This window comes from Thermostichus sp. MS-CIW-36 (assembly GCF_054059035.1).
Window position 1 is genome coordinate 1 of the sequence record NZ_JBSSBR010000021.1, and the last position, 53,461, is coordinate 53,461.

The 53,461-nt window shown below is 59.6% G+C and carries 45 protein-coding genes and 2 tRNA genes; 18 read left to right on the plus strand and 29 right to left on the minus strand.

Translation table 11 applies throughout. From position 1 onward, the window contains the following. Nucleotides 1-124: 124 nt before the first annotated feature. Nucleotides 125-910, minus strand: a complete 786-nt coding sequence (gene panB / locus ACVWVQ_RS09770) for a 3-methyl-2-oxobutanoate hydroxymethyltransferase (protein ID WP_457508210.1) — start codon at nt 908-910, stop codon at nt 125-127. A 151-nt stretch (nt 911-1,061) separates the two neighbouring features. Here panB and ACVWVQ_RS09775 point away from each other — a divergent pair. After that, nucleotides 1,062-1,148 (plus strand) — tRNA-Ser (locus ACVWVQ_RS09775). Between the two features lie 165 nt (nt 1,149-1,313). Then, entirely contained in the window at nt 1,314-2,063 is a 750-nt protein-coding gene (locus ACVWVQ_RS09780; protein WP_457508212.1) for a phycocyanobilin:ferredoxin oxidoreductase, read from the plus strand. On the opposite strand, the gene ACVWVQ_RS09785 is transcribed toward ACVWVQ_RS09780, so the two are convergent. Further along, nucleotides 2,060-2,893, minus strand: a complete 834-nt coding sequence (locus ACVWVQ_RS09785; protein ID WP_457508214.1) for a hypothetical protein — start codon at nt 2,891-2,893, stop codon at nt 2,060-2,062. The two genes, ACVWVQ_RS09780 and ACVWVQ_RS09785, sit on opposite strands and share 4 nt — an antisense overlap. 414 nt (nt 2,894-3,307) lie before the next feature. On the opposite strand from ACVWVQ_RS09785, the gene prmA reads away from it, so the two are divergent. The 4 genes from prmA (at nt 3,308) to ACVWVQ_RS09805 (ending at nt 8,031) form a co-directional block, all read left to right on the plus strand. Beyond that, the gene (gene prmA, locus ACVWVQ_RS09790; protein WP_457508216.1) at nt 3,308-4,246 is read left to right on the plus strand and encodes a 50S ribosomal protein L11 methyltransferase; all 939 of its coding nucleotides are present in this window, start codon (nt 3,308-3,310) and stop codon (nt 4,244-4,246) included. Continuing rightward, nucleotides 4,216-5,052 (plus strand): 16S rRNA (uracil(1498)-N(3))-methyltransferase, encoded by an 837-nt coding sequence (locus ACVWVQ_RS09795; RefSeq protein ID WP_457508218.1) that lies wholly within the window; start codon nt 4,216-4,218, stop codon nt 5,050-5,052. The genes prmA and ACVWVQ_RS09795 overlap by 31 nt, the downstream gene beginning before the upstream one ends. A gap of 94 nt (nt 5,053-5,146) precedes the next feature. After that, on the plus strand, nt 5,147-6,445 hold the full coding sequence (gene hisS, locus ACVWVQ_RS09800; RefSeq protein ID WP_457508220.1) for a histidine--tRNA ligase: 1,299 nt from the start codon (nt 5,147-5,149) through the stop codon (nt 6,443-6,445). Further along, nucleotides 6,439-8,031: a hypothetical protein gene (locus ACVWVQ_RS09805; protein ID WP_457508222.1), complete on the plus strand. Its 1,593-nt coding sequence runs from the start codon at nt 6,439-6,441 to the stop codon at nt 8,029-8,031. The genes hisS and ACVWVQ_RS09805 overlap by 7 nt, the downstream gene beginning before the upstream one ends. A 24-nt stretch (nt 8,032-8,055) precedes the next feature. On the opposite strand, the gene ACVWVQ_RS09810 is transcribed toward ACVWVQ_RS09805, so the two are convergent. From ACVWVQ_RS09810 to ACVWVQ_RS09825, 4 genes are all read right to left on the minus strand, one after another. Beyond that, nucleotides 8,056-8,892 (minus strand): universal stress protein, encoded by an 837-nt coding sequence (locus tag ACVWVQ_RS09810; protein WP_457508224.1) that lies wholly within the window; start codon nt 8,890-8,892, stop codon nt 8,056-8,058. Nucleotides 8,893-8,993: 101 nt separating this feature from the next. Beyond that, on the minus strand, nt 8,994-9,806 hold the full coding sequence (locus tag ACVWVQ_RS09815) for a hypothetical protein (RefSeq protein WP_457508226.1): 813 nt from the start codon (nt 9,804-9,806) through the stop codon (nt 8,994-8,996). Between the two features lie 141 nt (nt 9,807-9,947). Continuing rightward, nucleotides 9,948-11,078 (minus strand): hypothetical protein, encoded by a 1,131-nt coding sequence (locus ACVWVQ_RS09820; RefSeq protein ID WP_457508228.1) that lies wholly within the window; start codon nt 11,076-11,078, stop codon nt 9,948-9,950. Continuing rightward, on the minus strand, nt 11,075-12,715 hold the full coding sequence (locus tag ACVWVQ_RS09825) for a hypothetical protein (RefSeq protein WP_457508230.1): 1,641 nt from the start codon (nt 12,713-12,715) through the stop codon (nt 11,075-11,077). The genes ACVWVQ_RS09820 and ACVWVQ_RS09825 overlap by 4 nt, the downstream gene beginning before the upstream one ends. A 294-nt stretch (nt 12,716-13,009) precedes the next feature. Here ACVWVQ_RS09825 and ACVWVQ_RS09830 point away from each other — a divergent pair, with 294 nt between their 5' ends. The 3 genes from ACVWVQ_RS09830 (at nt 13,010) to ACVWVQ_RS09840 (ending at nt 17,875) form a co-directional block, all read left to right on the plus strand. Continuing rightward, on the plus strand, nt 13,010-13,411 hold the full coding sequence (locus tag ACVWVQ_RS09830; RefSeq protein ID WP_414356659.1) for a cupin domain-containing protein: 402 nt from the start codon (nt 13,010-13,012) through the stop codon (nt 13,409-13,411). Nucleotides 13,412-13,558: 147 nt separating this feature from the next. Further along, complete coding sequence (locus ACVWVQ_RS09835; RefSeq protein WP_457508232.1) at nt 13,559-15,496, plus strand: cellulose biosynthesis cyclic di-GMP-binding regulatory protein BcsB; 1,938 nt, start codon at nt 13,559-13,561, stop codon at nt 15,494-15,496. Between the two features lie 213 nt (nt 15,497-15,709). Beyond that, nucleotides 15,710-17,875, plus strand: coding sequence for a glycosyltransferase family 2 protein (locus ACVWVQ_RS09840; protein ID WP_457508234.1), 2,166 nt, complete (start codon nt 15,710-15,712; stop codon nt 17,873-17,875). Between the two features lie 55 nt (nt 17,876-17,930). Here ACVWVQ_RS09840 and ACVWVQ_RS09845 read toward each other — a convergent pair whose 3' ends face one another. Together ACVWVQ_RS09845 and ACVWVQ_RS09850 are read right to left on the minus strand one after the other, a co-directional pair. Next, entirely contained in the window at nt 17,931-18,290 is a 360-nt protein-coding gene (locus ACVWVQ_RS09845; protein ID WP_414388390.1) for a hypothetical protein, read from the minus strand. 339 nt (nt 18,291-18,629) lie between these two features. Then, nucleotides 18,630-19,250, minus strand: coding sequence for a PhoD-like phosphatase N-terminal domain-containing protein (locus ACVWVQ_RS09850; protein ID WP_457508236.1), 621 nt, complete (start codon nt 19,248-19,250; stop codon nt 18,630-18,632). A gap of 284 nt (nt 19,251-19,534) precedes the next feature. Between ACVWVQ_RS09850 and clpS the strand changes: the two genes are divergently transcribed. Beyond that, nucleotides 19,535-19,816, plus strand: a complete 282-nt coding sequence (gene clpS / locus ACVWVQ_RS09855; RefSeq protein WP_011432326.1) for an ATP-dependent Clp protease adapter ClpS — start codon at nt 19,535-19,537, stop codon at nt 19,814-19,816. 14 nt (nt 19,817-19,830) lie between these two features. Continuing rightward, nucleotides 19,831-20,655, plus strand: coding sequence for a CPBP family intramembrane glutamic endopeptidase (locus ACVWVQ_RS09860; RefSeq protein ID WP_457508238.1), 825 nt, complete (start codon nt 19,831-19,833; stop codon nt 20,653-20,655). 24 nt (nt 20,656-20,679) lie between these two features. On the opposite strand, the gene ACVWVQ_RS09865 is transcribed toward ACVWVQ_RS09860, so the two are convergent. Together ACVWVQ_RS09865 and ACVWVQ_RS09870 are read right to left on the minus strand one after the other, a co-directional pair. Then, nucleotides 20,680-22,134: a sodium:solute symporter family protein gene (locus ACVWVQ_RS09865; RefSeq protein WP_457508240.1), complete on the minus strand. Its 1,455-nt coding sequence runs from the start codon at nt 22,132-22,134 to the stop codon at nt 20,680-20,682. Further along, nucleotides 22,127-22,318: a hypothetical protein gene (locus tag ACVWVQ_RS09870; RefSeq protein ID WP_238376882.1), complete on the minus strand. Its 192-nt coding sequence runs from the start codon at nt 22,316-22,318 to the stop codon at nt 22,127-22,129. The genes ACVWVQ_RS09865 and ACVWVQ_RS09870 overlap by 8 nt, the downstream gene beginning before the upstream one ends. A 138-nt stretch (nt 22,319-22,456) precedes the next feature. On the opposite strand from ACVWVQ_RS09870, the gene dprA reads away from it, so the two are divergent. Beyond that, nucleotides 22,457-23,614, plus strand: coding sequence for a DNA-processing protein DprA (gene dprA / locus ACVWVQ_RS09875; RefSeq protein ID WP_457508242.1), 1,158 nt, complete (start codon nt 22,457-22,459; stop codon nt 23,612-23,614). Here dprA and ACVWVQ_RS09880 read toward each other — a convergent pair. From ACVWVQ_RS09880 to hisB, 10 genes are all read right to left on the minus strand, one after another. Further along, nucleotides 23,553-24,314: an SOS response-associated peptidase gene (locus ACVWVQ_RS09880; protein ID WP_414374190.1), complete on the minus strand. Its 762-nt coding sequence runs from the start codon at nt 24,312-24,314 to the stop codon at nt 23,553-23,555. The two genes, dprA and ACVWVQ_RS09880, sit on opposite strands and share 62 nt — an antisense overlap. Before the next feature lie 47 nt (nt 24,315-24,361). Then, nucleotides 24,362-27,781: a maltose alpha-D-glucosyltransferase gene (treS, locus tag ACVWVQ_RS09885; protein WP_457508260.1), complete on the minus strand. Its 3,420-nt coding sequence runs from the start codon at nt 27,779-27,781 to the stop codon at nt 24,362-24,364. 129 nt (nt 27,782-27,910) lie between these two features. Next, nucleotides 27,911-29,227: a DNA double-strand break repair nuclease NurA gene (locus ACVWVQ_RS09890; RefSeq protein ID WP_457508244.1), complete on the minus strand. Its 1,317-nt coding sequence runs from the start codon at nt 29,225-29,227 to the stop codon at nt 27,911-27,913. A gap of 10 nt (nt 29,228-29,237) precedes the next feature. Further along, nucleotides 29,238-30,143 carry a 6-carboxytetrahydropterin synthase gene (locus ACVWVQ_RS09895; protein ID WP_457467203.1) on the minus strand — a complete coding sequence of 302 codons (906 nt, stop codon included), beginning with the start codon at nt 30,141-30,143 and terminating at the stop codon, nt 29,238-29,240. Nucleotides 30,144-30,320: 177 nt separating this feature from the next. Next, nucleotides 30,321-31,415: an NAD(P)/FAD-dependent oxidoreductase gene (locus ACVWVQ_RS09900; protein ID WP_457467195.1), complete on the minus strand. Its 1,095-nt coding sequence runs from the start codon at nt 31,413-31,415 to the stop codon at nt 30,321-30,323. Nucleotides 31,416-31,449: 34 nt separating this feature from the next. After that, nucleotides 31,450-31,602, minus strand: coding sequence for a photosystem II protein Y (locus tag ACVWVQ_RS09905; protein WP_414330801.1), 153 nt, complete (start codon nt 31,600-31,602; stop codon nt 31,450-31,452). A 615-nt stretch (nt 31,603-32,217) separates the two neighbouring features. Further along, nucleotides 32,218-33,141 (minus strand): ABC transporter permease, encoded by a 924-nt coding sequence (locus ACVWVQ_RS09910; protein ID WP_414357441.1) that lies wholly within the window; start codon nt 33,139-33,141, stop codon nt 32,218-32,220. A 46-nt stretch (nt 33,142-33,187) separates the two neighbouring features. Further along, nucleotides 33,188-35,026 (minus strand): ABC transporter permease, encoded by a 1,839-nt coding sequence (locus ACVWVQ_RS09915; protein WP_457467194.1) that lies wholly within the window; start codon nt 35,024-35,026, stop codon nt 33,188-33,190. Between the two features lie 85 nt (nt 35,027-35,111). Then, nucleotides 35,112-36,812 (minus strand): alpha/beta hydrolase, encoded by a 1,701-nt coding sequence (locus tag ACVWVQ_RS09920; RefSeq protein ID WP_457508246.1) that lies wholly within the window; start codon nt 36,810-36,812, stop codon nt 35,112-35,114. 2 nt (nt 36,813-36,814) lie between these two features. Beyond that, a complete protein-coding gene (gene hisB / locus ACVWVQ_RS09925; protein ID WP_011432314.1) occupies nt 36,815-37,435 on the minus strand; it encodes an imidazoleglycerol-phosphate dehydratase HisB in 621 nt (206 codons plus the stop codon). Nucleotides 37,436-37,746: 311 nt separating this feature from the next. Here hisB and ACVWVQ_RS09930 point away from each other — a divergent pair, with 311 nt between their 5' ends. The 5 genes from ACVWVQ_RS09930 (at nt 37,747) to ACVWVQ_RS09950 (ending at nt 43,757) form a co-directional block, all read left to right on the plus strand. Then, on the plus strand, nt 37,747-39,162 hold the full coding sequence (locus ACVWVQ_RS09930) for a RecQ family ATP-dependent DNA helicase (RefSeq protein ID WP_414357445.1): 1,416 nt from the start codon (nt 37,747-37,749) through the stop codon (nt 39,160-39,162). A gap of 118 nt (nt 39,163-39,280) precedes the next feature. Then, nucleotides 39,281-41,119 carry a glycoside hydrolase family 3 N-terminal domain-containing protein gene (locus tag ACVWVQ_RS09935; RefSeq protein ID WP_457508249.1) on the plus strand — a complete coding sequence of 613 codons (1,839 nt, stop codon included), beginning with the start codon at nt 39,281-39,283 and terminating at the stop codon, nt 41,117-41,119. A gap of 263 nt (nt 41,120-41,382) precedes the next feature. Next, nucleotides 41,383-41,712 carry a c-type cytochrome gene (locus ACVWVQ_RS09940; RefSeq protein ID WP_049749615.1) on the plus strand — a complete coding sequence of 110 codons (330 nt, stop codon included), beginning with the start codon at nt 41,383-41,385 and terminating at the stop codon, nt 41,710-41,712. 9 nt (nt 41,713-41,721) lie between these two features. Next, nucleotides 41,722-42,393 (plus strand): diacylglycerol/polyprenol kinase family protein, encoded by a 672-nt coding sequence (locus ACVWVQ_RS09945; protein ID WP_414382045.1) that lies wholly within the window; start codon nt 41,722-41,724, stop codon nt 42,391-42,393. 71 nt (nt 42,394-42,464) lie between these two features. Continuing rightward, nucleotides 42,465-43,757 (plus strand): Glu/Leu/Phe/Val family dehydrogenase, encoded by a 1,293-nt coding sequence (locus ACVWVQ_RS09950; protein WP_457467190.1) that lies wholly within the window; start codon nt 42,465-42,467, stop codon nt 43,755-43,757. 93 nt (nt 43,758-43,850) lie between these two features. Here ACVWVQ_RS09950 and ACVWVQ_RS09955 read toward each other — a convergent pair whose 3' ends face one another. Both ACVWVQ_RS09955 and ACVWVQ_RS09960 read right to left on the minus strand, forming a co-directional pair. Next, the gene (locus ACVWVQ_RS09955; protein WP_457508251.1) at nt 43,851-44,150 is read right to left on the minus strand and encodes a hypothetical protein; all 300 of its coding nucleotides are present in this window, start codon (nt 44,148-44,150) and stop codon (nt 43,851-43,853) included. 396 nt (nt 44,151-44,546) lie between these two features. Continuing rightward, nucleotides 44,547-44,804: a helix-turn-helix domain-containing protein gene (locus tag ACVWVQ_RS09960; protein ID WP_041436246.1), complete on the minus strand. Its 258-nt coding sequence runs from the start codon at nt 44,802-44,804 to the stop codon at nt 44,547-44,549. A 320-nt stretch (nt 44,805-45,124) separates the two neighbouring features. On the opposite strand from ACVWVQ_RS09960, the gene ACVWVQ_RS09965 reads away from it, so the two are divergent. Then, nucleotides 45,125-46,234 (plus strand): RpoD/SigA family RNA polymerase sigma factor, encoded by a 1,110-nt coding sequence (locus tag ACVWVQ_RS09965; protein WP_414357451.1) that lies wholly within the window; start codon nt 45,125-45,127, stop codon nt 46,232-46,234. A 315-nt stretch (nt 46,235-46,549) separates the two neighbouring features. Here ACVWVQ_RS09965 and ACVWVQ_RS09970 read toward each other — a convergent pair. The 7 genes from ACVWVQ_RS09970 to ACVWVQ_RS10000 all read right to left on the minus strand — a co-directional run bounded on the left by ACVWVQ_RS09970 (nt 46,550) and on the right by ACVWVQ_RS10000 (nt 53,135). After that, nucleotides 46,550-46,622 (minus strand) — tRNA-Phe (locus ACVWVQ_RS09970). A 59-nt stretch (nt 46,623-46,681) separates the two neighbouring features. Then, on the minus strand, nt 46,682-47,335 hold the full coding sequence (locus ACVWVQ_RS09975) for a Crp/Fnr family transcriptional regulator (RefSeq protein WP_414374219.1): 654 nt from the start codon (nt 47,333-47,335) through the stop codon (nt 46,682-46,684). Between the two features lie 317 nt (nt 47,336-47,652). Next, nucleotides 47,653-49,248: a bifunctional aminoglycoside phosphotransferase/ATP-binding protein gene (locus ACVWVQ_RS09980; RefSeq protein ID WP_457508253.1), complete on the minus strand. Its 1,596-nt coding sequence runs from the start codon at nt 49,246-49,248 to the stop codon at nt 47,653-47,655. Between the two features lie 69 nt (nt 49,249-49,317). Beyond that, entirely contained in the window at nt 49,318-49,887 is a 570-nt protein-coding gene (locus ACVWVQ_RS09985; RefSeq protein ID WP_414416116.1) for a hypothetical protein, read from the minus strand. Nucleotides 49,888-49,920: 33 nt separating this feature from the next. Continuing rightward, on the minus strand, nt 49,921-50,922 hold the full coding sequence (locus ACVWVQ_RS09990; protein ID WP_457508255.1) for a zinc-dependent alcohol dehydrogenase family protein: 1,002 nt from the start codon (nt 50,920-50,922) through the stop codon (nt 49,921-49,923). 163 nt (nt 50,923-51,085) lie between these two features. Beyond that, nucleotides 51,086-52,000, minus strand: a complete 915-nt coding sequence (locus tag ACVWVQ_RS09995; protein WP_414374215.1) for an alpha/beta fold hydrolase — start codon at nt 51,998-52,000, stop codon at nt 51,086-51,088. Nucleotides 52,001-52,184: 184 nt separating this feature from the next. Continuing rightward, the gene (locus ACVWVQ_RS10000) at nt 52,185-53,135 is read right to left on the minus strand and encodes a LysR substrate-binding domain-containing protein (protein ID WP_457508258.1); all 951 of its coding nucleotides are present in this window, start codon (nt 53,133-53,135) and stop codon (nt 52,185-52,187) included. Between the last annotated feature and the right edge of the window lie 326 nt (nt 53,136-53,461).

Below are 53,461 nucleotides of genomic sequence, written 5' to 3' on the forward strand. Positions count from 1 at the left end.
TAAACAGAAAGATCAACTGGTAGTAATCCGTACTGAACATATTATACATTATTTTCAGTATAGTTGAGCTTATTATTGACTAGAGTCATGCTCTGCCCAAGCTTTGAATGGGTAAGGGATCCCTTCAGCGCGAGGGAAATACTTTTTGGCGAACATCGTCGGCGAAAGCTTCCACTGCTTCTCGGATCGCCTGTCTCAAATTGGTATAGGCCTTGGCAAAAGGGGGGAGCCGCTCGCTCAGCCCCAGCAGGTCGTGGGTGACCAAAATCTGCCCATCGCAGGCCGGCCCGGCTCCAATGCCCAGGGTTGGGATCCCCACCTGGGCTGAGATTTGGGCAGCCAATTCCGCCGGCATGTGCTCCAGAACCAGGGCAAATGCCCCTGCTTGTTCCAGGCTGAGGGCCTCTTGTCGCAGACGCTCCGCCTCCGGAGTGGTTTTTCCCTGCTGGCGATAGCCTCCCAGTTGATGTTTGGCCTGCGGAGTGAGGCCGATATGACCCAAAACCGGGATCCCCCGCTGCACCAGAAAGGCCACCGTTTCCACCATGTCGGGGTAGCCCCCCTCCAGCTTGACCCCGTTGACTCCTGCCTCCTTCATCAACCGCCCTGCTGAGAGGAGAGCTTGTTCTTTGTGGACTTGATAAGTCAAGAAGGGCAAGTCGGCCACCAAAAAGGCCCGTTCTACCCCGCGGCGCACCGCCTGGGCGTGATGGAGCATCTGTTCCAGCGTCAGGGGCAGGGTGCTGGTATACCCCAAGTGGGTCATGGCCAAGCTGTCGCCCACCAGGATCAAGTCGATCCCAGCCTGATCCAAAATCTGAGCGGTGGCGTAGTCGGCAGCCGTGAGGGCCACCAAAGGTTGACCCGCCTGTTTGGCCTGGCGAAAGTGGTGAATGGATAAAGCAGCCATATCCCTATGATCTCATCTGGGCGTTCCCGCCAGCGGTGCGGAGCACTTTCCCATCAACCGCATCCCGTGGGGGAAGCAAGCTTGGCTTTGAGGCTGGGAAGAAGCAGGAGACTCGGTTTGCCGTTAAGATGGTAAAGCCCCACAGCTGACTGGAAGGGTGACAGAGTGGTTGATTGTGACGCTCTCGAAAAGCGTTGTGACTGCAAGGTCACCGTGGGTTCGAATCCCACCCCTTCCGTCTTCAGGCATACAGTTTTAGAACGCCTTGCCCAGCTAGGGCCTCTGGGATTTTTGGGGATCCCACCCAAGCCCTTCGCATCAGCGGTGCGGTTCCCCCATAACACTTTGGCATGGAGCCAAGGTCAAGGTTGGATGGGGTTCTTGGCCTTTCTTCTAGAGTCTTATGTTCACCGCTCCTGCTCTCTCTGCCCAACTGCATCCGCTCATTCAGGGCTTATCTGAGGCAATCCTGAACGTTTGGGGATCTACCCTCACCCTAGCCCCCTATCCTCTGCCTGAAGATCTGGGCTACGTGGAAGGCCGCCTAGAGGGTGAGAAATTGCAAATTGAAAACCGCTGCTACCAAGGGGATCCCTTTCGCAAACTGCACCTGGAGCTGGCCCAGGCCGGGCAAAGCCTGGACATTCTCCATTGCGTTATGTTTCCGCAGCCGCAGTACCCGCTGCCGCTGTTCGGTTGCGACATTGTGGTCGGTCGCGGACAGGTGAGCGCCGCCATTGTCGATCTCTCGCCGGTGACCCCCAGCTTGCCCGATCTCTATATCCAAGAGCTGGAAGCGTTGGGATCCCATCTCGTCCCTTTCCAACACCGGCGCCGGTTGCCGGAGTGGGGCACGATTTTTTCTCCCTACTGTCTGTTCGTGCGTCCTGCCGACGAAGCAGAGGCCGACCGCTTTTTGCACTTTGCCCGCCGTTACTTGGAAATTCACTGTCGGCTGGCGCAGCAGATCCCCCCACAGACGGATCCCGGCCAGATTTTGGCCCACTACCAGGGGCAGCAGCGCTATTGCAGCCAGCAACAGCAGAACGACCGCACCCGCCGCGTTTTGGAAAAAGCCTTCGGTCCCGCCTGGGCAGAGCGCTACATGAACACCGTCCTTTTCGATTTGCCTCCCAGTCCTATGCAGATCTAGACGGGATCCCCTTGCAGCCGCTGCTGGATGCTCAACGCCAATTTTTGCCCTAAGAACTCCGGCATGGTTGGAGTTGAATCCGGCCCTAGCAAGTAAAAAATGAAGCGCGTTTGCTTGCGGCGGAGCATCAAATTGAGGTTAACAACGGTCAAATCCTCCTGCGCAAGAACCGTCATCACCCGGTAGAACACGCCCGGCTGGTTGTCCACATCCACCAAAAGTGTGGGCAAATGAAACACCGGGTCAAAATAAAAAGAAACCTGCACGTCTTTTAGTCCGGCCTTGAGATCAAACTCCAGCGCCAAGGTTTCATGAACGCGAAACACACCCGCCAGGCATTCGTGAATAGCCCGTTCTAGACTGAGCTTGGTTTGGGAAGATAGGCTGTGGCCATCGCGGGAGACGATGGTGCGGATAAACACCAGGTGAGGTGAGTAGATTTGCCCATAGAGATGGATGCCGTGCACCGAGAGATTAAAAGCGGTGAACACCCCAAACAGATCGCTGAGCAGGGAAGGTCGATTACGGTAGGCCAGACAAACCACCGTCTTGCGACATTCGTCCTGCATCTGTACCACCGCCTTGCGGGTTTGGTAGAGGGCGTAGGCCAAGCGCAGATTTTGGGCCTGCACCTCGCTGCTGACAAACTGGCTGTAAAAAGGCGGAAAGCTCTGGTTAAAACGCCGCATCAGAGCGGATCGCGTCAGCGGGACGGAGTCCTTGCGGGTGCTGACTTTGAGCGGCTGAAGATCTTCATGGGCAGCCCTTTCCCCTCTGGTAATCCCCCAAGGAGCTACCTTCGGCTGCTGCCCTGACTGCTCAATTGACATCGACCTCGCCACCTGCATTGCTCTTTCTTCATCCTTACATCGTTGCTCAGTACGCCCCAGCCAAACCTCATTTATCCGCAAAATCACTGAGGCTCGAAACGAATGTCAACGCTGCATCCAATTCTTGTTCAATGCTTTTGGACTTAATCTATCTCACAGGGCTGAGCTGGTCATCCAAAGAGCCGCTGAGGGTCATCCCCCAATTGGGGGGATCCTTCCCTTCTTCGCTGCTGAACCGACGCTGTGAGCCTTTCAATCCCAGAATAGCCAGAATAAGCCTAAACTATGAATTGAGCAGAGCGCTGCAATTTTTGATATAAAGTGCCGCATTGAGTGCTGGCCGGCTGGGTGACATGAAGCGCTATCTTGTTGGCCATCACTTTGGTTTTCCTTTAGGTTTGTGAAGGGATCCCTGTGAGCAGGACTGTTGCCGATCCCACCCCATTTTCGCCCGCACAAGCGCCGGATCCCGGTGGAGCCTGGTGGGATCTCAGTCTCATCGCCTCCCCTGCCCAAGAAGACCTGATCTTTTGGCGGCTGGAGAATTTTGGCTGTCGGGGCATGACCAGCCAAGCCCACGGCGAAGATCAGATTTGCATTCACGCCTATCTGCCTTGGCCTCACGTCAGCCTCCTGGATTTGGCAGCCCTCTCCCTGCGCCTGCAGCAGGATGCCCTCATTGCCGGTCAGCGGGTTCCGAAGCTGCGCTGGGAACGCATAGAGGCGGAAGATTGGAGCAGCAGTTGGAAGCAGCACTGGCAGCCCCAACCCATCGGGGATAAGTTGCTCATTTGTCCGGCCTGGCTGGATCCGCCCCCTCACCCCGGTCGGCACCTGTTGCAGCTGGATCCCGGTATGGCCTTCGGCACGGGCACTCACCCCACCACTCAGCTCTGTCTGGAGTCGCTGGAGATGCGCCTGGAGGGCGGCGGGGGTGCCGAGGGAGTGACTGTGGCCGATGTGGGCTGTGGATCCGGGATTCTGTCGTTGGCGGCGGCCCTGCTGGGGGTGAAGCGGGTATTTGCGGTGGACATCGACCCCCTGGCGGTGCAAGCCACGATGCACAACCGCGATCTCAACGGCCTGACGGATCGCATTGTGGTCGCTCAGGGCAGCCTGGAGCATATTCCCGAAATGGTGGATGGGCTGGTGTGCAACATCCTGGCAGATGTGATCCTGGATATGATCCCGGAGTTTCGGCTGGTGGTGAAGGAGGGGGGATGGCTGATCCTCAGCGGCATCCTCATCGAGCAGGCCAAGTTGGTGGCGGAGATGCTGGAGGCCAACGAATGGGTGGTGGCAGCCCTCTGGCGACGGGGGGAATGGTGTTGTCTGAACGCACGCATGACCTGAGCGCTTTGCCCCGATTGGCGATTGACCCAGCGCAGCGGGATCCCAGCGGTGTTCTCCATTTAACTGGTCTGCAACAGCACTACTTGCAGCGGGTACGCCGCCTCAGGCCAGGGGATCTCTTTTTGGTTTTGGACGGCTCAGGCAAGCTGTGGGCGGCCCGTTGGCAAGCCCAGGGATCCCGAGTTGTGGGCGAGGTGGAGGTGCTGCCGCGGGAATTGCCTGTTTCTTTGCATCTGGGCTTGGCGGTGGTCAAAGGGCAGGGGTTTGACGAGGTGCTCCGCCAGGTTACCGAGCTGGGGGCGGCGCGCATTACTCCCCTGCTGACAGAGCGCACCGTGTTGGAACCGGGATCTGGGCGGCAGGAACGCTGGCAAAAAATTGTGCGGGAGGCCGCAGAACAATGTGAGCGGTTGCGCTGGCCTCAGGTTGATCCCCCTACCCCTTGGACAAGTTGGCTGGCGGAGCTACAAGCCGTTCGCGCTACTCGGACGGAGTCCTTTTGGTGGGGTATAGCCGTGGCTCGGCACAAAGCGCCCCCGCTGGTGCAAGCCCTGCCAAAGCTCAGGGATCCCGTCTTGGCCATAGCCATTGGCCCAGAAGGGGGCTGGACGGTTGCCGAACGTCGGCAAGCTGAGGAATATGGGGGGGTGTGCGTCTCCCTTGGCCCTACAATCTTGCGAGCTACCACCGCCGCTGTTGTTGCCACCAGCCAAATTGCCGCCACCTACTCCTGGTTGGACTCGAGCTTGGATCGGGGTCATTTGGCTCCGCTAGCGACGGGGAGTGTTGTCGCCGATAATCAATAACTAGGCCGTTTGCGTCAGCGGGACGGAGTCCTTTGACGAGAACAGCCATTGGCATAGCAGGCGGCCAGGCCCACCCCAGGGAGGGAGAACGAGAATGGAGATGATCCAGGCGGTGCGGGGCACCCGAGATATTCTGCCGCAGGAGGTGCGGCTCTGGCAGCAGGTGGAAGCCAGCGCCCGAGAGATCCTGGGACGGGCCAACTACCAAGAAATTCGCACCCCCATCCTGGAGTTGACGGAGCTCTTTGCCCGCAGCATTGGCAGTGCCACCGACGTGGTGGGCAAGGAGATGTACTCCTTCAGCACCCGTGGCGAGCAAGAGGTGAGCCTGCGCCCAGAGAACACAGCAGGTGTGGTGCGGGCCTACATCCAGCACGGGCTGCAAACGGCTGGAGATGTGCAACGCCTCTGGTATTGTGGGCCGATGTTTCGCTATGAGCGTCCCCAGGCGGGGCGGCAACGCCAGTTCCACCAGTTGGGGGTAGAGCTGCTGGGCAGCCGGGATCCCCGCGCCGATGCGGAAGTCATCGCCTTGGCCTGGGAGCTGTTGCAAGCGGTGGGGGCGGAGAACCTGAGCTTGCGGCTCAATTCCCTGGGGGATCTGCAGGATCGGCGGGCCTATCGCCAGGCCCTGGTGGACTACCTCACCCCCTTGCGGGAAAAGCTGGATCCCGACTCCCAAGAGCGCCTCACCCGCAACCCGCTGCGCATTCTGGATAGCAAGGATCCCCGCACCCGCGAGATTGCCGAGGGGGCCCCCAAGCTGCCAGATTACCTCAGCCCAGAATCGCGGGCTTTCTTCGAGCAGGTGCAAGATCACCTGCAGATGTTGGACATTCCCTACCAGTTGGATCCCTACTTGGTGCGGGGCCTGGACTACTACACCCACACCGCCTTTGAGATCGTCTCGCCTGACTTGGGATCCCAGAGTACCGTCTGTGGGGGCGGTCGCTACGACGGCTTGGTGGAAGAGCTGGGCGGGCCTTCAACCCCAGCGGTGGGCTGGGCCATCGGCATGGAGCGGCTGGTGCTGCTGTTGCAAAAGAAGCAAGGGGAGATCCCGCCAACATCGGTCGAGGTTTACGTGATCTCCCGTGGGGCGAAGGCTGAGGCCCAATCCCTCCGGATCGCTCAAGCGCTGCGCCAAGCTGGTTTCTGCACCGAGCTGGATCTGAGCGGCAGCGCCTTTGGCAAGCAGTTCAAACGGGCCAGCCGCAGCGGCGCAACTTGGGCTGTTACGCTGGGGGATGCAGAAGCTGTGGCCGGAGAGGTACAGCTTAAGCACCTGCCTACAGGGCAACAGCAAACCCTTTTGCAAGCCGATCTGGTTAAGTATCTGGCATCCCATTCGGGTCAGCAGTGCGGAGCACCTAAGGTGATGGAGCCATGTTGAATTTTTGGGTTCGGCGCGACGGCCAGGAAGACTGGCAGCCGGTACCAGCCGAGGGCGCAGTTCTGGAAGAAGATACCTACACCATTGTTGCCCGTTCGCCTCAGCCCCACTTCACCATCACGGTGGAAGTCCGGCAGCGTCCTCTGTCGTCGCAGAATCAGGGCCCTGACACCGCCCCGACTCCCCCACAAGTCCAAACCCGTTCTGTGCGCACCAACGATGAAGGGATCGGCATTATTTTGCCTGCCAGCCGCCTCACCCCTGGGTTTTGGGAATTGCACTGCCGAGATGCCGACTTGATCGCAGAACTGTTCGGTGAAACCGAGTTGGACAATTGTCTCCGTTTTCAGGTTGTGCCTGCCCCTCTGGAGCCGGAACGAGGGATCCCTGCCCCGGTGGCTGAAGAGGCCGGGTTTGAGCCCCCCCAGAAAAAAGAGGTCGCCATCCCGCCAGAGCTGTTTTCCCTGATGCACAGCGAATTGGAGGGATCCCCGGATGAGGTGCTGGTGTTGACGGGGCGGATCGGCTGCAGCGGCGAGCTGCGGGTACGGGTTTGGCAGGAAGGCGAGGAGAGCACGGTTTTCGAGGGGCAACGGCTAATTCAATTTCCCGCTGAAGCCCGAACGGCGGTGTTCAGCATTCCCATCACCCTGCCAAGCCGCGTTTGGACCCGTCCTTTGCGGGGGGAACTGGCCCTCACTCCCTCTTCCTGGCGGGATGCAGACCGGCCTTCCCAGCCCTTGACGATTCCGTTTTCCGTCCGCTGTCGAGATCTTCGCGTCAGCGTTGCGGAGGAACAAGGCGGAGAGCTGCCTCCCGCCTCCCCTCCGCGTCAGTATTGGGGAGCAACAAACATCCCACTGGCCCGGTTGCGGGAAGACCCCCCCTTAACCTTGCTGTCTCCCGAACGCACCCTGCAAAAGCTGTTGCGCATCTGGCAACACAGCGCCCCCATTTCCGTCAGCGTTGCCGAGCAACAGCGAGAGGAGGACTCAGCTTCGCCCGTTCAGCCCGCCGAGACCCAAGCCCTCCGCTCCTTCCCGGAAAAGGATCCCCTGCCATCTGCGCCCAACCCCTCCGCTCAGCCCCTACCCGAAGCAGAGACGGCAGAGTTGCCATCGCCCATCTCCTCCCCTTCCCCACCACCCCAAGCTGAGGCCATCTTGCCAACGCAAGCGGCAGCCGGGATCCCGAGTAGCCCTGTAGCTCCCTCTGAAAACTCGCTGCTGCCCCCCGCTCCGCCTGGGGTTTGTCCAACTCCCCAACTGGTGGTGCCCGAGCAACTCCGAGCCGGAGACAATTTCGATGTGGTGTTGCGCTTGCCCCCCACGACCAACCCTGCTGCAGGCCATCAAGCCCCTTTTTGGATCAAGTTTTGGGTGAAGCACGGGCGCACTCGCTCTTTGGTGGATGGCCCCCGTTGGTTGCTGGACTTCTCCCGTGATGAGCAGGGGCAGTGGCAAGCCCTCACCCGCATGACCATCCCTCCCGGAGTCCCTGAGCTGATCTTTGAAGCTTGGGCCGTCAGCCCGGATCGTCAGCAGCAGAGCGACCGAGTTACAGAGCACCGCTCTATCTTGCCTTAGGGATCCCTCGCTCTTGAGTCCTGTTTAGTCTTGGACGGAACGCACCATCAGCACGGGGCAGCCGATGTGCACCCGCACATAGTCGGAGATGGAACGCCCCAACAGCCGATCCAAATCGGGAATGCTGCGGGCAATGGTAGGTCGGCGGTCAGGGGATCCCATCACCAGCAGATCGGCGTTGCTCTCGGCGGCTAAGCGGACAATTTCTGTGCCCGGATCCCCGACAGCCGTCAACACCTGGTGGCCGATTTGCCGGTTTTTGAGGATGTCGATTGCCCGATCTAGGGCCTCATCTCTACCTGGGTTGTCGGCATCCAACTGCACAGAGGCCAGGAAGATCTGGGCCCCTTGAATGCCGGAGATCAAGTCAAGGGCCGTGGCAAAGGCGGCCTGGGCAGCGGGGGAGTTGTTGAGGGCCACCATGACATGGCTGGGGTATTTGACGTAGGCGTCGTCTTTGACCAGCAGCATTGGGCAGGAGGCGAGCTGGAACACATATTGGCTCACCGAGTTCTGCAAAATGGCCATGATGCGGTTGCGCCCCCGGGATCCCATCACAATCAGCGGATTGGGCAGGGACTCGGCCACCTGCAGCACCACCACTTTGGGATCCCCTTCCACCAGTTGGGTGCCAATGGTTACACCGGGCCGAGCTGGAAAACTTTGCAGGGTTTGGGCCAGCAGTTCCTGCCCCTTTTGCCAGGCAGCCCGCATCTCTTCGGCAGACGTTTGGGAAGGCACCGCATGCAGCAATGTCACGTGGCACTGGGCAAAGGCCGGCAGAGACAGAAGGGTATGCACCATTTGCTCAGTGGGGCCGCTGCCGTCGATGGCGGCAATGAGGTTCTCAAATCGAGACATGGGATCCGTTCTCCGGGCCGTAGTTTGCCAAGACTCATCCTAGATCTGCCCCTGCGGATCCCTGTTACCGTAGGGGATGTCCTGCAACATTTTGTTGGGTTTTAGTAACTTAGCCACACATAGCCGGTAAAGCCGCCGCCGGCATTGGTGTTGCGACCGGCCAGGAACTGAAACCCCCCCAAGCCCAGCGTTAACCCTCCCTCCAACCGCCAGTTGAGCTGGCCCGAAAGCTTGAGGTTGTCGTAGTCGGGATCCTGAACGGCCAAATCCCCGAACAACAAAGGCGCGCCGTTGCCCAACGTAAAATCCCCATCCAAAGCCAGGATGGCCTGCAGCTCAGGAATCAGGTCTGCCCCGAAGGTCAGGTTGGCCTTGACCCGATCCCCGGGATAGCCCAAGTAATCTCGGAACGTGAGGCAGGAGTCGAAAAAGGCGGGCAGGGATCCCAACTGGGTATTGGCTGCCGCCCCAACTTTGAGATCATAGCCGAAGACGCCGTACCCCAAGGGCAGGGGGATGTCTCGGGTGGCGTATCCCGGCGGGATCAAGGCCGTCAATTGGGCCGAAAGGAAGGGATCCCCGTTCCCCCAAGTATGGCGCAGGCCCAGTTCCAGATCCCGCAGGCCCTGGTTGCGCTGGGTAACGGTGTCAGCCCCGCTGGCAAAGCGATTTTCGATGAAAACGTAGCTGGTGTTGAGGTTGAGAGTGAGCTGATCGCTAAGGCCAGTCTCGGCGAAAAGGTTGAGGCGGGTTTCTCCGTACTCCGAAAGGGCCGGCTGCAGGCGTCCCCCCTGATCAAAGCGGGTGCGAGGCCGATAGACCTCCGGCTGCAGCGAAAAAAAAGTCTTGCCGGCACCGCGGGGAAAACCGCATCCTGCCCAGGCCGGCAGCTCCGGCGGCATTGCACTAACCACTAGACTCGCCAGCAGGCTTGCCCATGGAAATCTAGGCTTCTTCATGGCAGGGGGATCCCGGCAGCTTCAGGGGGATTGTATCCCTAGGATCAAGATTTGGGCCAAGATCCGGGACAAAACCGGCTTTGGAACGACTGCTAACTATGAGGTGGCAGCCGGTAGGCCCACCTGTGCCCGGAATTGGCGAGCGGCGGTCAGCGCTCCGAAGGGATCCCCCTTATACAGGCCGTAGTGCATCAAGGACAGGTGCCGCAGCCCCAGTTGAGACACTTCCTGCAGCCACTCCGGCTGGCTCATGAGCTGAAAGTCTGTATGGACAGTGTCGGCCCGTCCGCCACTGGGGTGCTTGTCTTTGATGGAGGGCTCGTAGTGGGCCAACATCAGGTTGGAGTGGATGGGGGAAAACAGGCGGCAACAGAGGCGGATCTGCTCCGGGTTACCGGGATCCGGGCCGTTCAGCTCTGGGTTAAACTCCCCTGGCCGCCGCTGGCGCATCGACTGGAAGGCGATCCCGTCCATCCGGCTCAGGGTCTCGGCAAAGGGCTCCACCATGCTGCGGCCTGCCCCCCGGGAAGGGTCGTCAAAGGTGGCAATCCAGCCCCCCCAGCACAGGGCTACTTCGGCTGCCGGCAGCCGCTCTTTGATGGCCTGTCGGGCTGTGAGGACATTGCGCATCAGGGCTTGGTAGTAGGGAGCAGTGTCGGCGTTGTAGGTATCTGCTGGGATCCGCCAATAGGAAAACTCCGTGGCCAGGCTCCAATAGGTAGGGCGGCCTTGGGGGTTGGCTTGAGCGATATAGCCGGCCAATTCGGCTACATCCTGGACAAACTGCTTGGAGATGTGGTAGTCGCCGCAGGGGCGGTGGGTGTCGTCTTCCCAGGTGATGATGTGGAGGGTATAGCCCCGCTCAAACCACTGCCGCAAAAGCCCGGCCTGGTGCCAGTTGCGCCAAAAGGAGAGATCCCCCTGGCGGTGATCAAAGCTGTTCAGCCAGCCGCTCAGGAAATGGGGATCCCACCCCTGCGCCACTGCCGCCACCTGCGGATCCGACTCGATTTCCCAGAGGAAGCGACCGGGATCCTCGCCAATGCCCACCTGCCAGCGGGCCAGCAGCTCTGACAAGTTCATGCTTCCCGTCTCGGCATTTTCCGGGCTGCGACTCCCCTGCTGACTCAAAAACTCCTGGCCACAGCCGGCAACCCCATAGGCAGCCAGCAGCGCTCCGCCCGCTTGCAGCACCTGTCGCCGCTGCCAGGATCGTCTCCTTTTCATCTCCTCTCCTCCTGCGGTTCCTCTTGGTGTTGGCGAGCCCACAGCCGCACTTGGGGGGAGCTATAAACCTCCCTGAAGCCCGGCAGCCCCTCAAAATTGAGCTCAGGCCAAAATTGCAGGATGCGATCGGCGCTCCGCAAGGGATCCGCCAGCCCCGCTACCAAGAGGTATTCCACCCTTTCCTGGGGATGCTGAAGGGCCAGGGCAAACTCGTACTGGTGAGGAGTAAGGAAAGAGCGGGGATCCCTTGCCCAAAAGATAGCCTCAAAGTGGATGTCGTCGTCCACCAGCACTTTTTGTCCGGGCAACAGGTGGCGATAGAGATACTGCCCAACCTGGCGCTTTTCCTGCCGCAGCCTCCGCCAGTCTTCTAGGGCTTGCCCAGCAGAGGTTACTTCATACAGGTTTTGGGCAGCTTCCAACTCGCCACTAAGGGGCACTACCCCTGCCACCAGCCGCTCCCAGAGATCCCGCTCCTCGGCCACCAGGGGCATGAGGAAACCCGGCTCTTGGCTCACCCCATAACCGGCAGTGAGGCAGTTCAACCCCAAGAGGGCAGTGATCAACAGGCGCTTAGCCCAGCCGGGGCCGGCTCCGCGACACAAGTAGGCGCCCATCAGCAAAGGCAGCGGCACCCAGAAAAGGCCAAAGCGGCTCAGCTCCCGCAAAAACAGCCCCTGCCCTAGAGAAGCCAGCAGGATGACCAGCGGCATCCCCCAGACCAGAGCCCATACCCAGCGACCCGGGCCTCGGCCCAGCAGGGATCCCAGCCCCAACAGCAGATAGGCAGGGGCCAGCACCGCCAGCCATTTACCAGCCTCCAGCACCCCCCGCCAGCCACCCGCCTGCTGCAAGTCTTCCCGCAATTGCGGCAGCCGCAGACCGCTGTCCACCTGGTAGGTAAAAGCCCAGGGATCCCCTGCCGACAGCCAGTTCACGTACAGCCAGCTCAACATCAGGGCCAGGCTGATAAACCCTGCCACCAGCAGCGAAGCCAGCCGAAAACCCCAGGACTGTTTGCGAAAAGCCAACAGCAGCACCCCTGCCACCCAGGGCAGCAGCCACCCACTTTCCCAACGCAGCACCATCAGAGGCCCCAGCGCCAGCCCAATGAGCAGTAGCCGCAGCGCAACGGGCAGCTCGCCAGAATCCGCCCCAGTCTCTGCCCTGGCCTGCTCCTCTTTACTCAAGGGAAACAGCAGGGCCATGTTCACCCCCACCAACCCTGCTGTGGCTGTCCAAACAGGGCTGCGCAGCAACATCAAGATCAAAGTCGGCTGCACCATCATCAACAGGCCCCACAGCCAGCGCCACCCCACCTCCACCGGCAAACGGCGCAACTGCCGCCACACCCAGCCCAGCACCAGACAGCCCAGGACAGTCTGCAACACCAGTGGGGATCGTCCCAGAATGGCCGTGGCCAGCACCAGCGAAGGGGGAAAAGTGGTGCCCACGACGGGCAGGCGGGGATCCGGCCCCAAGGCCGCCACGGATCCCTTGTAGCCGAGAAACTGCATCTCCAAGCTCACCCAGCCCCAGCCCTCCTTCAGACCCCAAAGAAGAATGGCCAGCAGCAGAAACGGGATCCCGGTAGACGCGAAGAGCCGCAAGAAAGCCCTGAGCCTGTTGAGAAACATGGGTTACTTCAGTAGCTTCAAGAATTTAGAATTAATTGGAGATTAATTGGAGGGTAACTGGTTAAATCGCCAATCGAGCCTCAAGAGCTATTTAGTGTTAATGAGAACATGTCTCAAGTAGGGCGTGGGGATGGGCTGACGTGTCTAGGCACTGGACACAGGGATAGACTAGCATTCCCTGTCTTGAGAGTCTTTTTCTACGAGTTTTGGCGTAGGCCAATTCAGCCAGATTGTCGATGAGGGGTTCTCGGATTCTGAGAGAGGATGGGGACGACTTTGCAAGGACATGATCTTATGTTGCAGGCTGTGCGGGGCGTGAATGATGCAGCAGTTCCAGCGCTTGAGCTGGTACCCTCTCAAGCAGAAACCCGTCCTTGGGGATCCTTCTGGGTTTTGGATGAAGGCCCGATGTACAAGATCAAGCGCATCGAGGTCAAGCCCGGCCATCGGCTCAGCCTGCAGATGCACTACCACCGCAGCGAGCACTGGATCGTGGTCAGGGGCACAGCGAAAGTGACCCGTGGAGAAGAGGTGATGCTGCTGAGCTCCAACGAGTCCACTTACATTCCCCCCTGCACCAAGCACCGCCTGGAAAACCCCGGCACCCTTCCCTTGGTGTTGATCGAGGTGCAAAACGGGGAATACCTCGGGGAAGACGACATCGTGCGCTTTGAGGACGACTACGCCCGCCAGTAGAGGGATCCCCTGGGCATCCGAATCCACGATTTGTGCGTACAGACCCCGAAAGCTTACAGATTTCTGCATGTCGGGCAAACCTGGGTCAGGTAGGCCAAGGGGCTTGCCTGCACTAGACAAGTGAGGGATAAGCAAGAGGGGGTCAAGGTGACGCAGAAGGCAAGGCAGTGGGCTTTGTGGGTTGCCGGTTTGCTTTGGTGTTGCGGGCCGACGGCTGTCCACGCAGCGGAAGTCATTTCTCTGCAAAGGCTGGGCTACGACCGCTCGGTGCTGCTGCAAGGAGCTAACCCGCGTCTAGATATCGGGATCCCTGCCCCCCTGAACGGTGTTGACCCTGAGGCCAGCTTTGTGCAGTTGCGCCTGACTCCCTCGCCGGTGCTCAAGCCCACGTCCACGGTGCGGGTGCTGATCAACGAGGAGCTAATGGGCCTTTTTCTGGTGCGGGACCTGCGGCAGGAGCCGGTGGTGCGGGTGCCCATCCCCAGCTTGGCCGCTGGCGAGCGCTTTATCACCTTGTCGGTGCAGCCTTTTTTGAGCATTACCGACGACATCTGTGCCGACTTGAATACCGGCAACCTGCTGCTGACGGTGGGGCGGGACAGTTTCTTTGAGCTGGCGCCCCGCGCTCCCGATGCCACAGTGGCCGGTTTTCTGGGCCGGCTGTATCCTCAGGTTACTTTGGTAGTGCCGGCCAATCCTTCCTCTGAGACGGCGGAAGCAGCTCTGTGGCTGTACAGCCTCCTTTCTCACCTGTTTCCGCAAACGCCTATCCTGTGGAGCAATCGTCCGGCGCAAGGGCCACAGGTGATCTTGGAGCCGGCGGACTTCACCCCCCACTTGCAGCATCAAATTACCCCAGAGGGATCCCGCCTGCGAGTGGCCGCCCGCCGGGAAGCTATTCTTGCTCTCTATGAAGAATGGAAGCGGGCGGGGCTGGTCAGCCGCGGCATCCAGGTGACAAGGGTGGCGGATCTGGAGAGAGCGCTCAGGGCCAACCGCCTCAGCCTGCGAGAGCTGGGGATCGTGGATCCCATGTTGCGGGGGTTTGGCAGCCAGTCTTTGGTCTTCAACTTCAACCTGTCCCAATTGGGGGGGCGGCCGCGGGATCTGGCGGCGCAACTAGACGTCATTATGAACCCGGTGGATGGCCGAGTGGGGGATCGCCTCACCGGCTACGTGTTCTTGAATGGCGTTCTGTTGCGCACCTACAACCTGACAGGCCGCACCCAGCTCAACGAAACTGTGACCCTGCCCACCCGCCTGCTGCGCCGCTTTAATCAACTGGAGCTCCGCTTTGACTATGGCGCCAGCCCCGGTAATTGCCAGGGATCCCTGACTCCGCTGACCCTACAAGTGCGCTCGGATAGCTCTGGCTTTATCTGGAGCGGCTACCAAGCCCCCACTGGCGAGCTGCAGGAGATCCCGGCGGTGCTGCAGGGATCCGGACGGGTTGGGCTGGGGGATCCCCAACTGCTGCCGGCTGCCGCCTACCTGGTCGGTGCCCTCAGCCGGCTGGCTGCCCGACCCCTGCTGCCCACCCTTGAGGTTTTGCCCAAAGAGGAAGCCAACCTGGAGACGGGGAACTTTGCCTGGCAGGTGATCGTGGCTGGGCCAGATCAGGTGGAGCTTAATAGCCCCATCCGGCTGGGATCCCAGTTTGAAATCATCAATCCCCTCAACCAGCAGGTGGCCTTGGCCGCTCAGCCTCAAGAAAACCTCGGCCTTTTGCAGTACTTTCTCCTGAAAGGTAAGCCGAACCTTTGGCTTTCCTGGTGGGGATCTGACCCGGCTTTGGCAGAGCGCCTCAGCCGCGGCCTTGCCGATCCGCGCACCCGCCTGGCCAACCAGCTACAGGGAAACGTGCTCACCGCCTATGCCGCTGCCCCCGATCTCACCCAAGTACAGAGCTGGGATCTCACGCCGGCAGGCTATCGAGTGCGCTACCCCGGTCGCTTCAGTTGGCAGCTTTTGTTGTGGCAATACCGCTATTGGTTAGTGCTGCTGCTGGCCCTTTTGCTGGCAGTAGGAGCCTGGAATACCTACCAACGCTTGGCCCGCCGCCCTGAGTCGCCCACCCTTTCCTAGGGGGGTTGGCAGAGGACTTCCGGTTAAACCAGACTTGAGCCAAGCAAGGACTCCGTCCCACTTGCGCGAATAGGGTTTCCAGCCATGCTCCAGTCCCTCAAATCCTCGCTTTTGCGCACGGGCTACCTTACCCGGCAGCAATTGGCTAAGGCTGAGGAGTATCGCGAAGCAGCTAGTTGCTCCTTGCCTAGGGCTCTTTGGAGCTTGCGAGTCATGCACCCGGGCAAGTTTGTCAACTTGTGTCGCCAGATTCTGGACCGGCCTAGGCTGAGAGACTGGCTGCTCGAGCATCCCCTCGACCTAGAGCTGCCTTGGCTGATCGAGCCTATCGATCTGGTGCCGGTGCGCTTTCTGCCCTGTGGCTGGCTCGACCCGCGAACCGTAGTGGTTGCTACCGAGGAGCCGGGCTTCCCCGCCATTTGGCAGTCTGTGAAACACCTGTGCCCGGAAGCAGAAAAACTCTGGGAGATCCCAGCCACTGAAAAGCAGATCCTGACGGTCATCCTTGAGCGCAAGCTGGCCGCCGAGCTGCTGGGCAGCCGTCTTACCTTAGAGCAGTGGCAGCAGGCTTTGGACATCCGCCGCCGCACTGGATCCAACCTGGGGCAAGTGCTGACCCGTCTGAGCTATCTCTCGACTCCCGAGTATCTCAGCATCCTGGCCCATCTGCTGGGCTATCCTTCCGTCTCGGAGCTGATGGGGACAGGGCTGCTTTACCGCGACGAGAGCTTGAGCCGCCAGTTCGATCCCGAGCTGATGATGCGCCACCTCTTCTACCCCTTGAGCTGGACGGATGAGCACACCCTTACAGTGATGGTCAATGACCCCCTGGACTGGGCGGTGGATGAGCTGCTCTACAGCTGGCGGCCAGGCTTGCGGATTGAAAAGGTGCTGGGCACCGAGCAGGATATCACGCAACTGCTCAGCCAAGACCAGGGATTCCGCTTCAGCCAAGAGGCGGTGTACAAGCTGATGGCCCGCCTGCCGGAGGAATCGGCCTCGCGGGTGTTTACTCCTTCTCAGATTGCGGTGGGCTACGGCCTGCTGCTGCTGTTGCTCTGGGGATTGGCCACTGCTCCCTGGGCGACTCTAACGATCTTGGTGCTGCTGATCAATCTTTTTTACGTCGCTTCGATCCTGTTCAAACTGCTGCTCAGCCTGGTGGGATCCGCCGATCGCTTCCACCAGATTACCGATGAGGAAGTAGCCGCTTTGGATGATCGCGACTTGCCTATCTATACCATCCTGGTGCCGGTCTACAAAGAACCGGAAGTGATGCCAATTTTGATCAAGTCTCTCTCTAAGCTGGATTACCCCCACGAGCGGTTGGATGTGCTTATTCTGTTGGAGGAAAACGACCGAGACACCATTGAGGCAGCTCGAGCTGCCAAGCCCCCCCGCTACGTGCGCCTGCTGCTGGTACCGGATAGCAAGCCCAAGACCAAACCCAAAGCCTGCAACTACGGCCTGGCCTTTGCCCGTGGCGAATATCTCACCATCTACGACGCTGAAGATATTCCTGACCCAGATCAACTCAAAAAAGCGGTCATCGCCTTCCAGAAAGGGGATCCCAGCTTGGTCTGCGTCCAGGCTGCCCTCAACTATTTCAACCGCAACGAGAACTTCCTCACCCGCATGTTCACCCTGGAGTATTCCTATTGGTTTGATTACCTTCTGCCGGGTTTGGAAACTCTCAGAATGCCGATCCCCTTGGGTGGCACCAGCAACCACTTTCGCACTGACCGCCTGCGGGAGCTGCAGGGATGGGATCCGTTCAACGTCACTGAAGACGCCGACTTGGGCATCCGCGCCAGCCAGCACGGCTATACCGTGGGCGTGATCAACTCCACCACCTACGAAGAGGCCAACTGTGCCGTTAAAAACTGGATCCGGCAGCGCTCCCGCTGGATCAAAGGCTACATGCAAACTTGGCTGGTGCACAACCGCAACCCCCTGCGCTCCTTGCGCAAGCTGGGCCTCAAAAACTGGCTATCCTACCAATTTTTTATCGGGGGCAGCTTCTTTACCTTTCTCACCAGCCCCATCATGTGGCTGCTGTTTATTTACTGGCTGCTCACCCGCGCCCATTGGCTGCAAAACCTATTTCCCAGTTGGCTGGTTTATCTGGGCTTGTTTAACCTCCTGGTGGGCAACGCCATTGGGATTTACCTGAACCTGGTCGCGGTCTTCCGCCGCGGTTACTACGATCTGGCTTTCTATGCTCTGCTCAACCCCATCTACTGGCAACTGCACTCTATGGCAGCTTACATGGCCCTGTGGCAGCTTTTCACCAAGCCCTTCTACTGGGAAAAGACCATCCACGGGCTGAGCAAGTTTACCCATGCCAAAGTCCAGGAAGCTGCTCATAAAGCAGCCTAGGCTACTGAATCGGTTTCCCAAGCAGTGGCGACGAAGTGAGGCCAGCCAGCACCCCTCAGAAGCTGTAGTCCGAATCTACGATCACAGCACAACCACGGGGGTGGAGACAGCTAGCCATAATCACCTTGACGGAAAAGTTGCCCTCGTAGGGCGCCTGCACGATGGGGAAATCGTCCAACAGTTCATCTGCAGCCACCACCCGACCGCTGGTATCGTAAAGCACTAGATCCACATCGAAGCAATCCCGATCGCACTGCGCCCAGATGTTTTCACCTCGGTAGAAGTAGCCTGTAACTACGGTCGATTGTCCATTAAAAAGCCACAAACTACGGCTCTGAGCCCAAGCGGCAGCGCCCCCAACAACCGTGGCTGCCCCTATTAAGCTTGCCATCAACCAGCCCCGCACCGAAGCCATAAGACTGCCCTCCTACTGAAAAACGGAGATAGATTTTCTACAGGGATCCACCTCAACGCCCACACTCTAGCACCCAGATCCGTTTCTCCCGAATGATTCAGATCACGTTAAGGATCTTAAGAATCTCATGCTGAAAATCGCGAAAAAGAGTTACAAAAAAAGGGATCCCGAGTAGAGCAGGGATCCCTCAATTCTGACCAGAAATCCGGCGAAGCTCCCGCATCGGTCTGGCCGACTTCTCATTGCGGCAAATTCAGTTCCCCCCTTCGCCCTAAGGGATCCGTCAAAACACTGCCGGTAGGGCCTTTGATTTGAATGGTGCAGCGGCTGCCGGACACTTCAATAACGTTGTAGTTGGGCACCGCCAGCTCCAAAAAGCGCAAGTTGCCCGTCGTTACCCCTGGGATCCCGCTCACCTGGGGATTGGCCGGGTTCACCGGTGCCAAAAAGCCGTTCACAATTAGGAAAGGGAGGCTCGTTGGCACAACTGATGTGTAAGAAGCGAATGGGTCGTCCATCCCCAGGAGCTGGCAGGGTGCGAAACTGGCCTACAGGGCTGGTAAACCCCTCGCTGACAAACCGGTAGAAGTAGCGCTGCGCTGGCCTCAAGCCGGTGACGACGGCACGAGCAATGTAGTCGCCTGGCTCAGTGCGGTAGTTGCGGCCCGCCACACGGCGAGCGGTGAGAGGAACTTGTTGCGAAATGGGGTTGAACTCGGAATTCTCAGCCACCTGCAACGTCACCGCAACCGTGTCTGTTGCGCTGGCCGGGATCACCCGCGTGGAAAGCACCGCCCCTTCCGAGGTGGGATCCCCGGCAAATACCCCTTGGGGAAATCCAGGCTCTCCCAGGGGGGGAATGGAGGAACTGGAGGTGCCTCCACAGGCAGCCAGGGCGGCTGCCCCACCTCCAAACATCAGCAACTGCAGGAAAAAGCGACGGGAACGCAGGGAACTCATGAGACCCACCTCAGGGACGCAGGCAAATGTAAAGGGATCCGCAACAAAGGCCAATCGCCTTTTTAGTCAAGCACTTTTGCCCCCAAGCTGAGGTTGTGGGCAGGTGAAGGCTGGGTTAGGGTTGGTTTAACGGCTCTGACCCCTGCGCCCAGGTTCCCCACGGCCTTTTCACAGAGCTTGCTGAGAAGGCTAAAATTTCATTACAGTTTTTCCTGCTTTTGCCCCATTTTTGCGGTTTTGCGTTCCTTAGACTTCTTGTTGACCCTGCCGAAGGAGGGATCGTCGTGGCTACGGAGACTCTGGTCAAGCCTTCTGTAACCCCGAAGCACATGCCCATGTACCGGGTGTTGCTGCACAACGACGATGTCAACACCATGGAGTACGTGGTTCAGGTGCTGGTGAAGGTGATCCCGGCGATGATGCCGCCGCAAGCCACTGAGATCATGCTGGAAGCCCACCACAACGGCGTTGCTGTGGTGATCGTGGTGCCGCGGGAGCATGCGGAGTTTTACTGCGAACAGTTGCGGCAACATGGCCTGACCAGTTCCATTGAGCCGGAACGCTAGGCGGGGCGGGTTGGATGGGCCTGCCGATCTCCAAGCTGAGGGCTTGTCCATTTCTGCTGCGTCTGCTGCTTTTCTTGGCGATCCCGCTCTTGGCCTGGCTGCCGTTGCTCGGGCTGGGGAGTTGGCTTCTTCCTGAACGACGGGAGTACCTGTGGCTGCTCCTGTATGCCCTGCTGCTAGCCTGGCTATGGGTGTGGGGATCCGGGTTTGCCGCCTATGGACTGGATGGCAGTTGGCCTTGCCGAGGCGGGATCCTGTGGGGCCTGGGGATCGGGGTTGGGGGGCTTTTCTTGCTTTTGGGCCTGGAGGGATCCCTGGGTTGGCTGAGTTGGAGGGCGGTAGGAGGGGGATCCCTGCTGGTCTATGGGTTGCTGGGGTTGCTTTTGGGCTTGGGGGTGGCGCTGGCGGAGGAGCTGTTTTTTCGCGGCTGGCTGCTGCAGGAGATGCTGCTGGACTACGGTTGCAGCACTGCGGTGTGGGGATCCAGCTTCCTGTTTGCTATGGCCCATTTCCTCAAGCCTTTGCCTGAGATTCTCGCCACCTGGCCGCAATTTCCCGGACTGTGGCTGATGGGGCTGCTGCTGGTGCAGGCGAGGGTCTGGAACCAAAACAAGCTGGGCCTTAGCCTAGGGCTGCACGCGGGTTGGGTCTGGGGCATGGCCTGGGTCAACAATCTGGCCTGGATTGAGTACACCGGCAGGGTGCCCGAGTGGCTGACCGGGATCGGCGGCAACCCCTTGGCCGGGCTGATGGGCTTGCTTTTTCTAGGAGGGACTTTCGCATTTCTCAACGGCCTGGCTCAAGCTGGCTGGCTACCGGCAGACCTGGAAAAGCGTTGATTGAGCTGATCGATAAAGAATAACCTACTCTCCCCAAGGCCCTTCCTCGTAGTAGGCGGTCACCTGCTCCTTGGGCGGCTGGGTAAGCAAGCTTACGCCAATTAACACCCCACTGCCGATCACCACTGCCGGGATTACGGGTAACCAGCCCCCTGTCCAAGCCCGCGGCAACAGACCCGACAGCCAACCTAAAGTCAGGCCACTGGAGACCAAGGCTCCTGCTACAGCCCCAGCGCGGGTAGCCCGCTTCCAGTACAGACCGGCTATCAGGATTGGGAACAGCATGGCGTTGCCCTGAAAGCTCCAGGTGGCAATCTCCACAATCAGCCCCGGCGGGTTAAGAGCAATCACAAAGGAAGCTAGGCCGATCCCCAGCACCACCCAGCGGCCTAGCAACTCTTCTTGGTGGGGGGAAAGCTGGCGCCTGAAGAAGGTAACCACCAGATCCCGCGTCACTAGGGAGCTGGCGGTGAGAAGCTGGGAGTCAGCTGTAGACATGAGAGCAGCCAGGGCCGCCGTAATCACCACCGCTGCTACGCCGCTGGGCAGGGTTTGCAACATCAGGGGCATAATCTGATCCGTTTTCTCCAGGCTGGGAAAAGCCAGGCGGCCCCAAACCCCCAGCAGAGCTGCTGGGAAAAAGACCAGCAGAATCAGCAGCGGCCAGACTACCATCAGGGTCTGGAAGGGCCGGGCACTTTTGGCCATGTAGAAGCGCTGGAAAAATTGCGGGAAAAGGGGCGTGGCCATGAAAAACAGCAACTGGTTGCCAAATAGCCCCTGCCAGCTCCAGCGCCCATTGGGGCCGGGCAAGCTCAGCCAGGGATCCAACTGCCCGGCAGCCTCCTGGCCCACCCCCAAGGCTAGGGCAACAAAGGCCACCCCCATCCCCAAAATCAGGATGATCCCCTGCACCACGTCCGTCCAGACCACCGCCTGGGATCCGCCAAAGAGCACATACCCCAAGATCACCAGCGCCACCACCACCGCCAAGGGCCAGTAGGGGATCCCCTCCCCCAACACCGCCGCCAGGGTGCGGGCTCCGCCAATGATCTGGATGCTGATGTAGGGGGCGGTAAACGTCAGGGCGCTAAGGCAGTAGAGTAGAGCCAAAAGAGGGCTGTTGAAGCGGTGGCCGAAAAACTCGGAAGGGGTGATGAAGCCAAAGTGTTGGGCTGCTAGCCATACCCGGTAGCCCACCCACAAAAACAGCCCCGAAATGAAGGCGGTGGTCACTCCCACCCCCAGGAAGATCCCTAGGCCGTGGGTATAGGCATCCGCTGGCACCCCAATGAAGGTAAAGGCACTGAGCAGCGTCGCCAGCGTCGTCAAGGTTAGAGCCAGGGATCCCAACCCCCGCCCTGCCAAAAAATAGCTCACCGGATCCTGGCCGCTGTGGCGATAGCTCCAGAAGCCAATGGCCGCCAGCAGCAGCAAGTATGCCCCCACCACACCCAGACTCAAAACCGTGTTACTCATCTCCGCCTCTCGGCCAGCAAACGCGCACAATGTAGAAGTTAAGAGGTACCAACAGCAGGACAGCCAATCCCGCCAGCCAATACCAGGCCGGGATCCCCAAAAACTGGGGCTGGGCCGAGCGGGATCCCACCCAGGTCAACAGCCACAGCAGGGGATAGGCCCCCCACACCCAAGCTTGGCGCATCCGCCCAAACCGCAGCTGCCTTGATCCTTGAAGGTTACCGGCGGGATCCAACCCTGACATCTACCCATCTCCTGCTTTTTTGCCACGGGTTCTTTTTGCCGATTATTTAAGATACAGCCACTACTGCGCAGAGCTAAATTGTCTTTTCCCCTTTCCCCTTCAGATCCTGTTGGCAAGAGGGAGCCTTCCCGTGGGCCAGGCCATGAAGAACGGGAGCGGCCCTACTGGCTAGCTTGGGCCCGCATCAAAGGGATTGGCCCCCACCGGCTCAAGCGGCTGGCGGAGTTTTTTGGATCCCTGGAGCGGGCTTGGCAAGCGGATGCCCCGGCCCTGCGGCAGGTGGAAGGCATTGGCCCCACCCTGGCCCAGGCTATCGTCTCTGCCCGTCCTGGCCTTGATCCCGAGCAGATCCTGGAGGAAACCCTCAAAGCGGGGATCCCCTTTCTCACGCCTGCAGATCCGGACTATCCGCCGCTGCTGTGGGAGGTGCCAGATCCCCCGCCCATTCTCTATGCCCTAGGAGAATGTCCCAATTGGCAACAGCCGGCTATTGCCATCGTCGGCACCCGCGCCCCTACGGCCTACGGTCGACAGTGGACCCAGAAAGTCAGCGCTGCCCTGGCGGAAGCTGGCTGTGTGGTGGTCTCGGGGCTGGCAACGGGGATCGACGGCATTGCCCACCAGGCCTGTCTGGATGCCGGCGGCAAGACGGTGGCCGTGGTGGGAACGGGGGTGGACAAAGTTTACCCAGCTCACCATCAAGCTCTCTACCGGCGCATCCTGGCCCAAGGGGCCATCCTCAGCGAATATCCCCCCGGCACGCCACCGGCCAAGGAGCATTTTCCCCAGCGCAACCGCATCATTGCCGGCCTCTGCCGCGCCACTTTGGTGATGGAGGCTCCTGAGACCTCTGGAGCGCTGATCACTGCTCACCTGGCCAACCACTACGGTCGGGAAGTCTATGCGTTGCCGGGGAATATCGACACGGCGGCGGCCCGTGGCTGTCTCCACCTCATCCGCAGTGGCGCGGGCATGATCCTGGGGATCGAGGATCTGTTGAAAGACTTGGGCTTAGTTCAGGGATCCCCGCCCAAGACAGAACCCCAACCCACTGCCCCCACCGATCCCCGGCAGCAAATCCTATGGCAAACCATTGGAACCGAGATCCTCAGCATCGATGCCTTGGCCCAGGCCACCCAGATGGACATCACCACCCTCTCCAGCACCCTGCTCCTTATGGAATTGGAAGGCTGGCTCGTGCAACTGCCGGGGATGCGCTATCGTCGAGCGCGCTGAAGTCGGCCCCCCGCACTGCCTCTCCTGTGGGAGCGCGGCAAGTGGGATCCTCGTGGCGGGGATTGTTCACATGGGTGCTGACCGGATAAGCCACCATGGCCTCTGCCGGGTAGGGGCGAAGCAGGGGCAACAGCAGCTTGGGATCCTGCACCTGGGGATCCAGCCAAAGGTCGTAGTCGTTTTCCGTCAAAATCACGGGCATCCGCTCGTGAAAAAGCCGCATCAGGCGGTTGGCAGCGGTGTTGAGGATGGCACAGGTTTCCACCTCCACTCCCTCTGGGCTGCGCCAGCGTTCCCAAATCCCGGCAAAGGCAAATACCGGTCGATCCACCAGGTGAAACCAGTAGGGTTGTCTGCCCTTCTTGCCTGTACCCTGGTCGGCCCACTCGTAGAAGCCATCTGCCGGGATCAGGCAGCGACGACGGCGGAAAGCTTCGCGGAAAGAAGGCTTCTCGGCCACCGTTTCAGAACGAGCATTGATCAACCCGGCCTTGGCGGCTTGGCTCCAAGCGGGGATCAGGCCCCAGCGAAAATGGGTTGCCTTGCGTTGAAGGGATCCCAGCTCAATCATCGCCAGCACGGGCTGAGAAGGGGCGATGTTGTACCGGGAGACAACTGCCCTTTCTTCTGCTGCCACCGGCAAGCCGAAATGCTGCATCAGCACTTCTGGGGCCACTGCCAGGCTAAACCGTCCACACATGTTTGTCCCCCAGTCGCTCACCCCAAATGGCCTGCCGACAGGATCCCCTAAACCTTGGTGGAAATGCCCAGCAGTTGCAAGATCCCGCGCAGGGGAATCTCCACCCACTCGGGGCGGTGGTTCAACTCATAGCCCAGCTCGTAAATGGCTTTTTCCAGCAGATAGGCGTCCAACAACACCTCTATCTCTTGCAGGCTGCGGGGCAAAAAAGCCGCTTGGGAAGCCACCTGCAGATATTCGGCCAAAAAGCCCGCGCAGACCCAGCGGTGCCAAAACTGGGCCCACCGCATCATGTCGGGGCAGTGGTCGGCGCAGACCAAGCCGCTCTCCAGTTGCTGGCGCAAAGCTGTGTGGACAGCATAGTGGAAGGATCGCAGCATCCCCGCCACATCCCGTAAGGGGCAACGCTTGAGACGCCGTTCGCCCAAAGAGCGGGCCGGCTCCCCTTCAAAGTCGATGATGACAAAGTCTTTGCCGGTAAACAGCACCTGGCCCAGGTGATAATCCCCGTGGCAGCGGGTACGCAGGGCGGTGATCTTCCGCTCCAGGATCAGGCGGAAGCGGCTCATGATTTCCCCTTCTTGGTCGCAAACAGCCCGAGCCAAGTTGGCCTCTGCTTCCGGCAGCTTGGGGATCTGCTTATAAGGACTCCGTCCCGCTGACGCGAACAGCAGCGGAAACACCTGCCCCACCAAGTTGCGCATCGATTGATAGATGGAGCGCTGGTAAAGGCTGGAGAAAGGCTCTGGGGCAAAGTCTTTGTTCTCCGTATCGGCAGCCAGGGCGATGTGCAGCTCGGCGGTGCGCTTGGCCAAGATCCGCACCGATTCTAGGTAGCTGCCGATGGTGGCGTAGGCCAGCTCCGGCAAGGGCTGTTGGGAAAGCTCCAAGAAGGATCCCTGCGGCACGGGCACGGGATCCACCTCTTGGTAGTGAACCAGCACCTCCTCGAAAAATTGCCTCAGGCTGTCCAGGGTATAGTGCCAGGCATCTCCCTCGTTGGGGATGTACTCCTGCAAAATGGCCAGGGTGATGGGCTGATCGCTGGGATCAAACCCGCGGGCCCCGCGACGACGGCGATACTCCAGGGATCCCAGCAGCCGCGGCACCCGCACTTGGGGATGGTGCTCCAGCAGGTAGCGGCCAATCTCCAGCTCGGGATTCACCCCTTCGGCCACCTTGCGGTAGACCTTGAGGATGTACCGGTTGCCGTAGACCACAGAGGTATTGCTCTGCTCGGCCTTGAGGATACGGGGTTCCAGGCTGGGGTCATACTCAAAAGCGCCAGAGGTGGTGGCCCAGAGCTCCCCGGAGCTGTGGCGCAGGCGCCCCTGCTGGGCGATGATCTGCAAGGCTAGGGACAAAAAGGTTTTATCCGCCAAAGCGTCGAAAAGAACCCCCGGCGGATCCCCGGCCACTTGCACAGGGGCAATGACCGCTTGCGGCATCTCCCTGCGCAGGTGCAGAGCCATCTCCTGAGTGGCGTAGCCTACCGGAAGGGAGTAGACTTCCGCTTCCCCCTGAGTGAACTCAGTTTGCAGAAGAATGATCTGGCCCCGAAAGGGGGGATCTGCCTCCCGGTTGCAGGGAATGGCATCCAAGATCTGGGCCGACTGGATCTGGCGGGCTTTGGAGCCGAACCAGCGACAACGGTAGAGATAGTCCCCCAAAAGCGCCTCCACCTGCTTTTGGCTTTCCCCTTGAAAGAGGCTTTCCCAAGTGCCGCTTGAGGGGATCAGGGTGGGCAGACGATCCAGCTCTTCCGGCTTGCTGTGGCTGGGGTGGATCCGCTCCGTTTGGGGCTCAAGGGAGAACCAATAGAAAGAATGGGGGCCTAGAGTCAAAAAATAGGGCAGTTGTCCGATGGGGGGAAACTCGGTGCGCCCGAAGATCTCCACCGGAATTAGTCCTTCCCACTCCGCCAAGTCCAGCTCCACGCACTGCACATAGCGGGAGAGGTTGGCCACCACCAAGATGCGCTCATCGCCAAAGGCCCGCATAAAGGCAAGCACCTTGCGATTTTCCGGGTGGAGCAGCTCAAAGGAGCCGCGGCCAAAAGCTTGGAATCGCTTGCGCACTGCGATGAGCCGCTTCATAGTCCACCACAGGGAATAGGGGTTGTTCCGCTGCGCTTCGACATTGACGGTTTCGTAGTGGTACTCGGCATCGATGACAATGGGCAGATAAAGCTTTTGCGGGTTGGCCCGGGAAAAGCCGGCGTTGCGGTCGGCGCTCCACTGCATGGGGGTGCGCACGCTATTGCGATCCCCCAGGTAGATGTTGTCTCCCATGCCGATCTCGTCCCCGTAGTAGATGACCGGGGTGCCGGGCAGGGAAAACAGCAGGCTGTTCATCAGCTCGATGCGGCGGCGGCTGTTGCCCAGCAGGGGGGCCAAGCGCCGACGGATGCCCAGGTTCACCCGCGCATTGGGATCCTTGGCGTACACCTGGTACATGTAGTCCCGCTCTTCGTCGGTGACCATCTCCAAGGTGAGCTCGTCGTGGTTGCGCAGGAAGATGGCCCATTGGCAGGTTTCGGGGATGGGCGGGGTTTGCTGCAGGATGTCAATGATGGGGAAGCGATCCTCCATCTGGATGGCCATGAACAGCCGCGGCATGAGGGGGAAGTGAAAGTCCATGTGGCATTCGTCCCCGTCGCCGAAGTAGGCCACGGCATCTTCCGGCCATTGGTTGGCCTCGGCCAGCAACATGCGGTCGGGATAGTTGCGGTCGATGTGTTGGCGCAGGGCCTTGAGGAAGGCATGGGTTTCCGGCAGGTTCTCGCAGTTGGTGCCTTCCCGCTCGTAGAGATAGGGCACGGCATCCAGCCGTAGGCCATCCACCCCCATGCTCAGCCAGAAGTCCACCACCTCAAAGATGGCTTTCTGCACGGCGGGGTTGTCGTAGTTGAGATCCGGCTGGTGGGAGTAGAAGCGATGCCAATAGTAGGCTTTGGCCACCGGATCCCAGGCCCAGTTGGAAGTTTCAAAGTCTTGAAAGATGATGCGGGCTTCTTTGTACTTTTCGGGCGTATCGCTCCAAACGTAAAAGTCTCGCTCTGGGGTGCCGGGAGCAGCCCGCCGAGCCCGCTGAAACCACGGGTGCTGATCTGAGGTGTGGTTGAGGATCAGCTCGATGATGACGCGGATCCCCCGTTGATGGGCGGCATCCAGAAAGATTTTGAAGTCTTCTAGGGTGCCCAAGGTGGGGTTAACGTTGGTGAAATCGGAGACGTCGTAGCCGTCATCCCGCAGGGGCGAGGGGAAAAAGGGCAGCAGCCAAATGGCCGTGATGCCCAGATCCTGCAGGTAGTCCAGCTTTTCCGTCAGGCCCTGGAAGTCTCCCACGCCGTCGCCATCGCTGTCGGCAAAAGCCCGCACCGGTAGCTCGTAGATGATCGCGTCTTTGTACCAGAGGGGGTTGTGGGTGAGGGGGGAGATGATGCTGCGCAGAGGGGTTCGGATCATCATGCTGGCAACAGAGACAGGATTGGGACACCTTGGCAACCCTAACCGTTGAATGGGGATCCCCTCAATAGGCTACAGCCTTTTCTTGGGTGCCAGGGATCCCCAGGGTCAGTGCGGGCTTTCTCGGGCTCAGGCAATGCCACTCCGCTTCTGGGCTTCCTTGCGAGAGACGGCTACGTGGCGCAGGCCGGTGCGGATCAGCTCCTGCTCGATCAGGGCAAAGAACCGCTGCCGATCCCCGCTCCTCACCACCGCCAAATGATGGGCTTCTGCCAAGGCGATGGGGTAGCCAAAGCCTTTGTGCACTTGGCTCAGCACGCCTGCCAAGGCCCGCTGCAGCAACTCCGCATCCTGGGCCACCCAAGCGGGAAACTCCAGGCGGGCAACCTCGGGTTCGCCCAGGGATCCCTCGCTGACATTCAGATAACAGCAGTGGATGTGGTGTTCCCCGAAGGTGTCCAGCACGCTGGCTCCGCAGCGCCAAAGGGGGCTGCGCTCTCCCGGCTGCAGCAGGGATCCCCAAAAAACGCGATCCGGCAGGGGGGCAAAGGGATGGCAAGGGGGGGTTTTGTCGGCAAGGCAGTAGCGATAACATTCACAGCCCAGGTAGGGGCACAGCCCCAGGCGCAGGTAGTTAAGGGTTTCGCTGCTGCGAGAGGCGCTGATGTAGCCCACGAGAGGGATGCGGGCCGCCCGCAACTGCTCCAAGGTCGCCAGAATGGGATCCAACCAGGGGCGCCGGGCCGGCTGGGACAGAGGTTCCAGTCCCCAGGGGATCAGGGATCCATCCAAGAGCGCCAGCGTGATGCGGCGACGGGGCACCGACAGGGCCAACTGCGCCAGCTCCTCCAGTTCTGCTCGGGAGCGTCGTAAGGCCAGCACCTCTTCCGGCCCCAACGAAGGCTCCGTTCCGCTGCCGGGGTTGCGTTCACCTGGGGTGCGCCGTGGGCGAGAGTCTCGCCGGTTAAGGGGGGCCCTCGGCAACCCTTCTGCCCGCGGTTCCGAGAGAGGGGAGTCTGAGCGGTTTTGCTGGGCAAGGGGCCCATCTCCATACAGCAGCAGGGGCTGGCTGTCCAACAGCGGCCACTCCTGGGTGCCGTAGTGGAGAACCACGCGCCCAACATTGATCAGCGAGCAATAGGCAATCTCGTGATGGCTGGGCAAAATCTGGGATCCATCCGTGGCCACCACCGTGTGTCGCCCCTGCAGAGGCTCGACCTTGGGCAGGGATCCCCAGGCTTCCAGCGGCTCGGCGGGGCTGGCGCAAACAAACGACAGATGGGATCCCCACTCCACCCAGCGGGACTGCCAAACCTGCGGCTCCTGCTGCCAGCGCTCGAAAACTTGCCAGGCTTGGCGGAGGCGTTCTTGGCCGGCTTTCGACTCCTGTTGCAGGTGCCGGGTGAACGCAGGAATTTGCCCGCTCAGCTTAACCAGATCCAACATGATGGCCGCATCAGCCCTGCATGGCAATACGGCTGCCAGAAGCGGAAGAAGCCACATCTTGTCCTTCTGAGGAGTTGAGCAGCTCTTCCAGCGGAAACTCCCCGTAGACCTCGCTGCTGTTGTTGGGACTCTCCTGCAGGCGAACCCGATGCAACTGCACCCCCAGCTCCCGCAGGGGCAGAGTCAGCAGCCGCTGGATGTAGAGGGCGATGTTTTCGGCAGTAGGCACCACCTGGGCAAAGTAGGGAATGTCTTTGTTCAAAAAGGTGTGATCCAGCGGCTTCACCACCTGCTCCTCGATCAGCCGCTGCAGGGCCGCCAAGTCCACGATCATCCCCGTGCGCGGATGGATGGATCCCTTGACGGTGATCTCCAGGCCGTAGTTGTGGCCGTGGCCGTGGGGACGGGCACAGAGGCCGTAGATGGCGCTGTTTTCTTCAAAACTCAGGTGATCCAGAGCCAAGCGGTGGGCGGCGCTGAAATGGGTGGCAACAGTCAAGTAGGCTTGCATGGCTTCTCCTCGGTATTCGGCCCAAAGCTCAGGATCTTCGTACAGACGGACGCTGGTTAGGGGCAAGGCATCGGCCAGGCGTTGCCAAATCACGTAAGCGATAAACTCGGTAGTGGGCAAGGTTTGGGCAAACTCCGGCCAAGCTTGATTTAGATAAGCAAAGTTGAGATCTTGAATCACCCGCTGCCGGATCACCTGCTTCACCTCCGAGAGGTTGAGCACCATCCCATAGTCATCCACCTCACCACTCATGCCCACCTCCAGCACATAGTTGTGGCCATGGCCGGGAAAACGGGCATTGGGGCCAAAGCGGGCTAAGTTCTCGGCTTCTGAGAGTTCGGGCAACCAGTACCGATGGCTGGCGGCAAATTGCGCACGGCGGTAGATTGTACAGATTCTGGACATGAGTGGAGAGGAGAGCATCTGCCGGGGGATCCACCCTTTAGCTTGACACACTCCCCGGCCCAGAGGGTGGAAATTCTCAGCGGCCCTCAGCCTACCCTCCCAGTGGTCTTGCCGTCATCTCTGTCCTGCGCCAGGTCAGGCACTTGCCCTGCCGACCGGGTCGGCCTGTGCATACCCTCATTTCCCAGAAAGCATTTCGAGCAAGGTTTTGGCGGCATTGTGTCCTGAGAGCCAAGCCCCCTCTACGCGCCCTCCGGCGCACCAATCGCCGGCACAAACCAAAGGCAATCCCTCAGCGGCGGGAATACGGGTGCTTAGGCTGGCCAATCCCGTGGTTTCCAAAGGCAATGCGTAGCGCCAACGGTGCACCTGCATCCATTGTGGCGAAGCCAGCCAGGGATCCAGCCGTTGGGCCGCGTGGGCCAGCAATTCTCGACCGGCCTTTTCCAGCTCAGAGGGGCCGGCCTCCAAGTACAGAGATGACCACTCCGCCCCCCCATGCAAGACCACCACAGGCGGGAGCGGCTGCAGGCGCTTGCTGCTGTCCAGTCCCAGCCAGGCCAACATCGGATCCTCCAAGCACTTGATCCCCTTCCAAGGCGGCGTATGCTCAGAGTAGCCCGCCAAAACCGCAAGGCAGGGTTGATACTGGGCGGATTCCAGCAGAGGCAACAGGTTTTCAGCCGAAGGGATCCCTTCCCGGAGCAGGGGCAGCAACTGGGGGGCCGGAATTGTCGCCACCAGGGCAGCAGCCTCGTAGCATTGGCCGTTCTCCGCCCTCAATTGCCAGCTTGTTGCCAAAGGTTTGAGGCTGACCACACGAGTTTGGGTGTGTACCGACAGCGGGGCAGCCAGGTGTTTGGCCAGCGTCGTCATGCCCTGAGGGCAGACATAGCGCGGTTTTTCATCGTTGGGATCCTCTGGGCGCAGCCCTTCTCGATCCAGCACATGCAGCGAGCGCGTCCATTCCGTCAGCAGCCCCAGGCCCAGCAGCTCCTTCACCCAGCGATGAAAGCCATCCGAGTCGGCGGTCAGGTATTGAGCTCCATGATCCACCGGCACCGTTTGTCCAGCATGTTCAACTCGACGGGTGGCCATGCGCCCGCCCAAGCCTGCCGATTTTTCCAGCACCAGAACCTGGAGCCCTGCCCGCAGCAGTTGCCTTGCACACACCAAGCCGGCCACTCCGGCCCCAATAACAATCACATCAGCGGATTTTGGGCTTGTCCCCTCGGAGGGCGTTACCGCTGCCTGGGTCTCCTCACCTAGCATACTGAGCCTGCCGGCTGTGAGCGGATCCGCACGTTCAGCTCCCCCCTCTGCCAAAGGGGTTGTTGCCTCTTTCGCCGAAGAGCTTGGCCTCCCCCTTGATGGCAGCCTTGATGATGTTGTAAGCAGCCCAGGCAACCACCAAAACAATGGGCGACAAAACGATCAGCGGACGAAGATCAATGTCCATGGTTTTCATCCCCCCTAACATAGATTTACCGACTGCTCGGAACAAGAGCCTCCAGGGTTGGCAACTGCCGGAATCCCGATAGGGTGAAACCATTTTCGACTCTGGATCCCGCACAAGCTGAGGTGCAACTCTGGAAAGATGGCTAAGTCCAGAATAAACCTAAATGGGGATCCCTACCGGACAGACTTTGCCCCATCTGGACTGCTGAGGCGGGAGCCAACAGGCCCACACCGAGAATCGCGTCCAGAACTAGCGTACCCAGCAGGGGCGTACAATCGACCCCGATCAACCGCTAACTGCCGCCAAAGCCAGCAACCGAGCCAGTTTGATATTGCTGCCCATGAGAGAATCCCTGTTTTGGGGAGTTCCCCGGAGCCCATCTTGGCGCCCCTCTGCCTTTCCGAGGGTTTCTAAGCTGTTTCTAGACCATTTCTAGACTGCGGTGTTCAGTCTAGGGTGAGATGCCTGGGCCATTGAGGAAAGCCTTTGGCCGAGTGCATTACTGTTCCGCAACGCCGACGCGACCAACGTTTTAGGTGTGGGTGCAGTGTCCTAGTTTGAATCGAGATGACCATCATGACTGTGCGCTAGAAAGGGTTGTCTCTCGGCTCTCTTTCAGTTGCTGTAGATTTTGCCCAGGGCAGCCGGCGGGCGGGTTTGGCGGGTGCGGCTCAGCACTCCCGATAGAACCCCCATCGTCAACACAAAGGGCAAAGCCTGGATCAACACGGGCGGCATCACATCTCCTCCCTGCAGTTGGATGGCCAGGGCGTCGGTGGCTCCAAACAACAGCGTTGCGCCCAAGATCCCGAAGGGATGCCACTTGCCGAAGATCATCGCTGCCAAGGCGATAAAGCCCTTTCCTGCTGACATGTTGCGGACAAACTGGTTCAAAAAGCCGATGGAAAGATAAGCCCCCGCCAGGCCCCCCAACAAGCCGGAGAGCAGCACCGCCGCGTAGCGCATACCCAGGACGTCCACCCCCATGGTGGCAGCAGCCTGAGGATGCTCTCCCACCGCTCGCAGCCGCAAGCCCCAGGGCGTTTTGAACAGCAACCACCAGGAGATCGGCACCAACAGAAAGGCCAGGTACACCAAGGGGCTAAACCCATGCCATAACGGCAGCCGATTGACAATTTCCTGAGAGTTGGTGGTGTTGCCGTAGAAGGATTGCAGCACCAGCGAAGGCACGCTCATGGCCAACAGGTTGATGGCGGTGCCGCTGACAATTTGATCAGCTCTGTAGCGGATGCACATCAGCGCATGCACAAAGGCAATGGCCACTCCCCCCAAGGCGCCGGCCAACAGACCCACCCAAGGGATCCAACCCACCTGGGCTGCTGGAGTCTGGGCCAGAAGGGGAGCCTCCAGGCGTTGGGTGGTCACTGCCGCCGCCAAAGCCCCAAACAAGATGATCCCTTCCAGGGCAATATTGACCACGCCGCTGCGTTCGGAGTACATGCCCCCCAAGGCCGTGAGCAACAGAGGGGTAGTGGAGCGCAGGGTAGCCGGGATCAAAGCCCAAAACAGAGTTGCCATATTGCTCCGCAGCGCCAGCGCAAACGAGATCTCCGCTCAGAGGTACTCAAGTTGAGCGTTCATCGCAGTCCATTTCCACCTGGGCTGCCTGCAAGGGATCCGTGAAATAGCCGGGCAACAGGCCACCTGCTGCAATGAACAAGACGATCAAAGCTTGTAGAGCGGTCACCAATTCTCGGCTGATCCCCAATTCCAGATTGAGCCGCAGCCCCCCCGTCAAGAGTACCCCAAACAGCAGTGCTGTGAGGACGATGCCCAGAGGAGAGTTTTGCCCCATCAGGGCCACCGCAATGCCATCAAAACCGACCTGGGCAGGCAAGGATTGCTTGAGGCGGTATTCTTCGAGGCCGGCCCCCAGAACATAGTGGGTTGCAGCCAGCCCCGCCAAGGCGCCGGAGATGGCCATGGCCCAGATTTGCTTTTGGCCCAAGTCCACCCCGGCATATTCTGCCGCTCTGGGAGAAAAGCCCATGGCCCGCAGCTCATAGCCCTCCAAGGTTCCCCACAGATAGACATTCACCACTGCCACCGCCAGCAGCGCAATCAAAAAGGCCCCGTTCAAGCGGATGGCGGCCAACCCTGTGGGCACCTCCACCGGCCAACCGGGCAAGATGCCCCCCAGCAGATATCCCCCCAGCCCTGCCGCCAGGGATCCGATGCATCGTCTTTGCAGGGGCCAGCCTCTGCAGAGCAGGTAAAACCCCACCCCGGCCAACAGGGCCAAGGGCCAAGCCCAAGACAGCGTCCCGGGGCCGGATCCCTGTAGCCCCAGCAACTCCAGCAGCGAGGGCAGCCGCGATTCGGGGCGAATTTCGTAGCTACGGGCTTCTGGGCCGGGGGCCTTGAAGGGCAAAGTGACCGGATAGCCGAAAAAACGGTACTGGTTGGCCGAAATTAAAAACAAGAAGATTGAGGCGGCAATGTAGTTCATCATGATCGTGTTGATGACCTCGTGGGTGCCGAAGCGGGCCTTGAGCCAACCGGGGATCCCACCCCAAAGGGCTCCACCGGCAGCCGCCGCCAAAACCGAGAGGGGCAAAGTCAGCCAACCTGGCCCCGGCAGGTATACCCCCACCAGCATGGTGGCAATGGCTCCCATCGTCAGTTGTCCCGGCGCGCCGATGTTGAACAAGCCCGCGTGAAAGCCAAAGGCCACCGCCAACCCCGTAAAAATCAGAGGAGTGGCCAGCAGCAAACTCTGGAACAACCCGGGCAGATGAGTGATGGGGCTAAACAGCACCTGAAAGGTGTAGGTGATCAAGTCCAGTTTGGTGCTTAGCTTTACAAAAAAAGGCGAATCGGGCGAGGAGCCCAGGCCGGGCCGCAGCAACCCCACCACCACCGCCCCTGCTGCCACCGCCGCCCCCAAGGCAGTCAGGGGGACGATGATCTGCCGCCGCCGCACCAAAAAGGCTTTTCCCCCCGGCAACTGCAGCCGCCCCAGCAGCAACAGCAGCAGGGCATAGGCAAAGCTGGCATAGCTGGCCAAAGAAGGGCTGAACCGCCGCAACGGCAACCGAGTTGGCGGGATCCCTTCCGCCAGGGCCGCCCTGTTCACCGCCCCCACTGCCCCATAAAACCAGAGCAAGCCCAGCCCAAACAGAACTAGACCGCTCACCCCCAAGCTGTACAGCCAGCGGGCCCGCACTTGCCGCTCTTTGATCCCCAGGGCCAGACACGACAACAGCGCCAACAGCACCCAGGCCCAGCTCAACCCTGGGATCCAACCCACCGCCAAAGTATCCGGGATCCCCAACTGCTGCGGGTCGATGAGGCCAAAGGTTCCTGCCAGCACCCCTGTGCCGCCGAACTCCCGCCTCAGCACCCACCAGGGGCAGAGCAAAAACAGCAAAACGGCGCTCAGATTGGTCAGCAACAGCAGCATGGGCAGAGATTCAGCAAAACCAAAGGGAATAATCCGAAAAGATAGCAGCCAGCCCTCTTCTCAGCTCCTCAGCTCAAGACACTTCTCACGGGAAAGTGCTCCGCACCGCCGTCGCGAACGAGGCCAGTTGGATCCGTTCTGGCCTCAAGTCTCGAATCAAAGTGGTGCGTAGAGGTGCTGGGGTCAGGGATTCGGCGTAGGCAGAGTTGAGATAAGTCGAATACTCAGAAAACCCGCCGGAGTCGGATCCCGCCGCCAGGTAGGTTTTGAAAAAAGCAGTGGCCAAGCCCTTGAGCAAGGGGCGAGCTGACTGGGGATCTGGCCCGATCAACTCCTGCGGCACCGGGAAGGCCCCCTGGCCACCCCCACCCAGGAAGGTGAAATGGGTGGATCCCTCCACTATCGCCAAATAGCGCTGCTGGGATCCCAGCCAGGTAAAGGGTTCAATCTGCTCTGCTAGGGCGGGGGTAAAGTAATCTTCGCTGCCCGACATTATCATCACCGGGATCCCCACTTGGCCTAGCCCTTCTGGGCCAAACACCGTGCTGGTGAGGGGGTTGAGGGCAAACACCGCCTGAATGCGCGCATCTGCCAACTGCCCCGCCTGCGCGGCCAGGTTGGAAGCCTGGAACACCTCTATCGCCCGACATTGCAACAACAGAGAAACATTCAGGGTCAGCTCCAAGGAATGGGATGTCTGGCAGTTCTCTTGCAAGCGGGCTGGATTGAGCGCAGCCCCTGCTGCCGCCAACACCGTGTATCCCCCCAAAGACTGGCCGAACAGTCCTGCCGACTTTACATCCAGCCTGCCCCAGCGGCTGGGATCTTGCTGTGCCCTGAGTTCCAGCTCGTCCAACAGCAGAGAAATATCCTGGGGCCGCGCCACCCACTCATAGGGCCCCGGCAAAGAGCCAAACCCTGACAAAAAGCTGCGCACCCGCTCCACATCGGTGCCCGGATGCTCCAACACCGCCACCGCAAACCCCCAAGAAGCCAAATGGCGGGCCAAGTAGGCAAAGGTATTGCGGTCAGAGGCAATGCCGTGGGAGATCACCACCAAGGGGATACGCCCCTTCCCCTCCGGCAGATAGACTTCCACCGACACAGGCGTATCGCGCCAAGGGTTGACCAACTGGAAGCGCTCCAACTCACCCGGCTGCTCGGGGCTAAGGTGAGGTTGAGCTGAGTCTTGGGCTGCCATGCTGAGAGAAGCGCTGGAAGATGCCCACTCAGCTTTCCGCCCGGCCTCTTCTCGCAGCCTTGCGATCACCAGATCCCGCTGGCGGAAGAGTTGACCGGCCTCTCGCACCAAGCGAATGCTCATATCCAGATCGATCTGCAACTTCTCCAGCGGGTAGCGGCGCAACACATTCACCAACGTCAGCCCCTCGGGATCCCCTGCCGCCAGGATCAATGCCGCCCGCAATGCATAAAACTCTGCTTCTCCATCTCCATGCAATACTAGGGTCAACCGCCGCAGCAGATCTTCGCCAATCGCAGAGTAGGTAAACTGGCTGACCGTAACCTGGTCAAGGTCAAAATTACGTGTCAGCAAATCCGCCAAAGCTGCCTGTTGCTCTGGCGTGAGCCGCCGCAGATAAAAATCCAACTGCCGGCTTACCGCGCCATTGTGGGCAAACCGGGCCAGATCCTCCACGGGCAAAGAGAACTCAATCAAAGGCGGCAGAAACACCCCCAAGCGCTCTGCGCTCCACGCCCGGCCCGGCCCAGCCAAAACTGTCGCCAGTCCTAGGCCCAAGGCAAACACCCCCTGCAGCCACCGCACGGCTACAGAACCCCCTTGGAGCTAGGGATCCCTTCTTGTCGGCGGGGATCCCGTTCTACGGCCATGCGCAGGGCGCGGGCAAACGCCTTAAAACTGGCCTCGACAATATGGTGGGCATTGAGGCCGGCAGCCTGGCGAATGTGCAAAGTGAGCTGGGCGTGGTTGACCACCGCCTGATAAAACTCCCGCACCAACTGGGTTTCGTAGCGGCCAATGCGCTCCGTGGGCAGCTCCAGGCCATAGCTGAGGTGAGGACGCCCGGAGAAATCCAGCACCACCTGCACCAAAGCTTCATCCAAAGGTGCCCAAAAATGGCCGAAGCGATGAATGCCACGCCGATCCTGCAGAGCCTGCGCCAGGGCTTGTCCCAGCGTGATGCCCACATCTTCGTTGGTGTGGTGATCGTCGATGTGCAGATCTCCTATGGCCTTGATCTGCAGGTCGATCAGCCCGTGGGTGCTGAGCTGGGCCAGCATGTGATCCAAAAAGGGGATCCCAGTATCGATCTCATGGCGCCCGCTGCCATCCAGGTTCAGATGAATTTGGACATCCGTTTCTCCAGTGCGACGGTGAACAGAGGCCGTTCTGGGCTGGAGCAGGCGCGAGGAGTCGAGGGCAGTCATGGGAAAAGTATCGAAGCAGGCGGGAAGTCCCAGCTCTAGGATCGCACAAGCCCGCCGCCATCGACACCTTCACCCATGCAGCAGGTGAGAATCCCTTCTCTGCCGGGGATCCTGATCCCAGCCCCCTGGACACGGGGATAGGTGTGACAGGGATCCCCTACAGGCAAGCCGGTGGGGCCGATCCTCTGCGCCCTCACCCCTTGGGAGAGGGGAGCTAGCAGGTTCAGCGGGATTTGAAATAGCCTATAAGACAGCTTCTCCCGAAATCGCTGTAGATTGCTGAAGGAAATTGTTGAAAAGGGGGTTGCCGTTTGCAGGATTGGCAGCAAATCCAACAGGCCCTCAAGCAACACTGGGGTTACGAGACGCTGCGCCCACCGCAGGATCAGGTGATCCAGGCTCTGCTGGACAAGCGCGACGCGCTGGTGGTGTTGCCGACGGGGTTTGGCAAATCCCTGTGCTTTCAGCTAGCAGCTCTGCTGCAAAGGGGGGTGATGCTGGTGGTTTCACCCCTAATCGCCCTCATGGAAGACCAAGTTCAGGATCTTTGGAAACGCAAGCTGCCGGCGGCCTGTCTCCACAGCGAACTGGATCCGGCCCTGCGCAAGCGGGTGTTGAAGGCCCTTGAGGAAAACCGACTGCGCCTGCTCTATTTGGGGCCGGAGACTCTATTCAGCCCCCCCGTTTGGCAACGGCTGCAACAGCCTCAGGTGCACATCAACGGCCTGATCGTGGATGAGGCCCATACGTTGGTGCATTGGGGGGGATCCTTCCGGCCCGACTACCGCCGTCTGGGATTGCTGCGCCCGGCTCTGGCCCCGGTGAAGTCCTCCTTTCCCATTGCCGCTTTTACCGCCACGGCTGACCCCCAAACCTGCAGCCGCCTCAGCCAAATCCTAGAGCTGCGGGATCCGGAGTGCATTCGCGCCGATCCCCTGCGGGCCAATATCTCCCTCAATGTCGCGATAGCCTGGAGCCCGGCGCATCGTCGTCGCCGTCTGCTGCGATTCCTGGGGGAAAATCCCGGCTCGGGTCTGGTGTATGTGCGCACCCGGCGGGATGGGGAAGAGCTGGCCGAGTGGCTGGGCCGACAGAACCTAAAAACCGCCACCTACCATGGGGGACTGGAAGCGGGATCCCGCCGTCGGCTGGAACGGGCCTGGCTGCAGGGGGAACTGCGCTTTCTGGTCTGCACCAACGCCTTTGGCATGGGCATCAACAAGCCGGACGTGCGTTGGGTACTGCACTTTCATCCCCCGCCCACCTTGATGGATTATTTGCAAGAGGTGGGACGAGGCGGTCGGGATGGTGGCCCTTGTCGGGCCCTGATGCTGGTCTCGGAGCCGACGGGCATGCTGGATCCCAGCGATCGCCGGCGCCAAGCCTATTTCTATTCCCAGCAGGAGCGCCTTCAGGCCCGAGCACGCCACCTGCTCCAAACCCTACCCCAGCAGGGATCCTACGCCGATCTGCCCCCCGGAGAGGCACGGGTGGCCTTGGGTCTGCTGCAGGAGATGGGCTGTTTGCGGTGGCCGGATCCCTTTCGCTTTCAGGTGTTACACCGCCGTTGGCAGCCTTTAAGACGAGAGGATCCCTGGCGGGGTATAGAGGATCTGATCCACACTCGCGGCTGTCGGTGGCAGGCGATCTTGCCCTATTTTGGCTACCCTGGGGAGCAGCCCGGCCTGCCTTGTGGCACCTGTGACCGTTGTCGGCTTTCTCGTTAGCCCTCAGCAGCCAAGTGCGAGCCACAACCGGCAGGAGTGGTTATCATGATCTGCGTTTTCTGCAAAGGGATCAGAATCTCGCAGCTTTCCCGTTGCTGACGACCTTCCGGCTGTGCCCATGAGTGTTTCCGGATCTCCGCTCGAGGAACTGGATCGACCCTTATCCCTAGCTCGGCAGGTAGCCCAACTGTTGGTGGTGCCGGTCTCGGCCCGTCTGGGATCCCCAGCCTGCTGTCGAGACACCCTCAAGCGACTGATCCAGGAAGTGGGGATCGGGGGCATCTGGATCACCGAAGGACACGTAGCAGAAGCCCTGTTGCGGGTGGAAGAGGTGCAGGCATGGGCTGCTCTGCCCCTTTTGGTGGCAGCAGAGGCCGGTCGTGGGCTGGCCCTACAGGGGGCTACCTCTTTTCCCCATCCCCTGGGGTTGAGCCGTCTGGGATCAGAGGCAGAACGCTGGGCCGAGCAGTGGGGGCGGATCACGGCGCGGGAGGCGGCGGCCATCGGCATCAATTGGTTGCTCAACCCGGTGGCAGAGCCGCTGGGGGAAGGGGCGCTGGCGGAGGATCCCCTATCTGCTTTGCAACTGGCGCGAGCTTTCGTGCGCGGATGTGAGCAAGCGGTTCCAGAAGGGATCCTAACCACAGCAAGCTCTTTTCCGGGCAAAGGCTGGAGGGATCCGGTTCAGGCCGGACTGAAGCCATCCCCAAAGACAACAGACACCCCCTGGTGCCCCCGATCAACCCTGACCCTAGCCCAGCTCCAAGAGGGACCTTGGCTGCCTTTTCGAGGTTTGGTGGAGCAGGTGGGGGCGATCTTGGTTTCCCACGTGGTGCTGCCGGAGTGGGATGAGCGCTGGCCTATCACCCTGCTGCCGGGGCGGCTGACCCAACTGCTGCGCCAGGAATGGGGGTTTGGCGGGCTTATTGTTGTGGACAGCCTCGATCAAGGCTGCTTGGCAGAGCTGGCCAATGCTAACGGGCCCAACTCATTGGCCGTGCGGGCTTTCCAGGCCGGTGCCGACCTAATTTTGGCCCCCCCCGATCCGATGGCATCCTTGGCAGCCGTTTTGGAAGCGGTGCAACAGGGATCCCTCAGCACAGACCAGCTTGCCCAGTCGGTGACGCGGGTGCTGCGGGCCAAACAGCGACTCCTACCCGCCGCCTCAGCTCTCCTCCAACAGGTGTGGCCGGCCCTGGCAGAAACCGACTTCAGCGCCCTTGGCGGATGGATGGGAGCCAAGGATCCCACAGATCCAGCCCTCAACCGTGGCTCTCCCGCCGAGCAACTGAAGCCTTTGCTGCTGGGGGATCCCATCTCCAAGGACAAGGACTCCGTTCCGCGGACGCGAACGGCGTTGGGAAAGTTGTTCAACAGGCGCTCCCACCTGACCTCTGCTCTGCACAGAGCCGCACAGCTGGGATCCCTCTTGGCCGAGAAGGATATTGCCCCCTGTCAAGCGGCTATGGCCCGCGGTGGCGTGGAAGGAGGCCGGCCCCTCAGCCCGCCCGCAGAGCCCGGATGGTTGAACTGGATCTGGCAGGATCCCCCCTTGGGTGCTGCCGATGTGCAGTTGCAATCTCCCGCCCTGCATGTTCCGGCTGCCCTGGGCATGCTTCCTGTGCTCAGCGATGCCCTTACCCCCCTGCCTTGGTTGGAAGCCGCTCTAGACAACGCCCCAGGGTTGATTTTCCAAGGTTTCCTTCGGGATCCCTTGCCCAACTATGTGCTGGATTGGCTGCAACAGCATCGGGAGCGGGTGGCAGCGGTCGTCATTTATGGTAATTTATCTCTCTACCGCCGCCTGCAGGCGCACTTTCCATGGGCCAATGCCATCCACAGCCTCAACCGGGATCCCTGGGCCCAAGCGGAGGTGATGGAGCGGCTCTTTCCCAACCGTCCCCCCTCAGAGGGATCAAAGTCTCACGTGGCCCAGCCAACCATTAAGAAAAAGTAAATACCTTTACAGATTATTGGCAGGGAAAGGCTCCTGAGTTATCGTGTTGGTTGAAATGTAAAAGATTGAAACGGTTTCTCTCAGCGTTGTCTGTGCCTCCCTCCCTCTCAGACACTCCTCAATCCTGCAGCAGCCAGTCGTCAACTGGCAGTTGGGTTGAGTTTGAGCAAAAGCGACTTCAACCTCCATCCCAACGACGTTTACAACCCTTCCTCAAATCCTTGCAGCAGTTCTTTACAAGTGTCTGGTCTCAAAAAACTCGGCTGGGTCTTGCCCTCCTCGGCCTAGGGCTGGCGATATTGACCTGGGCTTGGCTAAGTGCTGAGGCTCGTCTGGATCCCTACACGGAAGCCGTCCTCAGCTTACAGGGGCAGGTTAGCCATGGTGCATCCTTGTTTGCCCTCAACTGTGCAGCCTGCCACGGAGAAGAAGCGGATGGGCGAGTGGGGCCCAGTCTGCGGGGGGTGAGCAGCCGCCGCTCGGATCGGTTTATTATTCAGCAGGTGACCGGTGGCAAAACGCCTCCCATGCCCCAGTTCCAGCCGGATCCTCAGGAGATGGCGGATTTGCTCAGCTACTTGAAAACCCTCTGAGGCCGTTTCATGGGCCTGGCCCAGCAGCTTGCTTGCTATGCTCTCTGGCTGGCCGCCGTATTTGCTTTTGCGGAATGGCTGCGCTCCCGGCAGGTGGACGGGGAATGGGTGCGCAAGGCCATTCACATTGGTGTGGGCAATATCATTTTGTTGGCTTGGGCTTTGCAAGTGCCTCGCTGGCTAGGGGTGGGATTCTCTCTGGTGTTTGCCGGCTTGGCGCTGCTCTCCTACCGGGTGGCCATCTTGCCCAGCTTGAATGGAGTCGGTCGCCGCAGCTTTGGCACCTGTTTCTACGCCATCAGCATTGGCCTGCTGCTGTTTTGGTTTTGGCGGCCACAGCGACAGGTTTTCGCGGTGATCGGCATATTGGTGATGACGTGGGCCGACGCCTTGGCAGGGTTGGTGGGCAAAACTTGGGGCAAACACCCCTACCAACTGGGATCCATTCAAAAAAGCTGGGAGGGATCCCTGACCATGTGGGCGGTGAGCAGCTTGGTGATCGCGGCTCTGCTGCTGGGGTACTTTGGCTTCTCTCTCCCTTTGCTCGGAGTGAGCCTTTTGGTGGGAGGGATGGCTATGGGACTGGAGGTGTTCTCTTGGTGGGGGTTGGATAACCTGACCGTGCCCCTGGCCAGTGCCGGCCTCTGTTTCGTCTTGATCCAGATTCTCAATTATTTGTAACGCTTGCTACGGAACGTTCCTCTCCGGTTCCCGGCGGTATAGTGTGGAAACAGCCCTTGCTTCTCTTCGCCATGGCTGCAAGTCCTGCGCTGGCCTCTTCTGCCCCTCCCTCTCCCGCCCATATCTGTCCCCTTGCCCAGGCCTGCAGCTACCTAGATTGGGCAGCTGGCGAGCTGAAACTGGATCCCGGCTGGGTGGCGATCCTCAGCACCCCCCGTAAAGTGGTGACGGTGGCGATCCCCGTGCGGCTGGATAACGGACAAATCCAAGTGCTGGCGGGCCATCGGGTGCAGCATTGCAACGTTCTCGGCCCCTACAAAGGGGGGATCCGCTACCACCCAGCGGTCACCCTTGAAGAGGTCTCGGCCTTAGCGATGCTCATGACCTGGAAATGCGCCCTTATGGGCATTCCCTACGGTGGGGCCAAAGGGGGGATCCCTATCGATCCGAGGCGTTATTCGGTCTCGGAGCTGGAGCGCATTACCCGCCGTTATACCAGCGAGCTGATCAAGGATATCGGCCCTGCAGAGGACATTCCCGCTCCAGACATGGGAACTTCCGCCCGCGAGATGGCCTGGGTGATGGATACCTATTCCATGAATGTTGGGCATGCGGTGCCGGGAGTGGTGACGGGCAAACCTCTCTCGATTGGGGGATCCCGAGGGCGAGAACTGGCCACCGGACGGGGGGTGATGATCACGGTACGGGAAGCCTTGGCCCGACATGGTGGATCCCTGGCAGGGGCAACGGTGTTGATCCAAGGCTTTGGCAATGTGGGCGGGGCAGCGGCCAGCTTGCTGCATCAGGCAGGAGCCAAAATTGTGGCGGTTTCCGGCAGTTCTGGGGGCCTTTATAACCCCAAAGGACTGGATATCCCCGCCCTCAAAGCCCACATGAAGGAACAGGGAGGCCGCATGGCGGGCTTTCCGCAAGCTGAGCCCATTAGCAATGCCGACCTGCTGGTGCAAAAAGCGGATGTGTTGATCCCTGCCGCTCTAGAGAACCAAATTACCGAAGCCAATGCCCACCAAATTCAAGCCCGGATCGTGGCAGAAGCTGCCAACGGGCCAACTACCCTTGCCGCCGACCGGATTTTGGAATCGCGAGGGATCCAGGTATTGCCGGATATCCTAACCAATGCCGGTGGAGTGGTGGTGAGCTATCTGGAGTGGGTGCAGGGACTCTCTTACGTCTTCTGGGATGAAGAGCGAGTTTATCAAGAAATGGAAGGTCTGATGGTACGTGCCTTTGAACGGGTGGTGCAAGAGGCAGAACGGCGGCAAGTGTCGCTGCGACTGGCTGCCTACACCCTAGGGGTAGGCCGAGTGGCCCAAGCCCTACAGGATCGCGGCCTTTACCCGTAGACGCTCCCCCACCTGGAGACCGGGAACTCTTGGCTCAACAAGCCCACTTGCCAGGGTTCGGCTGCCCAAACTCTGCTGGAGGTAGTCCTTTTCTCAAGCCCGACGGCGTTCTTGCTCTTCCTGCTGCTGCCATTGCTTGAGCAGCTCTTTTGCCGCCTGTGGGGTAAAGTAGTCCAGCTCCATCAGCTTACGGTAGGTCAGAATTTGTCGCATCTCCAGGGGCATATCTGCTTTTTGGTAGAAGTAGCGAATGCGATTGATGTTTTGCTCCATTTCTGTAAACTCTTGCTCCCGCTTGATCTGCCTTTCCTGCTTGAGCACCTCATGGGGAGCGGATAGGCGGCTGTAGTTAGGGATCCGTTGCGTGCCTGTGGTTTTGCTCGCAGCAGGCACACGGTGGCCTCCGGTTTGTCGGTTGTTGGCCTTGTTGGAATTGAAGAAGAAAGAGAGCATCGGCAAACCTTACACAAACAGATAGACGGCCAGATAGACGGCGGCAGCTTAACGCCAAGTCAACAATATCAAGTTTAGGTGAAGAAGCCCGTGATCCCGATCCTTCTTGGAAAAACCCGTACTTCCGGCGCGGCGCTGTATCTCTCTGCTTTTCCCACCCCCGCGGATGGTCAAGGAAAAGCTGGGGTTTGGCCTCAAGCCAATCTATTCATGAGTCCAGCCTACCGTGTTTACACGGAAAATGACTGAGATCACGTCCGAGAGTACAAGGTATTTAAGTATCTTCACGTCCTTTTGTTCGGGATCCCTGTATCGGATGTACTTTCCCGCAGGCCGCTACAGGTGGGATTCATCTCCGCTCAGCAGCCAAGTGACCGATACCCCCAACGCCTTGGCAAAGGCCACCAGTTCTTTGTCAATGACGCGCCGTTTTCCCTTTTCCACCTGGCCAATTTTGACGTAGTCCAACTGCACACCGTACTTGGCCAAGCGACCCGCCAGTTGATCTTGGGTGAGTTGCAGCTTCTCCCGTACCCAGCGCACCCGTTCCCCAATCAAGTTGGCCGATGGATGGTGCCGGTCGTTAGACTCCATAGGAGCAGAAAGCCGTAAATATTCTTTTCCAGACTGAGGAAGTTGAGGGATCCTCACATGGTAGCCTGAGCTGGCAAGGTTCCCTTTTCCTGGGATCCCACCCGGCAGCCGTTGAGCTGACTGGCTCAGGAACAATCTTATCTCAAGGTCTAGATCGAAAATCGCTTACCGCTTTTTGCCGGGCAACCCCTTGCCTACAAGGACTTGACGGATGGGATCCCTGCTGTTCCCGCATCTAAACGGAAAAATCTCCGGACAAAAAAGAGGGTCATGATCGATTTTCGCTCGCAGCAGCAGCAGAAACCTTTTTAGACTGGGAGATGAAGTTCTCTCCTCACCTGGCCGTGGTTTTTTCTCGTCCTCATCCTGAACACTCTGCCTCTTCGCCTCAGGAGTTTGACGATCTCTGGTTCGACCCTGAGTCTGCCCCCCAAGATGCTCTTGCAGAAGTTGATCCAGAGCCGGTTGCCGGCGGATCCCGGTTGAACGAGGACGCTGTCGATCACTACCTGAATACCATCGGTCGCGTGCCCCGCATCGATCACGCTGAGGAAATCGAGCTGTCGCGCAAAATTCAGCAAAAGCTCCTCATCGATCAAGCCCGGCAGGAATGGCGGCAACAGCGGGGGGAGGATCCCAGTGACGAGGCTTTGGCCGAGGCCCTGCAGATTTCCGTATCCACCCTACGCTCCCGCATCCGACAAGGGGAGCAAGCTCAACGCAAGCTGATCAACGCCAACCTGCGCCTGGTGGTCAGCGTTGCCAAGAAATACCTCAATCGGGGGGTGCCGTTTTTGGATCTGATCCAAGAGGGCAATATCGGGTTGATCCGGGCCACCGAAAAATTCAATGCGGAGCGGGGGTTTCGCTTCAGCACCTATGCTCATTGGTGGATTCGCCAAGGCATTACCCGTTGCATTGCCAATCAAGCACGGACGATTCGCCTGCCGGTACACATGGTCGACAAAGTGCGCCTGCTCAAGCGCACCAACCGCGAGCTGATGAAGCTACAGGGTCGGCGGCCCACCGAAGTGGAGCTGGCAGAAGCCCTGGGCATTAAAGTCAAGAAACTGCGCATGATCCAGCAGGCTGCTGCTTTGCCCCTGTCGCTGGATGTGCCGGTCGGCCAAGAAGGAGAAAGCCGCCTTGGAGATTTGCTGCAAGATGAGCGGCAAGAGCAGCCCTTTCAAGGGATCCTCGTGCAATCCATGCAGCAGGATGTGCGTTCTGCCATGCAAACCCTCAAGCCGATTGAGAGGCAGGTGCTGGAGTTGCGCTATGGGTTAGATGGGCAACAGGCAAGAACCCTGCGGGAGGTGGGGGATCACTTCAACCTGACGCGGGAGCGGATTCGTCAGATCGAGCGAGATGCCCTGCGCAAATTGCGGGTGGGCTATTCTTCGCGGGCTTTGGCTCAGTACATTCGCTAGTGGCTACAGGCCTGGCAGACCGATTTCCGGGCCAGCTTCTGCCCAGGGATAGCCTTTTTTCAATCTTCTTGGGTTGAACACCATAGCCCCTTGCAGCGGCGATGATAAGGATCCCTTATCCCCACGGCCAGATCTGGTCAAGACGACTTTAGCGGGCAACTTCTCTGGCTGTTAACTCGGACGATCTGCTTTCTCCAGTGTTAAGGCACGATACTGCCAGCGCCTTGGCCTTTGTGCATTTCTGCCCTTGATCACCGGCATAGTAAAAAGGCTCAGGTCGTTGACCCAAGCCCGCCTCAGCATACTCATACCAGATGCCAGGAACCAGACTTGAACTGGTGACACGAGGATTTTCAGTCCTCTGCTCTACCAACTGAGCTATCCCGGCTCTGGATCTACTATCTTACGATGCCGAGAGGGCTTTCGACAACTGGTGGCGCCCCCAATTTAGCCAATCAATTTCTCCAAAGCCTCCATCTGGGGGATGCAGAGAACATCTCGAGTGCGATCCCGGCGGATCAGCTCCTCTTGCTCCAGCTTAGACAGAACGCGAGTGACCGTTTCCCGAGCCAGGCCACTGAGGCTGCTCAGCTCCCGATGGGGCAAGTTGGGGATCTCTACACCACTCCGGCTAACCCGGCCACGAGATTCGGCCAAGAACAGCAGGATATCGGCAACACGGGCCGTACTGCTGGCCTCGCGCAACTGCAGACGACGGTTGATCTGCCGCAAGCGGCGCGACATGAGCTGAGCAAGGCGGATGCTGGCCTGAGGATCAGAAGCCAAAAAAGCCAGAAAGTGCTGGGCCGACAGACAACCGACTTTGGTGGCGGTTAGAGCTACAACGTCGGTAGAGCGAGGTGCTTCATCCAAAGCAGCCATTTCCCCGAAGATTTCTCCTGGGCCAAGAATGGTGAGGGTGATCTCCCGGCCTTCGAGATCATGGGTGCGAATCTTGACCCACCCTTCCAGGATGAAATAAACGGCGTTACCCCAGTCATTTTGTAACAAGATGGCCTGGTTGACCGGGTGGGAGCGCAACGACATTTGCCCGGCCAGAGGCTCTAGCCTCTCAGGAGGAAAGCCCTCAAACAGGAGCATCAGGCGTAGGTCATCTGGAGTTACATCGCTCACCGTGGGATCCTCCTGCACGTGGTCAGTTCTGGTCGAGTGGGATGGGAAAAGGGTGGGCCTGCACAGACACGTCAACATGCCCCTCAGCCTACCGTCTCTCTCAGGTCTATGGCCCGCCGAGGCGAACTGCGTACCAATAGGACAGAGCTTTAGACCCAATTTTGACCTCTACTTTGGAAAGGGATCCCTGCCCAAAAAAGCTGCTGCCATTCTCTAACCCAGAAACGGCAAAATCCATCTTGCTGATGTTAATTCTCTCGACTTTGTGCAGTTTGAGTCGAGATCTAGACCTGCTGAAGTTGAGATTGCCAATCTTGGCTGGTATCCAAAACCTTTAAAAAAGGCCGTTCCGACTCGGAAAAATCCTGCCAGTGGGCCTGCTGTTGGGAGAGCATCTCGGCGGTGGCATCGGCAATGTCGGCAGAGGGCTGCTGATCCCCATCGATGCAGCCGGCTGGGGCCAAGAGGGGCTGAGGAGCTGAGCTACGGCGTTGTAGGCGCTCCCGCAAAACAGGTTCAGGGGCGTAGCAGTGGAGAATGTGCAGCGGGATCCCTTGGCGTTGGGCCTGCTCAATGGCCATCCCCCGCAGCGCCTGCCGGTCGAACTTGGCATCCAGAATCACGGTGTAGCCTTCCTGGGCCAGCTCCACTCCCAACTGCACCAAGCGGCGGTAGGTTTTATCGGTCATCTCCGGGGTGTAAACCTCCGGCCCCCCCCGTTGCCGCAGAGGGATCCCGGCCAAATGCTTGCGCACCGCATCGGAGCGAATGTGAATGGCCCCCCGCTGACGGGCCAAGTGACGGGCCACCGTGCTTTTGCCGGATCCCGACAATCCTGACATCAGGAACAATTGCCCCTGCTTGGGGAGGGTGTATTCCCAGGCAAGACGGTAATAGCGGGCGGCGGTACTGAAGGCCGTGGCCTTAGCTTCCTCTGTTGCCGTGGGATCCTCCAGCAAAAAAGAGGCGACCTTGGCCCGCACGTAGGCCTGCCGATTGAGGTAAATAGGCAAGATCTTCAGCCCTTCCCAATCTCCGGTTTCTTCCAGGTAAGTGTTCAAATAGACGTTTCCCAGATCGGGGCGATGGCGGGCATCCAGATCCATCACCCCATAGGATACGTCGTACATGACATCCACAAAGCGGAAGGCTTCGTTGAACTCGATGCAATCAAAAAGCAGGATCTTCCCTTCCCAAAAACAGATGTTGCCCAGGTGTAAATCTCCGTGGCATTCGCGAATGCGGTTTTGTTCTATTCTTTGTTGAAACAGCTCCTGCTGCTCGGCAAAAAAGCGATCGGTGTAGGCTTGGGTTTCTCGATATTGCTGAGCCGTTTGCGGGCCGCCGATGTAGCGCTGGGTTTGGGCGTAATTCTCGTCGAAGGCTTCTTGCACCCGTTCTGGCCGGCCAAAGCTGCGGATGTAATCGTTGGTCTCGGTTTGGGCGTGAAACCTCGCCACCACCCGCCCCAGCTCCTCCATCAAGGCCGGCGTTAGCTCTCCCCGCTCAAACAGGTTGCTGAACAGTTGCTCTTGGGGAAATTGCCGCATTTGCAGAGCGTATTCTATGGGCTCGCCGCTGCTGTTGAACTGAAATCGGCCATCGGTCTGGACAATGGGCAAAACTTGCAGATAGAGGCCGGGAGCGCCGCGCTGGTTCATGCGCAACTCTTCTTGGCAAAAGTGGCGTCGCTTCTCCAGAGTGGTGAAGTTCAAAAAGCCAAAGTCCAAAGGCTTTTTCACTTTATAGGCATAGTCCCCTGTCAGCAGAATATAGGAAATGTGGGTTTGAACAAGCTGCACGGGATCCCGTACCGGATGAGGGTAGAAGGCGGGATCCAGCATCGCTTGAATCAAGGGGGGCAGGTGGGCATCGACCATGAAAGGCAACAGAGATGGAAAAAATGTTTGGACGGGGATCCCTACCTTCTGCCAACAGAGCAGACTCTCCTATTCCCCAAAGGGCAAGGCGGCTTCTTGGGGGGAAAGACGGATGAGGCTGATCCCCTGCTGAATTAGCGTATCTTGAGCAGCACCGGAAAGAGCGTAGGGCCAGACCAGATATTTGGTGTTGATGTAGTCTTGTCCGCGCTTGGCCAGGTTTACCTGTTCCGAGAGCATGCGCACGTCTGGCCCGCGGCTGATAGTGGCTTCGGCCCGGCGAATGCGCTGCATCAGTTGGCTGAACAGCTCTTGGGGCTGCTGCACAAACACCACAATGGCCAAGTCACAGGGGTTGTAATAGTTGCCGATGCCGCAGAGGAGCAGGGCTTCGCTGGAGAGAACAAGGGTTTCTTGGTCTCCCAAGGCCACCACCGGATACAGAAAGGTGCGCACATCCTCCAGTTGCCAGTGGTTAAAAGAGTGGCTATCTACCTCCCCCCGCACCCAAGAAGAGATGGCAGGAAAAACTGCTTCGCTCAACAGTCGATAGGCCGTCTGGGGTCGCCCTAGCCAGCAGAGGGCATTTTCGTAGAAGCTCTCGTTCTCCAGCAGGTGGGGGGTGAGAGGAGCAACCATGGGCAGATCCTCAACGGGCTTTCTCCAGCATGCCTACTCGGGGATGGTTAAGGCAATTTTGCCCAGAACGGATCCCTGCTCCAGCAACCGGTGGGCGGCAGCCGCTTCGCCCAGAGGAAAGGTGTGGGTGAGCTGGATTCGCAGTTGGCCTTGGTCGATGAGGCGGGCACATTGCCTGAGGATTTCCGCCTGATTTTGCTGGGCGTTGATGAGGTTTTTCAGCATCGGGGTGAGCATCAGCTCAAATCCCACCCGCAGGTTGCGGTCGCGGGCCACCCGCCAGTCCGTCTCCGGAGCCGGAGCCAGCAGGGTGACGATATCTCCGTACACGCGCACTGCAGGAAAGGTCTGCTCCAACACCGCGCCGCCCAAGGTATCCAGGGCAAGATCCACCCCCTCCCCCCCTGTCCAGTCCAAAACGGCGCGCACAAAGTCTGTCTGCCGGTAGAAGATGGGCAAGCTGGCGCCTAGGGAATGGACAAACTCTGCCTTTTCCGGGGTGCTCACGGTGGTGGCCACTTTGGATCCCCGCAGACGGGCCAGTTGGATGGCCACATGGCCAACTCCACCCGCTCCCCCGTGGATGAGCACACTTTGGCCGGCCTGGAGACGTCCCCGGTCGTACAGCGCTTCCCAGGCGGTGATCAGCACCAGCGGGGCAGCGGCAGCTTCTGCAAAGCTCAGAGTTCTGGGCTTGGGGGCCACAAAACGCTCGTCCACCACGATCAGCTCAGCGTAATTCCCCGCCTGCTTGCCCAGACCCCCGTGGCAGAAGTACACCTCGTCTCCCACCGCAAAGTGCCTAACTCCGGATCCCACAGCTTCCACAATGCCGGCACCGTCACACCCCAAAATGGCCGGCATCTCTTCTGGATAAAAGGTGCCCCGTCGCCGCAGCTTGGTGTCGATGGGGTTGACGCCGGCTGCTCTCAGGCGGATGCGCAGCTCCCGCTCACCGCGAATCTGAGGTTCAGGTACTTCTCGAAGCTGCAGAACCTCTGGCCCGCCGGGCACACTCATGACTACGGCTTTCATGCGCTCAAGTTGATCAGTTCCAGTTGGATTGAACCGCTCAAAGGATGCAAGGTAGAGTTTGTTCCAGTGGTGAGGAGATTGGCGGTGTTGCTTTGCAACACTGCGGAGTCTTGCAGACGCTCTCCGTCCATTCTAGAGTCAGGCGTTACGCTACACCCCCAGCTCAAAGCCCCCATTGGGCGGAAAGGGCTGTGTCGAGAAATTCCCGAATTAGGGGCAGCACTTGTTCCCCATGCAAGGCAGGGATGGCGTGGCTGGCGCCGGGCAAGATCTTGAGCTGAGCCCCAGGGATCCCTTCTGCGTAGGTTTGGCAGTGCCAGAGGGGAATGGTGTCGTCCTGTTCGGCGGCGATCACCAGTGTGGGGGCCTGAATGTGTTGGAGATAACGTTCAACCGTATCGACGGCAGCTTGCGGGCGCAGACGTTGTCGAAGAAATTGCCGAGCGACTGGCTGTTGGCGCAGGGATCCGCGCAACCACAAGAGCTGGGCCAGTTGGTCTTCCCAATGCCACCAGCGGGCCAAGGGGGTGATCGCCCGCAGCAACCAATCTACCCAAGCGCTTTCCCAAAGCAAGGGCCGCAAATGGTTGTAGCGTCTCACAAAGCCGTCGTCGCGGATCCCGGCAGGAGCCAACAAGACCAATCCCCTCAGCGGATACCGTACTGCATAGGCCGCTGCCACCCATCCCCCAAAGGAATGGCCCACCAAAACCGGAGCAGGTAGGCCCAGCGTTTGGACAAATCCGCGCACAAACTCCACTTCTGCAGCGATGTCGTAGCGCAAAGCCGGTTGGCCAGACTGCCCGAACCCCAGCAAATCTAAGGCAATGCAGCGATACTCGTCTCCCAGCTCTTGCATCAGCGGCCACCAGTTGGCGTGAGTGGCCATAAAGCCATGCAGAAACAGCAGTGGGATCCCCTTTCCCCACTCTCGATAGGCAGCCCAACAGGACTCTGCCCCTGCGATGCTCAGCCCTTTCAATTCCACCCTGTGCAGCGGGATCCCTTGAACGCGGGCTTGTAACTCTGCCAAGCGCTGCGCCAAAGGCAGCCGTTCCAACAGCGTTTGCCTGGTCATCGGCTTGGGGTCAGTAGACACAGACAGATTCAGCAGATGCAGTTTCTTCCGGAGCAGCATTGGCTACAGCGAATGCACCTATACGGAAATATCTCTCGTATCTCTTTGAACAGGGATCCTGCTCAATCCACCGGAATCTACCTGGGATCCCATCAACTCGGAAAAGGCCGTAACGCATCGCAACTTAGCCGATCAACTGCAAATGGGGCGGGGGAGTTTTCAGCCAGTCTTGGCGGGTCAGCAGCCCCTGGAGAAAACGGGTGGCCGCCTGCGATTGATAGCGCTCTGGGTTAAAAGCCAGCCAGAGGGTACGCCGTATCTGCAGCCCTTCCACCACCAGCTTTTGGAACCGTCCCTGTTCCACATCGGATCCCACTGCCACCATGGACAGAAAGGCCACCCCCAACCCCGCCTGGACGGCATTTTTGATCGCCTCAATCGAGCTGAGCTCCAGCCGCACATTCAATTGGGCAGGGTTGATGCCGTGGCGATTCAGTACCCGATCGATGGTTTGCCGGGTGGACGACTGGGGATCCAAGGTGATGAAGGGCAAAGCCAGCAGATCCACAAGCGCAGGAGAGTCGATGGCACAGCCGGGGGCACCGACCAACACATATTCATCTTCCGCCAGAGCCATCACCTTCAAGTGCCGCTGCAGCTCAAAGGGGATCTCCCCGCCAACAATGGCCACGTCCAATTGGCCGTCCACCAATTTCTGGGCAATTCGCCGCGTGGATTGCACCAAGAGCTGTACGGAAATTTGTGGATAGCGGCGGTGATATTGGGCGATCAAAGAAGGCATGACATAGGTGCCCACCGTTTGGCTGGCCCCCAGAACCAGATGCCCCCCCTCCATTTTCTGCAAATCCGCTAGGGCCTCGACGGCCTCACGGCACAGCTTGAGGATGCGCTCGCTGTACTGCAGCAGTACTTTCCCGGCATCCGTCAGCTCCACCTTGCGCCCACTGCGGTCGAACAGCACCACCCCCAACTGTCGCTCCAAGTTCTGCACTTGCAAGCTGACGGCAGGCTGGGAGACAAACAGGCTATCGGCAGCACGGCGAAAACTACCCTGCTGGGCAATTGCCCGCACGATGAGGAGCTGATCTAGAGTAAACGGCAACTCATCCGCCATAGGGAACTCCAAACCCCACAGTGGGATCCCTTACGTTTCCCTGAAAAGCTGAGCAGCCCGCGTTTGGAAACCCACACGAGATCATCATAAACAAGCGAGAAATCCCAAGAGAGCAGCTCAACCCTTTCCCGGCAGCTCGGCTCTGGGGGGTGACCAGCCAAGAGTGGAGAGGAGAGCTCAGAATCTTCGGGCTGTTTCTCTGCCATTCGGAGCAGCTATGCCCACAATACCTACCTGATACATTTACGCTGAACACTGCTGAACATCACTGTTCAACTATGCAGCGATAGCATTCTGTTTGTTTCCATTCGCGTTAGCGGGACGGA

Excerpts from the sequence above, each read along its gene's own strand:
- panB (WP_457508210.1), bottom strand. The coding sequence starts at position 910 with ATGGCTGCTTTATCCATTCACCACTTTCGCCAGGCCAAACAGGCGGGT.
- ACVWVQ_RS09780 (WP_457508212.1), top strand. The coding sequence starts at position 1,314 with ATGTTCACCGCTCCTGCTCTCTCTGCCCAACTGCATCCGCTCATTCAG.
- ACVWVQ_RS09785 (WP_457508214.1), bottom strand. The coding sequence starts at position 2,893 with ATGTCAATTGAGCAGTCAGGGCAGCAGCCGAAGGTAGCTCCTTGGGGG.
- ACVWVQ_RS09795 (WP_457508218.1), top strand. The coding sequence starts at position 4,216 with ATGGTGTTGTCTGAACGCACGCATGACCTGAGCGCTTTGCCCCGATTG.
- hisS (WP_457508220.1), top strand. The coding sequence starts at position 5,147 with ATGGAGATGATCCAGGCGGTGCGGGGCACCCGAGATATTCTGCCGCAG.
- ACVWVQ_RS09805 (WP_457508222.1), top strand. The coding sequence starts at position 6,439 with ATGTTGAATTTTTGGGTTCGGCGCGACGGCCAGGAAGACTGGCAGCCG.
- ACVWVQ_RS09810 (WP_457508224.1), bottom strand. The coding sequence starts at position 8,892 with ATGTCTCGATTTGAGAACCTCATTGCCGCCATCGACGGCAGCGGCCCC.
- ACVWVQ_RS09820 (WP_457508228.1), bottom strand. The coding sequence starts at position 11,078 with ATGAAAAGGAGACGATCCTGGCAGCGGCGACAGGTGCTGCAAGCGGGC.
- ACVWVQ_RS09825 (WP_457508230.1), bottom strand. The coding sequence starts at position 12,715 with ATGTTTCTCAACAGGCTCAGGGCTTTCTTGCGGCTCTTCGCGTCTACC.
- ACVWVQ_RS09830 (WP_414356659.1), top strand. The coding sequence starts at position 13,010 with ATGTTGCAGGCTGTGCGGGGCGTGAATGATGCAGCAGTTCCAGCGCTT.
- ACVWVQ_RS09840 (WP_457508234.1), top strand. The coding sequence starts at position 15,710 with ATGCACCCGGGCAAGTTTGTCAACTTGTGTCGCCAGATTCTGGACCGG.
- ACVWVQ_RS09845 (WP_414388390.1), bottom strand. The coding sequence starts at position 18,290 with ATGGCTTCGGTGCGGGGCTGGTTGATGGCAAGCTTAATAGGGGCAGCC.
- ACVWVQ_RS09850 (WP_457508236.1), bottom strand. The coding sequence starts at position 19,250 with ATGAGTTCCCTGCGTTCCCGTCGCTTTTTCCTGCAGTTGCTGATGTTT.
- ACVWVQ_RS09860 (WP_457508238.1), top strand. The coding sequence starts at position 19,831 with ATGGGCCTGCCGATCTCCAAGCTGAGGGCTTGTCCATTTCTGCTGCGT.
- ACVWVQ_RS09865 (WP_457508240.1), bottom strand. The coding sequence starts at position 22,134 with ATGAGTAACACGGTTTTGAGTCTGGGTGTGGTGGGGGCATACTTGCTG.
- ACVWVQ_RS09870 (WP_238376882.1), bottom strand. The coding sequence starts at position 22,318 with ATGCGCCAAGCTTGGGTGTGGGGGGCCTATCCCCTGCTGTGGCTGTTG.
- ACVWVQ_RS09880 (WP_414374190.1), bottom strand. The coding sequence starts at position 24,314 with ATGTGTGGACGGTTTAGCCTGGCAGTGGCCCCAGAAGTGCTGATGCAG.
- treS (WP_457508260.1), bottom strand. The coding sequence starts at position 27,781 with ATGATCCGAACCCCTCTGCGCAGCATCATCTCCCCCCTCACCCACAAC.
- ACVWVQ_RS09890 (WP_457508244.1), bottom strand. The coding sequence starts at position 29,227 with ATGTTGGATCTGGTTAAGCTGAGCGGGCAAATTCCTGCGTTCACCCGG.
- ACVWVQ_RS09895 (WP_457467203.1), bottom strand. The coding sequence starts at position 30,143 with ATGTCCAGAATCTGTACAATCTACCGCCGTGCGCAATTTGCCGCCAGC.
- ACVWVQ_RS09900 (WP_457467195.1), bottom strand. The coding sequence starts at position 31,415 with ATGCTAGGTGAGGAGACCCAGGCAGCGGTAACGCCCTCCGAGGGGACA.
- ACVWVQ_RS09905 (WP_414330801.1), bottom strand. The coding sequence starts at position 31,602 with ATGGACATTGATCTTCGTCCGCTGATCGTTTTGTCGCCCATTGTTTTG.
- ACVWVQ_RS09910 (WP_414357441.1), bottom strand. The coding sequence starts at position 33,141 with ATGGCAACTCTGTTTTGGGCTTTGATCCCGGCTACCCTGCGCTCCACT.
- ACVWVQ_RS09915 (WP_457467194.1), bottom strand. The coding sequence starts at position 35,026 with ATGCTGCTGTTGCTGACCAATCTGAGCGCCGTTTTGCTGTTTTTGCTC.
- hisB (WP_011432314.1), bottom strand. The coding sequence starts at position 37,435 with ATGACTGCCCTCGACTCCTCGCGCCTGCTCCAGCCCAGAACGGCCTCT.
- ACVWVQ_RS09935 (WP_457508249.1), top strand. The coding sequence starts at position 39,281 with ATGAGTGTTTCCGGATCTCCGCTCGAGGAACTGGATCGACCCTTATCC.
- ACVWVQ_RS09945 (WP_414382045.1), top strand. The coding sequence starts at position 41,722 with ATGGGCCTGGCCCAGCAGCTTGCTTGCTATGCTCTCTGGCTGGCCGCC.
- ACVWVQ_RS09950 (WP_457467190.1), top strand. The coding sequence starts at position 42,465 with ATGGCTGCAAGTCCTGCGCTGGCCTCTTCTGCCCCTCCCTCTCCCGCC.
- ACVWVQ_RS09960 (WP_041436246.1), bottom strand. The coding sequence starts at position 44,804 with ATGGAGTCTAACGACCGGCACCATCCATCGGCCAACTTGATTGGGGAA.
- ACVWVQ_RS09965 (WP_414357451.1), top strand. The coding sequence starts at position 45,125 with ATGAAGTTCTCTCCTCACCTGGCCGTGGTTTTTTCTCGTCCTCATCCT.
- ACVWVQ_RS09975 (WP_414374219.1), bottom strand. The coding sequence starts at position 47,335 with ATGCTCCTGTTTGAGGGCTTTCCTCCTGAGAGGCTAGAGCCTCTGGCC.
- ACVWVQ_RS09980 (WP_457508253.1), bottom strand. The coding sequence starts at position 49,248 with ATGGTCGATGCCCACCTGCCCCCCTTGATTCAAGCGATGCTGGATCCC.
- ACVWVQ_RS09985 (WP_414416116.1), bottom strand. The coding sequence starts at position 49,887 with ATGGTTGCTCCTCTCACCCCCCACCTGCTGGAGAACGAGAGCTTCTAC.
- ACVWVQ_RS09990 (WP_457508255.1), bottom strand. The coding sequence starts at position 50,922 with ATGAAAGCCGTAGTCATGAGTGTGCCCGGCGGGCCAGAGGTTCTGCAG.
- ACVWVQ_RS09995 (WP_414374215.1), bottom strand. The coding sequence starts at position 52,000 with ATGACCAGGCAAACGCTGTTGGAACGGCTGCCTTTGGCGCAGCGCTTG.
- ACVWVQ_RS10000 (WP_457508258.1), bottom strand. The coding sequence starts at position 53,135 with ATGGCGGATGAGTTGCCGTTTACTCTAGATCAGCTCCTCATCGTGCGG.